The 57271-nt window shown below is 64.0% G+C and carries 46 protein-coding genes (2 of these 46 only partly in view); 25 read left to right on the top strand and 21 right to left on the bottom strand.

What is annotated here, in order from left to right:
• Positions 1-680, top strand: partial view of an MFS transporter gene (locus tag ACUXVH_RS11100; protein WP_011061205.1) — the end only. Its footprint begins 859 nt before the window's first position; only the last 680 of its 1539 coding nucleotides appear in the window; the start codon falls outside the window, past its left edge; its stop codon occupies positions 678-680.
• On the opposite strand, the gene ACUXVH_RS11095 is transcribed toward ACUXVH_RS11100, so the two are convergent.
• The 7 genes from ACUXVH_RS11095 to ACUXVH_RS11065 form a co-directional block, all read right to left on the bottom strand.
• On the bottom strand, positions 681-1934 hold the full coding sequence (locus tag ACUXVH_RS11095; RefSeq protein WP_015635548.1) for a ferredoxin reductase family protein: 1254 nt from the start codon (positions 1932-1934) through the stop codon (positions 681-683).
• 486 nt (positions 1935-2420) lie between these two features.
• On the bottom strand, positions 2421-3503 hold the full coding sequence (locus ACUXVH_RS11090; RefSeq protein ID WP_041118117.1) for an LLM class flavin-dependent oxidoreductase: 1083 nt from the start codon (positions 3501-3503) through the stop codon (positions 2421-2423).
• A 36-nt stretch (positions 3504-3539) separates the two neighbouring features.
• The gene (locus tag ACUXVH_RS11085) at positions 3540-6119 is read right to left on the bottom strand and encodes a TonB-dependent receptor plug domain-containing protein (protein ID WP_065364007.1); all 2580 of its coding nucleotides are present in this window, start codon (positions 6117-6119) and stop codon (positions 3540-3542) included.
• 133 nt (positions 6120-6252) lie between these two features.
• Positions 6253-7836: an ABC transporter substrate-binding protein gene (locus ACUXVH_RS11080; protein ID WP_065364008.1), complete on the bottom strand. Its 1584-nt coding sequence runs from the start codon at positions 7834-7836 to the stop codon at positions 6253-6255.
• A 4-nt stretch (positions 7837-7840) separates the two neighbouring features.
• Positions 7841-9049, bottom strand: coding sequence for an LLM class flavin-dependent oxidoreductase (locus ACUXVH_RS11075; protein ID WP_445494831.1), 1209 nt, complete (start codon positions 9047-9049; stop codon positions 7841-7843).
• A 15-nt stretch (positions 9050-9064) separates the two neighbouring features.
• On the bottom strand, positions 9065-10288 hold the full coding sequence (locus tag ACUXVH_RS11070; protein ID WP_065364010.1) for a lipase family protein: 1224 nt from the start codon (positions 10286-10288) through the stop codon (positions 9065-9067).
• Positions 10289-10310: 22 nt separating this feature from the next.
• Positions 10311-11384, bottom strand: coding sequence for an ABC transporter substrate-binding protein (locus ACUXVH_RS11065; RefSeq protein WP_053151569.1), 1074 nt, complete (start codon positions 11382-11384; stop codon positions 10311-10313).
• Between the two features lie 448 nt (positions 11385-11832).
• Here ACUXVH_RS11065 and ACUXVH_RS11060 point away from each other — a divergent pair, with 448 nt between their 5' ends.
• The 4 genes from ACUXVH_RS11060 to ACUXVH_RS11045 all read left to right on the top strand — a co-directional run bounded on the left by ACUXVH_RS11060 (position 11833) and on the right by ACUXVH_RS11045 (position 16076).
• Positions 11833-12909, top strand: coding sequence for a sigma-54 interaction domain-containing protein (locus tag ACUXVH_RS11060; RefSeq protein WP_065364011.1), 1077 nt, complete (start codon positions 11833-11835; stop codon positions 12907-12909).
• Between the two features lie 125 nt (positions 12910-13034).
• Positions 13035-13616: a TetR/AcrR family transcriptional regulator gene (locus ACUXVH_RS11055; protein WP_011061216.1), complete on the top strand. Its 582-nt coding sequence runs from the start codon at positions 13035-13037 to the stop codon at positions 13614-13616.
• A gap of 148 nt (positions 13617-13764) precedes the next feature.
• Positions 13765-14625 carry an NAD(P)-dependent oxidoreductase gene (locus ACUXVH_RS11050; RefSeq protein WP_026022879.1) on the top strand — a complete coding sequence of 287 codons (861 nt, stop codon included), beginning with the start codon at positions 13765-13767 and terminating at the stop codon, positions 14623-14625.
• Positions 14626-14873: 248 nt separating this feature from the next.
• On the top strand, positions 14874-16076 hold the full coding sequence (locus tag ACUXVH_RS11045; protein ID WP_065364012.1) for an MFS transporter: 1203 nt from the start codon (positions 14874-14876) through the stop codon (positions 16074-16076).
• Here the strand turns inward: ACUXVH_RS11045 and ACUXVH_RS11040 are convergent.
• From ACUXVH_RS11040 to ACUXVH_RS11025, 4 genes are all read right to left on the bottom strand, one after another.
• Positions 16052-16837, bottom strand: coding sequence for a type 1 glutamine amidotransferase domain-containing protein (locus ACUXVH_RS11040; protein WP_065364013.1), 786 nt, complete (start codon positions 16835-16837; stop codon positions 16052-16054). The genes ACUXVH_RS11045 and ACUXVH_RS11040 overlap by 25 nt on opposite strands.
• Before the next feature lie 92 nt (positions 16838-16929).
• Positions 16930-17769: a metal-dependent hydrolase gene (locus ACUXVH_RS11035; protein WP_065364014.1), complete on the bottom strand. Its 840-nt coding sequence runs from the start codon at positions 17767-17769 to the stop codon at positions 16930-16932.
• A gap of 39 nt (positions 17770-17808) precedes the next feature.
• Positions 17809-18708: an SDR family NAD(P)-dependent oxidoreductase gene (locus ACUXVH_RS11030; protein ID WP_065364015.1), complete on the bottom strand. Its 900-nt coding sequence runs from the start codon at positions 18706-18708 to the stop codon at positions 17809-17811.
• Positions 18695-20263, bottom strand: coding sequence for a flavin-containing monooxygenase (locus tag ACUXVH_RS11025; protein WP_065364016.1), 1569 nt, complete (start codon positions 20261-20263; stop codon positions 18695-18697). Before ACUXVH_RS11025 ends, ACUXVH_RS11030 begins: the two co-directional genes overlap by 14 nt.
• 268 nt (positions 20264-20531) lie before the next feature.
• Between ACUXVH_RS11025 and ACUXVH_RS11020 the strand changes: the two genes are divergently transcribed.
• The 10 genes from ACUXVH_RS11020 (at position 20532) to ACUXVH_RS10975 (ending at position 34084) form a co-directional block, all read left to right on the top strand.
• Complete coding sequence (locus ACUXVH_RS11020) at positions 20532-21527, top strand: alpha/beta fold hydrolase (RefSeq protein WP_015635560.1); 996 nt, start codon at positions 20532-20534, stop codon at positions 21525-21527.
• A 295-nt stretch (positions 21528-21822) separates the two neighbouring features.
• On the top strand, positions 21823-23115 hold the full coding sequence (locus tag ACUXVH_RS11015; RefSeq protein ID WP_011061224.1) for an alkane 1-monooxygenase: 1293 nt from the start codon (positions 21823-21825) through the stop codon (positions 23113-23115).
• A gap of 141 nt (positions 23116-23256) precedes the next feature.
• Entirely contained in the window at positions 23257-23748 is a 492-nt protein-coding gene (gene praA / locus ACUXVH_RS11010) for an alkane oxidation protein activator PraA (RefSeq protein WP_015635562.1), read from the top strand.
• 132 nt (positions 23749-23880) lie between these two features.
• Positions 23881-24387: an alkane oxidation protein activator PraB gene (gene praB / locus ACUXVH_RS11005; RefSeq protein WP_011061226.1), complete on the top strand. Its 507-nt coding sequence runs from the start codon at positions 23881-23883 to the stop codon at positions 24385-24387.
• 122 nt (positions 24388-24509) lie between these two features.
• Complete coding sequence (locus tag ACUXVH_RS11000) at positions 24510-25958, top strand: outer membrane protein transport protein (protein WP_011061227.1); 1449 nt, start codon at positions 24510-24512, stop codon at positions 25956-25958.
• A gap of 278 nt (positions 25959-26236) precedes the next feature.
• Positions 26237-28786, top strand: coding sequence for an acyl-CoA dehydrogenase (locus tag ACUXVH_RS10995; protein WP_015635565.1), 2550 nt, complete (start codon positions 26237-26239; stop codon positions 28784-28786).
• 30 nt (positions 28787-28816) lie between these two features.
• Positions 28817-30169 (top strand): 3-oxoacyl-ACP reductase, encoded by a 1353-nt coding sequence (locus ACUXVH_RS10990; RefSeq protein ID WP_053151577.1) that lies wholly within the window; start codon positions 28817-28819, stop codon positions 30167-30169.
• Positions 30170-30172: 3 nt separating this feature from the next.
• Positions 30173-31063, top strand: a complete 891-nt coding sequence (locus ACUXVH_RS10985; protein WP_065364017.1) for a MaoC family dehydratase — start codon at positions 30173-30175, stop codon at positions 31061-31063.
• Positions 31063-32361: an acetyl-CoA C-acetyltransferase gene (locus ACUXVH_RS10980; RefSeq protein WP_011061231.1), complete on the top strand. Its 1299-nt coding sequence runs from the start codon at positions 31063-31065 to the stop codon at positions 32359-32361. The genes ACUXVH_RS10985 and ACUXVH_RS10980 overlap by 1 nt, the downstream gene beginning before the upstream one ends.
• Positions 32362-32380: 19 nt before the next feature.
• The gene (locus ACUXVH_RS10975; RefSeq protein WP_015635569.1) at positions 32381-34084 is read left to right on the top strand and encodes a long-chain-fatty-acid--CoA ligase; all 1704 of its coding nucleotides are present in this window, start codon (positions 32381-32383) and stop codon (positions 34082-34084) included.
• 81 nt (positions 34085-34165) lie between these two features.
• On the opposite strand, the gene ACUXVH_RS10970 is transcribed toward ACUXVH_RS10975, so the two are convergent.
• Genes ACUXVH_RS10970 through ACUXVH_RS10955 form a run of 4 tightly spaced genes read right to left on the bottom strand, consistent with a single transcriptional unit; the run spans position 34166 to position 38834 of the window.
• Positions 34166-35461, bottom strand: coding sequence for an efflux RND transporter periplasmic adaptor subunit (locus tag ACUXVH_RS10970; protein WP_065364018.1), 1296 nt, complete (start codon positions 35459-35461; stop codon positions 34166-34168).
• Positions 35451-36941: a TolC family protein gene (locus ACUXVH_RS10965; RefSeq protein WP_011061234.1), complete on the bottom strand. Its 1491-nt coding sequence runs from the start codon at positions 36939-36941 to the stop codon at positions 35451-35453. Before ACUXVH_RS10965 ends, ACUXVH_RS10970 begins: the two co-directional genes overlap by 11 nt.
• Complete coding sequence (locus tag ACUXVH_RS10960; RefSeq protein ID WP_053158448.1) at positions 36934-38133, bottom strand: ABC transporter permease; 1200 nt, start codon at positions 38131-38133, stop codon at positions 36934-36936. The genes ACUXVH_RS10965 and ACUXVH_RS10960 overlap by 8 nt, the downstream gene beginning before the upstream one ends.
• Positions 38130-38834, bottom strand: a complete 705-nt coding sequence (locus ACUXVH_RS10955) for an ABC transporter ATP-binding protein (RefSeq protein ID WP_065364019.1) — start codon at positions 38832-38834, stop codon at positions 38130-38132. Before ACUXVH_RS10955 ends, ACUXVH_RS10960 begins: the two co-directional genes overlap by 4 nt.
• A 355-nt stretch (positions 38835-39189) precedes the next feature.
• Here ACUXVH_RS10955 and ACUXVH_RS10950 point away from each other — a divergent pair, with 355 nt between their 5' ends.
• Positions 39190-39933: a TetR/AcrR family transcriptional regulator gene (locus ACUXVH_RS10950; RefSeq protein WP_011061237.1), complete on the top strand. Its 744-nt coding sequence runs from the start codon at positions 39190-39192 to the stop codon at positions 39931-39933.
• A 122-nt stretch (positions 39934-40055) separates the two neighbouring features.
• Positions 40056-41003, top strand: a complete 948-nt coding sequence (locus ACUXVH_RS10945; protein ID WP_065364020.1) for an alpha/beta fold hydrolase — start codon at positions 40056-40058, stop codon at positions 41001-41003.
• Positions 41004-41121: 118 nt separating this feature from the next.
• On the opposite strand, the gene ACUXVH_RS10940 is transcribed toward ACUXVH_RS10945, so the two are convergent.
• The 3 genes from ACUXVH_RS10940 to ACUXVH_RS10930 are packed head-to-tail and all read right to left on the bottom strand — an operon-like array spanning position 41122 to position 44926.
• Positions 41122-42435 carry an NAD(P)/FAD-dependent oxidoreductase gene (locus ACUXVH_RS10940; RefSeq protein WP_065364021.1) on the bottom strand — a complete coding sequence of 438 codons (1314 nt, stop codon included), beginning with the start codon at positions 42433-42435 and terminating at the stop codon, positions 41122-41124.
• Entirely contained in the window at positions 42432-43520 is a 1089-nt protein-coding gene (locus tag ACUXVH_RS10935) for a polyamine ABC transporter substrate-binding protein (RefSeq protein ID WP_015635574.1), read from the bottom strand. Before ACUXVH_RS10935 ends, ACUXVH_RS10940 begins: the two co-directional genes overlap by 4 nt.
• Before the next feature lie 47 nt (positions 43521-43567).
• Complete coding sequence (locus ACUXVH_RS10930; protein ID WP_011061241.1) at positions 43568-44926, bottom strand: glutamine synthetase family protein; 1359 nt, start codon at positions 44924-44926, stop codon at positions 43568-43570.
• A gap of 163 nt (positions 44927-45089) precedes the next feature.
• On the opposite strand from ACUXVH_RS10930, the gene ACUXVH_RS10925 reads away from it, so the two are divergent.
• Positions 45090-46004, top strand: a complete 915-nt coding sequence (locus ACUXVH_RS10925) for a helix-turn-helix domain-containing protein (RefSeq protein ID WP_011061242.1) — start codon at positions 45090-45092, stop codon at positions 46002-46004.
• Positions 46005-46034: 30 nt separating this feature from the next.
• Here the strand turns inward: ACUXVH_RS10925 and ACUXVH_RS10920 are convergent, their stop codons facing one another.
• A complete protein-coding gene (locus ACUXVH_RS10920) occupies positions 46035-49241 on the bottom strand; it encodes an ATP-binding protein (RefSeq protein WP_011061243.1) in 3207 nt (1068 codons plus the stop codon).
• A gap of 10 nt (positions 49242-49251) precedes the next feature.
• Entirely contained in the window at positions 49252-49878 is a 627-nt protein-coding gene (locus tag ACUXVH_RS10915; protein WP_011061244.1) for a response regulator transcription factor, read from the bottom strand.
• Positions 49879-50313: 435 nt separating this feature from the next.
• Between ACUXVH_RS10915 and ACUXVH_RS10910 the strand changes: the two genes are divergently transcribed.
• The 3 genes from ACUXVH_RS10910 to ACUXVH_RS10900 all read left to right on the top strand — a co-directional run bounded on the left by ACUXVH_RS10910 (position 50314) and on the right by ACUXVH_RS10900 (position 52610).
• Positions 50314-50739 (top strand): response regulator transcription factor, encoded by a 426-nt coding sequence (locus ACUXVH_RS10910; RefSeq protein ID WP_019095532.1) that lies wholly within the window; start codon positions 50314-50316, stop codon positions 50737-50739.
• 222 nt (positions 50740-50961) lie between these two features.
• Positions 50962-51696, top strand: coding sequence for a response regulator transcription factor (locus ACUXVH_RS10905; RefSeq protein ID WP_065364022.1), 735 nt, complete (start codon positions 50962-50964; stop codon positions 51694-51696).
• A gap of 164 nt (positions 51697-51860) precedes the next feature.
• Positions 51861-52610: an SDR family NAD(P)-dependent oxidoreductase gene (locus ACUXVH_RS10900; RefSeq protein ID WP_065364023.1), complete on the top strand. Its 750-nt coding sequence runs from the start codon at positions 51861-51863 to the stop codon at positions 52608-52610.
• A gap of 3 nt (positions 52611-52613) precedes the next feature.
• On the opposite strand, the gene ACUXVH_RS10895 is transcribed toward ACUXVH_RS10900, so the two are convergent.
• Positions 52614-53531, bottom strand: coding sequence for an AraC family transcriptional regulator (locus ACUXVH_RS10895; RefSeq protein ID WP_065364024.1), 918 nt, complete (start codon positions 53529-53531; stop codon positions 52614-52616).
• A 130-nt stretch (positions 53532-53661) separates the two neighbouring features.
• Here ACUXVH_RS10895 and ACUXVH_RS10890 point away from each other — a divergent pair, with 130 nt between their 5' ends.
• From ACUXVH_RS10890 to ACUXVH_RS10875, 4 genes are all read left to right on the top strand, one after another.
• Positions 53662-55134, top strand: a complete 1473-nt coding sequence (locus ACUXVH_RS10890; RefSeq protein WP_065364025.1) for an aldehyde dehydrogenase family protein — start codon at positions 53662-53664, stop codon at positions 55132-55134.
• 243 nt (positions 55135-55377) lie between these two features.
• Positions 55378-55947, top strand: a complete 570-nt coding sequence (locus tag ACUXVH_RS10885; protein WP_370508237.1) for a fimbrial protein — start codon at positions 55378-55380, stop codon at positions 55945-55947.
• 22 nt (positions 55948-55969) lie between these two features.
• Complete coding sequence (locus ACUXVH_RS10880; protein ID WP_309295698.1) at positions 55970-56719, top strand: fimbrial biogenesis chaperone; 750 nt, start codon at positions 55970-55972, stop codon at positions 56717-56719.
• Positions 56720-56803: 84 nt separating this feature from the next.
• Positions 56804-57271, top strand: the 5' portion of a protein-coding gene (locus ACUXVH_RS10875) for a fimbria/pilus outer membrane usher protein (RefSeq protein WP_445494812.1). The gene runs 2064 nt beyond the window's last position; 468 of the gene's 2532 nt are visible here — the first part of the coding sequence; it begins with the start codon at positions 56804-56806; its stop codon lies beyond the right edge, outside the window.

Raw genomic sequence — 57271 nt, 5'->3', positions numbered from 1 at the left:
GCTATTGCTACGTGGTGCTGCTGATCCTGTTGCCGATCCGCTTTATCGGCGTCGAAGGCTACAGCGCCATCGATGCCGGGCTGCTGATGCTTGCCCTGTCGGCGCCGATGCTGGTGGTGCCGTTCGCCGCGGGCTGGCTCAGCCGCTGGTGCAGCGCCGGCAACCTGTCGAGCCTGGGCCTGTTGCTGGCTGCCGCCGGGCTGTGGTGGCTGAGCCGGATCGCTGCGGGCCAGGCGCCGGCCGATCGGATCTGGCCGCTGCTGCTGATCGGCCTCGGCAGCGGGCTGCCCTGGGGGCTGATGGACGGCTTGTCGGTGAGCGTGGTGCCCAAGGAGCGCGCGGGCATGGCCAGCGGCATCTTCAGCACCACCCGGGTGGCCGGCGAGGGCATTGCCCTGGCCCTGGTGGTGGCGCTGCTGGCGGGGCTGCTGCAGCACGCCCTGGCGGATCAGGCGCTGCCCGCCGAGACGTTGATGGGGGCTGCCCGGCAACTGGCCGGGGGTGACCTGCCCGGTACTCTGGCGGCCTTGCCGGCGCTGGGCCGGGAGGGGTTGCTGGCCCTGTACGGGCAGGCTTTCAGCCAGTTGTTGCAGGTGCTGACCCTGATGACCCTGCTGGCGGCGCTGGTGGTCTGGGTGACGCTGCGCGAGCCGCGCCAGCCAGGGCCGCCAGCGGCTTGATCAGCGGAACTCGAAGAATTCGTAGTGCAGGTTGCCTTGGGGAATCCGGCACTCGCTCATCAGTTCCCGAACCTGGCCCAGCAAGCCCTTGGGCCCGCAGAAGCTGACCTGGATCTGCTGCGGATCGGTTTCGGCCGCGGTGCGCTTGAGGGTCTGGGCCAGGGGCTCGGTGCCGCCGCAGTTGGCCACGAAGTTCACTCCACGGGCCTGGGCCATGCCCTGCAGGGTGTCGACACTGGGGAAGGCCCGGGACGGGTTGTAGCAGTACACCAGGGTGGCCTTGTCGAACTGCCCGGCAGCTTCATCCTGCAGCCAGGAAATAAATGGCGAGATGCCCACGCCACCGCCGATCCAGATTTCCCGGGCAGCCGCCTGCGGCCGCTTGAAACGCCCATAGGGCGCGTAGATGTCCGCTCGCATGCCGACCTTGACCTGGCGGCGCAGGCGTTGGGTGTAGTCCCCCAGGGCGCGGATCACGAATTCGATGCGCCCGTCATGGGCCTGGGCGCTGGCGATGGTGAACGGATGGGGTTCGCGCAGGCCTTTTTCCTGCATCGAGAGGAAGGCGAACTGCCCGGCCTTGAAAGGAAAGCCCCGGCCCTGGGGAATCAGCTCCAGGTGCAGGGAGTTCTTCTCCACCCGGACCGCCGTCACCTGGTATTCGCCGGCCTTGGCCACCAGGGGGTAGAGCAGCAGCTTGTACAGGGCGCCGAGCACGCCGAGGACGCAGAGCAGAGCCAGCCAGATACCCGAGGGCGAATCCAGGGTGATGGGCGATTTGAAGCTCAGCCAGTGCAGGATGACGATCAGGAACAGCGGGCCGGAGAGCTTGTGCCACCAGCGCCACTGGCTGTAGGGAATGTTGCGGTTCAGTGCCAGCAGCACGATCAGGCCCAGGGCCACGTAGCTCAGCTGGCGGACCAGGCGCGTCCAGTATTTGGACAGTTCGAGGATCGGCACGCTGTTCCATTCATCCAGGTTGGCCTTGAACACCAGATGGTAGCTGGCGAATGCCAGGGCCCAGATGCCCAGCCATTTGTGCGCCTCGTAGACCCGGTCAAGGCCGCCGAACAGCCGTTCGACCCAGCCCCAGCGGCTGGCCAGCAGGCAGGACATCGCCATGTAGGCCAGGGCTGCGGTGCCCAGGATCATGCTCAGGGTGGCCGAGGTCAGCCAGGTGGCGGAAGGGATCTCCAGCAGCAGGGTGACCGTGGTGATCAGCAGGATGCCGACAAGTGTGTGCCAGGTTTTCAAAGTGCATGACTCCGGTGAGGAAATGCCGTCATGGCGCAGCAAAGGGCGCGATGCATAAAGTGGATATGACAGGTTCAAAGCCAAAGGCTGGGTGGAATGTTAACGCTTTGGCGAGTATTCGTGGTGATCTGGGTCATCGGCCTGGCGCCGATAAAGTGTTGAAAATGATCGACTATCACTCGCATTCCGATTCCCCGGCCACCGCTTGCGCAGGCGCTGGCAGGCGGCCAAGGGCCCCTGAACCGGGCAGTGCTCTTGCGGGCGCCTTCGCTGGCAAGCCAGCTCCTACAGGGTTGTGGGAAAGGTCAACGCGCTTGTAGGAACCGGCTTGCCGGCGAAAGGGCCCCTGAGCCGGGCGTCAGCCTCTTAACCGCCTTCGCTGGCAAGCCAGCTCCTACAGGGTTGTGGGAAAGGTCAACGCACTTGTAGGAGCCGGCTTGCCGGCGAAAGGGCCTCCAAGCCGGATGCCAGCCTCGTAAACGCCTTCTACAGGTGTTGCTTGCGGCGGGCGGCGGCTTCGCGGACGGCGGGGATGATCCAGCGCCCATAGTCGATGGTGTCGTAATAAGGGTCGTAGCCACGGTTGAGGAAGGTGGTCACGCCCAGGTCGACGTAGTCCAGCAGGGCCTGGGCCACGGTCTCCGGCGTGCCCACCAGGGCCGTGGTGTCGCCGTAGGCGCCAACGGCGCTGGCGGTGGGCATCCACAGGGCGCGGTCATGGCGGTCGCCGCGGGCTGCGGCCGCCAGCAGGCGTTCGGAGCCGGTGCCCTTGAGGCGCTTCTGCCAGGGGCTGCCGGCGGCGAACTGCGGGTTGGCGCGGATCTGCGCCAGGATCTGCTCGGCCCGTTGCCAGGCCAATTCCTCGGTGGCCCCCAGGATCAGCCGCACCGAGAGGCTGACCCGGGGCGCGGCCACCCCCGCGGCGCTGGCCGCGGCCTTGAGTTTGCCGATCTGTTCGGCTACCCCCTCCAGGGGCTCGCCCCACAGGGCGTAGAGGTCGGCGTGCTTGACCGCGATCTGGTAGGCGATGTCCGAGGAGCCGCCAAAAGAGATGGGGATGTGCGGCTGCTGCAGCGGCTTGACCGGGGAAAACGCGCCCTTGAGGTTGAAGTAGCGGCCTTCGAAGTCGAAGGGTTCTTCGGCGGTCCAGGTGCGGCGCACGATCTCCAGGTACTCGTCGGTGCGTCGATAGCGCTCGGTCTTGTCCAGCAGAGTGTCGCCTTCCTGGGGCTCGGCAGTGATGCCGGTAATGGCATGCAGGCGGATGCGCCCGCCGCCGGTGGTGTGGTCCAGGGTGGCGAAGGCCCGGGCCGCCACGGTGGGGGCGCTGAGGGCCGGGCGGTGGGCAATCATGAAGCCCAGGCGCTCGGTGTGGGCCGCGGCGTAGGCGGCAATCTGCAGGCTGTCGGCGCTGCCTGGGCCGCTGGCGATCAGCACTCGGTCAAAGCCCGCGTGTTCGTGGGCGCGCGCGTGCTCGCGGATGAATGCCAGGTCGAAGTCCGGGCTGCGCACGCCGCGGGTTTCGGACCATTGGCGGGGAAAGATCATGCCGACGAATTCAATGCTCATGGGGAGTGTCCTGAGGTCGCAGAAGAAGGAAAGTGCCTAGAAGCGGTAGTCCACCTGGGCCAGCACGGTGCGTCCGGGCATGGGCTGCAGGAAGGTATTGGTGGAGCCGGCCAGGCCGCTGACGAAGTTCAACTCGTTGGTCAGGTTGAGCACCCGCAGGGTGGTGCTCCACTGGGGCTGGCGGTAGTACAGGGCCAGGTCGAGGTTGTATTCGTCGGGGACCTTCACCGTCTTGCTCAGGTTCAGGTACCAGCTGCTGGTCCACCAGCCGGAGAGCTCGGCGCCAAAGCCCGAGTCGAAGCGGTAGTCGAGGTAGCCGCTGGCGGTGTACTCGGGGATCTGCACCGCGTCGAAGCGCCCGGAGGGCCGCTGGTTGAGGCTGTTGTTGTCGCCGAACACGGTGCCGTTGTCGGGGATGAACCCGGCGGAGGCGAAGCCGGCCTGGGAGGTGAATTCGTTGTAGGCGCTGAGCCGGGACAGGTTGAGGCCGCTGCGCAGGTGCGGGTCTGGCTGGTAGCGCAGGGTCGCCTCGGTGCCCTTGATGATCAGCCGGGCGATGTTGTTGTTGCTGTCCGGGGACTGGTCCCGGGCCTGCTTGAAGGTGGCCAGGGTCATGAACAGCTGGTCGGGGATGGCTTCGACCTTCAGCCCCAGTTCATGCAGCACGCTCAGGCTCTGGAACGCCAGGGGGTTGAGCTGGTTGGCGCCACTGCCGCTGCCCCAGCCCAGGCCGTTGGAGAAGAACCCGGTGTTGACCGCCAGGGAGCGGTCGAAGGTGTAGTACAGGGTGCTGTTCTCGGTGGGTTTGACGTAGGGGCTGACCTGGAACGCGAACAGCCGGTAGTTGTGGCTGTCGCGCCGGTCGCTGCCACCTGCAAGGACGAAGGGGTTGTCGATCCGGGCGTCGATCCAGCTGCGGCTGGCACCGATGTTCAGGCCCACCCGCTCGCCCAGGCGCAGGTTGTGCTGGCTGAACAGGGTCTTGGTGGTCCAGGTGCTTTCGGCGGTGTAGGGCGCCAGGGATTCGGCGTACAGGCCGTGGCCGGCGGGGTACATGGCCGCCAGGTTGAGCCAGCCGTAGTAGTTGGAGTATTGCGGCACCCCGGGTTGGCCGATCCAGGCGCCGTTGCCGCCGGCCGGGTTGCTGCCGGTGAGCCCCAGCAGGTCGCCGGGGTTTTTGCCTGACGGGTCCAGGGTCAGGTCGTAGGCGTTGATGGTGGAGCCGAAATGATTGTTGGCGGCGATCGACTGGTTGAACTCGCGGCGGTAGATCAGCCCGCTGTTGCTGTCGTCCCGCAGAGCCAGGCCGCCGATCCGGGTTTCATTGCCCGAGCGCAGCTCGAAGCGGTTGTCCAGCAGGTTGTCCCGGGATTGCACCTGGAACGCCCCGACCGCGTCGGTGAGGTCCCGGGAGCGCTGGTAGAAGGTGCTGTTGGCCAGGGTCACGCTGGGGGACAGGTCGCCCTCGATGCGCAGTTGGGTGGTAAAGCGCCGTGAACTGCTCTGGTCTTCCCCGCGCTGGCCGGCCTGGGGCGACAGGGAGGTCAAGCCGTTGCCCGCCAGGCTCGGGTCGTAGACCCAGCCGCGCAGGGTGCCGGGGCTGGCCTGGGTGTTGGGCGAGGCCGCCTGGAAGCTGCCATCCACCACGCTGTACTGGCCCTGGGCGTTGCGCTGGCGCTGCACCCAGCCCAGGGTCGGGGCATTGGCGGCACCGGAGGCCAGCACTGGCGACCACAGGGTATTGCCGTTCTGGATGATCGGCGTGGCGCGGCCGGCATAGTACTGGCCGCTGTCCACCAGTTGCTGGGTGGCGCGGTTCCAGCCGTGGGTGATGTTGTAGTCGTAGTAGTTGTCGTAGCTGGCGTTCCAGTCCACCCGCAGGTTGTCGTTGCGCCAGGCCAGGGCCCCGTAGAAGGCATCGAAATTGTTGTCGACGTTGTCGTAGTAGTCCTGCTGGCGCTGCTGGGTGATGCTCACCCGGTAGGCCAACTGGTCGCTCAGGGGGCCGGTGTTGTCGAGGCTGAATTTGCGCGAGTCGCGGGACTGGCCGTCCGGCACCCAGGCACCGAGCTCGCCGCTCAGACGGGTCTTGAACCCGCTGAAATCGGGTTTCTTGCTCAGGTAGTTGACGTAGCCGCCGCTGCCGGACACCGAACCGTAGGTCACCGAAGAAGGCCCGGCGACGATGTCCGCGCCCTCGTAGGCGTTGAAGTTGGCCGGATGGCGCACGCCATAGGCGCGCTGGCCGTCCTGGAACACTTCCGAGCCCTGGGCGCGGAACTGCGGGGCGATACCGGCGTTCTGCCCGCCACCGCGGGTGATCCCCGGGGCGTACTTGACCAGGTCGTCGGCGCTGCGGATCGGGTCGTTGGCCAGCTGTTCGGCGTTGACCTGGGTGACCGAGCGCGGGGTGTCCAGGACCTTGGTTTCGGTGCCGCCATACACCGAGGTCGGTGGCCGGGTGGGCAGGGCATCGTCATCGGCCTGGCTGCTGGCCTGGACGGTGACGGTTTGCAACTGGGTATCGGCGGCGAAGAGCGGCGGCGCCAGGGAAGAAAACACCGTTACGGCCAGGGCCGGGCCGAATGCGGGGCGAGCGAAGGCGTTGGAGGGCATGGCACATGAGCCTCATATTGAATCGCATGAATGTTCTGTAGGAGCCGGCTTGCCGGCGAAGAGGGCCTGGAGGCTCGCGGTGCTCTTGCGGGCGCCTTCGCTGGCAAGCCAGCTCCTACGGTCGGGCGGTGGGTCAGGCGCTGTCGTTGAGCCACAACCTTTCGAAACGCCAGGTGCTGAACAGCGACTGTTCTTCCCGGGCGCCGCCCACGCGGGTGGAGACGCTGTCCAGCAGATCGGCGTAGCCCCAGATCAGCATGCCGCCCCGTTCGTACTGGATCTGCTGGGCCTGGTGCACCAGGGCCGTGCGTCGTTGCAGGTCGGGTTGGGCCATGGCCGCGAGAAACACCTCGCTGAACTGCGGGTCGTTGAAGTGGGTCTTGTTGGACACGGCAAAGGGCGCGTCGGTGTGGATGGCGCTGGCCAGGAACGGCGCGCCGATGCTGCCGCCGGTGCTCAGGGTCCAGTCGTTGCGTTGCGGGCCCTGGAAGGTCGCCAGGTCCACTTGCTTGACCTTGAGGGTCACGCCGATGCGCTTGGCCTGTTCGGCCAGCACCAGGGCCGAGGTCAGGGCCGGCCCCGGGGTGGTCACCAGTTCCAGCTCGAGGTTTTCCTGGCCGGCCTCCTTGAGCAGTTGCGCCGCACGCTGCGGGTCGTGGGGGCGGGGCCCCAGGCTGTGGTTGAAGGTCGGATCGCTGGGGGCATAGAGGTCGTTGGCCACCCGGCCCTGGCCGTTCAGGGCGCGGCGCACCAGCTCCTCGCGATCCGCCAGCAGGCGGAAAGCCTGGCGCACCCTGGGGTCGTTGAACGGCGGCTTGTCCAGGTTCATGTCGAAGGACAGCCAGTTGCCGGTCACCGATTTCAGCAGCCGCACCCGCGGGTCGCGCTGCAGGACTTGCAACTGTTCGGTGGGCATCACGTTGGCCATGTCGATCTGCCCGGAACGCAGGGCCGCCAGGCGCGCCACCTGATCCTTGAAGTCGATGATCTCCAGTTCGTCGGCGTAGGGCTGGCCGTCCTTGTAGTAGTTGTCGAAGCGGGTGAACAGCGAGCGCTGGCCGGGGGTGAAGCTTTTCAGCTTGTAGGGGCCGGCACCCACCGGGTTGGTCACCGGGTGATAGTCCACCGGGACGATGCCACCGAAGTTGACCCAGGTTTCCGCCAGGGGCATGTAGCTGCGGCCCTCGCGAAAGCTCAGGCGCACAGTGCGCTCATCGAGCTTTTGCAGGTTGTCGCGATCGACCCAGTGCAGCAGCGCCGCGTAGGGCGAGGCCAGCTGCGGGTCGGTGAGGCGGCGGATGGAGAAGATCAGGTCATCGGCGTCGATGCTCTTGCCGTGGTGGAATTCCAGGCCCTGGCGCAGGCGCAGGGTCCAGCTGCTGGCATCGGCATTGGGTTCGGCAAACTCCGCCAGGGCCAGGCGTGGCTGCATCTGCTCGTCCCATTCCCAGAGTTTGCTGTACAGCGCGAAGCCTCGGACGATGCCGCTGCCGATGGGCTTGTGGGCGTCCAGGTTGCCGCTCTGGTTGCCGTCGAGAATCCCCAGGCGCAGGCGCCCGCCGTAGCGCGGCTGGTCGCTGGCGACCGTGCCCGGGGCGCTGGAATTGTCCGCGTCGCAACCGGCCAGCAGGCTGCTGCCCAGCAGCAGGCCGCCGCCGAACAGCGCGCTGTGGCCGAGAAAACGACGGCGGCTCAAGCCCGAGTAGTCCTGGCTCATGGCGTCAGGCTCCTGCCGGGCCGTTGGCGCTGCGCAGCTCCAGCGGCGCTTGCGGCTGACGGCTCAGGGCCGCGCGCTCGCCGCGAAAGTGCGGCAGGATGTGCTCGCCCAGGCGGTAGGCTTCCTCCAAGTGCGGGTAGCCGGCGAGGAAGAACAGGTCGATACCGATGGCGTGGTACTCGCGGATCCGCGCCACCACGTTTTCGTAGCTGCCCACCAGGGCGCAGCCCGGCGGTATGCCGATGTAGCCGAAGCCGGTCCAGACATTGGGGTGGATGAAGAAATCCTCGAAGCCCTGGGTCTCGTTCTTCTGTGCGAAGCCGTTCTCGTAGCTGAGCTTGCGCGCGGTGCGCAGCCCGGCATGGGCGGCCACGGCCTTGACCGCGCCCTTGGCGATGCCCTCGTCGAAGAAGCGCTTGGCCTCGGTGCGCGCCAGTTCCTCGGTTTCCCGGGTGATGACGTCGATCGACAGGCCGAAGCGGATATCGCTGCGGCCGTACTGCAAGGCGCGCTCACGAATATCGGCGATCAACGCGGCGATCTCGTCCGGGTGCTCGGCGCGCATCAGGTAGAAGTCGGCATGCTTGGCAGCGAATTCCCGAGCGGCGATGGACGATCCCGCGGTGCAGATCAGCGGCAGCTCGGCCTTCTTCAAGGGGCCGCGCAGGCCGCCGCCTTCGGCGCGGTAGAACTGGCCCTGGTAGTGGAAGTTCTCGTTGTGCCAGTAGCCCTTGACCATGTCCATGAACTCGGTGGCACGGGCATAGCGCTCATCGTGGTCGCTGAAGTCGCCGACCTGGCGCTGAATGGCATCCGAGCCGCCGTTGATGATGTTCCACACCAGGCGGTTGCCGGTGGCGCGCTGGTAGGTGGCGGCCTGCTGCACCGCAACCCAGGGCGTGTAGTGATAGGGCTGGAAGGCGGTGACGAACTTCAGGGTGCGGGTTTCCCGGGCCAGCAGCGAGCACACGGTCCAGGGCTCTTCGCCGGAGGGCGCGTTGACCATCAGCGCGCCGCCGAAGCCGTTGATTTCCGCGGCCCGGGCGATCTGCCCCAGGTAGTCGATGTAGGTGAAATGGTCGCCGACGCTGAAGCCTGAGACGGCACCGGTGCTGGGCCCGCCCCGGTGCCAGTCTCCGCGGTTGCGCGGGTCGCCGGGGAGGAACTGGGTTTCGCCGTGCAGGGGCAGGCGGGTGAAGAATTCGATGCTCATGGCTGGGCCTCCTGGCTATTGCACGCTGGGGTTGCAGACGGGGGTAATGGCTTGGCCGTTGATCACCTTGTGGGCGAACGGCACCGAGTCCTTGAGGGAGGCATTGACCGTTTCACTGTGGCCCAGGCCCTTGTACAAGTGGCCCTCGACCACCGAGCCGGCCTTGCAGGCGTCCTGCATCAGGGCCACCTGGGTGGCGGCGGCCGGGGTCTTGTCCTCGGCGCCGGTGCCGATGAACACCGGCTGGGCGGTTTTCAGGGTCGGGTAGGACACTTGTTTCTGCCAGGCCGCCAGTTGGCTGCCCTGATAGTCCTTCTTGGCGTTGGCCGGGGTCAGGCCGATCCCCACCACGTCGCTGACCAGGGACGCCAGGCAACTGGTACGGGCCTGTTCGAACAACGGCAGGGCCTTGTCGGTGTAGAAGTCCCTGGGGTTGATGCTGGGGTCGTACTGCTGGGCGGCCAGCAAGGTGTAGAAACCGTAGGCCAGGGAGGCATCGACCTTGTTCGGGTCTTGCTCGCCGACATTCTTCGCGCCGATGGTGTAGATCACCCCGGTGCCGATGCTGCCCTTGACCCCCAGGTCCGGTGCGTAGGTGGAGGCGTAGGCGGCCGAGGCGAAGGCGCCGGCGCCGCCCTGGGACTGGCCGACGATCAGTACCTTGTTGGCCAGCCCGGGCACCCCGGCGACCACGGCTTTGGCGGCGTCGAGAATGCCGTAGGCGGCCATGCGGTTGTTCAGCAGCGGATGGCCGCCGGGCACGCCCAGGCCCTGGTAGTCGGTGGCGACAATGGCAAAGCCTTCGTCCAGCCAGCGGCTCAGGTACTGCACGTCACGGTAGGAACGGCCCTGCCAGGACGGCGCGCAGACATCCGCCACGCCCACCGTGCCATGGCCCCAGGAGGCCACCGGCCAGCCGCCGGCCGGGGCCTTGCCCTTGGGCAGGAACAAGGTGCCGGAGACCACCACCGGGGTTTTGCCGTCGATGCCGTCGGTGGAACTATAGAGAATCCGTTGCGCGCTGGCAGCGTTGGGCAGGCTCAGGGTGGCTTCCAGGGGTTCGCTGCGCAGCAGCTTGCCCGGGGTCGGGGGGATCGCGTCCTGCCAGGTGTAGAAGGCCGAGACCCGGCCGTCGCCCTGCAACGGGTCGGGCTTGGGCGCGTAGGTCGGGCCGGCCAGGGCCGACAGGGAGAGCGCCAGGAGGCTCAGGCCAAAGGTGAATTTTGCGGACAGTTTCATCAAGAAGACTCGTGCTCAGGGTTCAGGGATGGGTGGCGACCTGGCCGCGCAGGGCGGGCCAGTAATCACTCAGGTGCAGATCGATCAGCGCCTGGTTGGTGAAACCGGTGGCCAGGGCCGGGGTGATGTCGTAGGGCGTGCGGATCAGCTGGTTGGCCAGGGCGTAGTCGCTCAGTGCCTGATAGTGGGCCTTGAGCTGCTGGTCGCTCTTGGGCGCCCAGCGCTCCTTCCAGGCCACCGGGTCGCCCTGGTCGTCGCGGCGCAGCACGCTCTCGGCGGTGCCGGCGCGGGAGGACAGTTGGTAGTAGGCGTCCTGGTTCTGTTCCTGGGAAATCCACCAGGCGGCCTTGACCCAGGCGGTGGCCAGCAGTTGGGTAACCTCCGGGTGCTGCTCGATGAAACTGTCGGTGCCCCAGAGGTCGGAGACCAGGCGCCAGTCATTGGCCCCTTGCTTGGTGGACCAGATGATCCGGCCCACGCCCTTGTCTTCCAGGGCATAGGCCTCGCTGAGCAGCACCGCGGCGTCGACCTTGCCGGCGGACACCGCCGCCGCACCGACCTGGGGGTTGAGGTTGGCGATCTTGAAGTCGTCGAGCTTCAGGCCCTTGCTGGCCAGGAAGTTGCTGAAGGCGAACTCCCAGGGCCGGCCGCGATGCAGGGCCAGGCGCTGGCCCTTGAGGTCCTCGATGCTCTTGGCCGTGGACTGGGTGGGCACCACCAGGTAGATATTGTTGCCGCTGCCGCCGGGCACGATCAGCTTGCCCGGCACGCCGCCGGCGCCGGCGATCACCGACGGCAGGTCGCCACGCACGGCGAAGTCGATGCTGTTGTTGCTGAAGCCTTCGTTGATCTGCGGCCCGGCGCCGGCGTGGGGCAGGGCGATCCACTGCAGCTTGATGCCGCGCTGGCTCAGTTGCTGTTCCAGCCAGCCATCCTCGATCACCCGCCCGGCGATGCCGCCGAACACCGGCTTGCCGCCCTGGGTGAAGGCGACGATGGCAATCTTCACCGACTCGGGGGCCGGGTTGGCCAGGGCCGTGACACTGATCAGCAGCCCGGCCATAACGGCCAGGGTATTGCGCCATAAACCTTGCATTGCACTCTCCCTCAAAAAATAAGCCCTCAGCCCCGCCAGCCCTGCGCCGGATATCGCGGTGTTTCCTGTAGGAGCCGGCTTGCCGGCGAAGAGGGCCTTGAACCTTGCCTCGCCCTTGCGGACGCCTTCGCTGGCAAGCCAGCTCCTACGAGGGGCGGTGGTGGGTACTGGTGTCGGAAGGGATAGAGCAGATTGCATGCCAGGGCCGCTACAAAGCGCTGCAGGCCTTGCCTGGCAAGGGCTTCAGGCAGATCGACAGGCCCTGGCCCAAGCCGCCGCTGCTGATCTGCGAACAGGCAGGTGCTGGCCGATTGCTGCTCCAGCAGCAGGTGGGGAGCACCATTCAGATATATTCATAAAAGGAATATCTAAAGATTAATTAATAATTATTTAGTCTAAATATCTTCGTGCACTATTGAGCCCGCGCTTTTACTGCCAGGAATGCACCATGTCGCTGATCACTCATCCAAACGCCCGTGAATTGACCAAGTCGGTACGGGCCACCGTTCTGGTGTTCAAGGACCCGCGCTCCCAGGAATTGCTCAGTCGCATCGAGCGCCTGGCCCCCAGTGAGGCCAATACCCTGATCATTGGCGAGACCGGCACCGGCAAGGAACTGGTGGCGCGCCACATCCATCACCTGAGCCGCCGCGGGCGCGAGCCCTTTGTCGCGGTGAACTGCGGGGCCTTTGCCGAAACCCTGGTGGAAAGCGAACTCTTCGGCCATGAGAAAGGCGCCTTTACCGGTGCCACCACCCACAAGGCCGGCTGGTTCGAAGCGGCCAACGGCGGCACGCTGTTTCTCGACGAGATCGGCGACTTGCCGCTGAACATGCAGGTCAAGCTGCTGCGGGTGCTGCAGGAGCGAGAAGTGGTGCGCCTGGGCTCGCGCACGCCGATCCCGATCAATGTGCGGCTGGTGGCGGCCACCAACGTCAACCTCGCCGATGCGGTGGTGGCCGGGCATTTTCGTGAAGACCTGTTCTACCGCCTGCACGTGGCCACCATCCGCCTGCCGCCGCTGCGCGAGCGCCCGGGGGACATCCTGCCCCTGGCCGAATTCTTCCTTGAGGAACACTGCCAGCGCCTGGGCTACAACCGTGCCTCGCTGACCGAAGAGGCTGAACGCAAGCTGCTGGAGCACAGCTGGCCGGGCAACATTCGCGAACTGGAAAATGCCATCCACCACGCCTTGCTGGTGTGCCGCCAGCAACGGGTGGCACCGGGGGATCTGCACCTGGTGGACATGCGCTCCTCCGGCATCCGCCAGGAACAGGCGCCCCTGGCCGTCCCGGCGCCTCAGGCGCCGGCGGACCTGGGCCGGGCCTTGCAGGCGCTGTTCGAGCAGAACATTCCCGACCTGTACGAGCACATCGAGGAAACGATCTTTCGCGAGGCCTATCGCTACTGCCATGGCAACCAGTTGCAGACCGGGCGCCTGCTCAACATCAGCCGCAACATCGTGCGCGCCCGGCTGGAAAAGATCGGCGAGTTGAACAAGCCCCTGGCGACTTCCGCTTCCTAGATCCGCTTCCTAGATCCGCTTCCTGGACCCGAGAACCGGCCCGGGGCTTTTTTTGCCCGGGGCGGTTGACGCCTGCCGGCTTGATCTTTAGTCTTTGGAACGATCATTCCAGAAAGGTAATAGCCGTGCGTCCCAAGGAGTTCGACCCCGAGCAGATTGCCGATGCGGCCATGCAGGTGTTCTGGCAGCGCGGTTACGCCGCCACGTCCATTCAGGACCTGGTGGAAGGCACGGGCCTGAGCCGCAGCAGCCTGTACAACGCCTTCGACAGCAAGCACGGCCTGTACACCTGTGCCCTCAAGCGCTACCAGCAGATGACCAGCGCCAATATCGAGCTGCTGGGCGCCGACGCACCCGCCAGGGAACTGGTCCGGCGATTGCTGATGCGCATCGTCGACAACGAGCTGGAAGACACCCGGCGCCTGGGCTGCCTGGCGGCCAATGCCTCCCTGGAAATGGCCGGGCAGGACGCGGCGGTGGCTCAGCTCGTGGCGCAGAATTTCCAGCGTATCGAGGCGGCCCTGGAGCAGGTGCTGCGTCGCGGCCAGGAGCAGGGGGAGATCGACCCGCAGAAGAATCCCCGGGCCCTGGCCAGCTTTGTGGTGTGCACCGTGCAGGGCTTGCGGGTGCTGGCCAAGGGCAGCCTGGCGGAGCAACGACGCCAGCGCCTGCTGGATGTGGTTGAGGTGGTCCTGGCCAGCCTGTAGCAGCCGGCGCGCCGGCGAAGGGACCCTCACAATCTGCATCAGGTTCCAGGGCGTCTTCGCTGGCAAGCCAGCTCCTACAGGGCTGGGCTTTTTTTGCCTTTTATTGGAATGATCATTCCATAATTAATTGAACACGGGAGAGACACAGATGGCCAAGCAACCAGGATCCATTGCGGTATTAGGCATCGGCATCATGGGCGCCGCAGTGGCGCGCAATCTGCGGCGCAAGGGCTTTGCGGTACGGGCCTGGAACCGCACGCTGCAACGGGCCCAGGCGCTGATCGCGGACGATATCCAGGTATTTGCCGAGCCCGCCGAGGCGGTACGCGGGGCGCAAGTGATCATCACCCTGGGCAAGGACGGCGCCGCCGTGCTGCAAGCCATGCAGCAGGCACGGGACGGTTTCGAGCCTGGGGCGCTCTGGCTGCAGATGGCCACCGTGGGGATCGAGGCCAACGACGAACTGCAAGGCTTTGCCCGGGATGGCGGGCTGGTCTTCTACGATGCCCCGGTGCTGGGCACGCGCCAGCCTGCGGAGCAGGGCCAGTTGGTGGTATTGGGCGCGGGCCCCGAGGCTCATCGGCCGGCGTTGCAGCCGCTGCTGGAGGCCATCGCCAAGCGTGTGCTCTGGGTTGCCGAACAGCCGGGAGCCGGCAGCCGCCTGAAGCTGGCCCTCAACAGCTGGGTGCTGGCCCTGACCCACGGCGCCGCGGAAAGCCTGGCCCTGGCCAAGGGGCTGGGGCTGGACCCGGCGCTGGTGGTGGAACTGGTCAGCGGCGGGCCCCTGGACAGCGGCTATTTCCAGGCCAAGACCCGGGCCATGCTCAGTGGCGACTACAGCCCGAGCTTTACCCTGGCCAACGCCCTGAAAGACGCCGAATTGATGGTGGCGGCGGCCGCCAGAGCCGGGGTCCGGCTGGATCTGGCCGAGGCCGGAATCCAGCGTTTCCAGCGCGCCCTGGAGCAGGGCCATGGCGACAAGGACATGGCGGCCTCCTACCTCGGCTGAGCGGTTTCTTCTCGCGCTGATGCAGGCGCTGGCTTACCAGCGAAGGCGCCCGTGAGTCGGGCACAGGGGCTGAGGGCCTCTTCGCCGGCAAGCCGGCTCCTACGGGAGCCTGCGCGGTGTATCTGCCTGTTGTAGGAGCTGGCTTGCCAGCGAAGGCGCCCGTGAGTCGGGCGCAGGGTCCGAGGGCCCATTCGCCGGCAAGCCGGTTCCTGCGGTGATTTCTGGTCTTCTTGTGTGAGCATTCTTTCATGAACATTTGCGTACCTTTGCCGACCGCCTCCAGCAGGTTGCCGGTCTGGCGCCTGCTGGCCTTTACCCTGGCCGGTTTCATCGCCATCGTCACTGAGACGCTGCCTGCCGGGCTGTTGCCGCAGATCAGCCAGGGCCTGGGCATCAGCGAGGCCATGGCCGGGCAGTTGATCAGCCTGTATGCCCTGGGCTCGGTGGCGGCGGCGATTCCGCTGATCGCCGCCACTCGCAGTTGGCGCCGTAGGCCCTTGCTGTTGCTGGCCATCGGCGGCCTGTTGCTGTTCAACAGCCTGACCGCGTTGTCGACCCACTACCTGTTGACCCTGGCCGCGCGCTTTGCCGCGGGCATGGCGGCGGGGCTGGTCTGGGGCCTGCTGGCCGGCTATGCCCGGCGTCTGGTGGTGCCCGAGTTGCAGGGCCGGGCCCTGGCGGTGGTGGGCGTTGGCCAGCCGATCGCGCTGTGCCTGGGGGTGCCCCTGGGGGCCTGGCTGGGCACCCGCATGGATTGGCCGCAGATCTTCTGGGGACTGTCGCTACTGGCTCTGCTGCTGTGGTTCTGGGTGCGCCTGGCAGTGCCGGACTACCCCGGCCAGCCGGCCCACCAGCGCCAGCCGATCGCGCGGATCTTTCTCACCCGGGGCCTGCCCCAGGCGCTGCTGGTGATCTTCGTATGGATCCTGGCCCACAACATTCTCTACACCTATATCGCGCCGTTCCTCGCGTCCCTGGGCCTGGCGGCCTCTCTCGACCGGGCGCTGCTGGTGTTCGGCCTGGCCTCCCTGGTGGGGATCTGGTTCACCGGGCTCGGGGTCGACCGCTGGCTGCGCGGGCTGACCCTGTGCAGCCTCGCCGGTTTCGCCCTGGCGTGCCTGCTGCTGGGGATCGCTGCCAGCCAGCCCTGGCTGGCCTGGCTCGGCATTGGCGCCTGGGGCCTGACCTTTGGTGGCGCCCCGACCTTGCTCCAGACCGCCGTGGCGGATGTGGCCGGGGAGGGGGCGGATGTCGCGCAATCGATGCTGGTGACCATCTTCAACCTGGGAATTGCCTGCGGGGGTATGGTCGGCGGCCTGCTCTTGCAACGCTATGGCGCGGCGTCTTTTCCCTGGGCCATGGCCGCCCTGGCGCTGGTGGGCCTGATGCTGGTCTGGGGCGCGCGCAGCCATGCCTTCAAGCCGGGTCAGCGCTCTGCCTGCTGCGCCTGAGGTTGGGCGTCGCGAGCCTGTTGCAGCAGGCTCGCCCATTCATTGGCGAAGCGGTGGCAGTCCCCGGGCCAGCGCGCGGTCAATAGATTGCGGTCGCGGACCACAAAACCGCGCTCGGGGTGCTCTGCCGAATCCCGCCGGGGCAGCCAGGGCCCGGGCAGAAAATCCGCCGGGCTGGCCAGGGCCGCCTTGATCTCTTGCTCGACGCTGTGGTCGTAGGTGCGGTAGTAGCGCCCCAGCCACGGCGCGGTGACCAGCCAGGCCGCCAATTCCATGGGGCCGGCCAGCAGGGCGGTGACCTTGCGTCCATGGAGCACCGAGCGCCCGCTGGCCGGATCGATGCAGCGCGCCAGGGCCAGGGGGCCGTGGCACACCGCGGCCACGGGTTTGTCGGCCTGGAAGAAGGCCAGGATGATCCGCCGCACCTCCTCGGATTCCAACAGGCTGCGCATGCCCCGGGCGTGGCCGCCGGGAATCAGCAAGCCCTCGTAGGCCGCCGGGTCGACCCCGGCATAGGGCAGAGGGCTGCAAAAGGCCGGGTCGCGGGTCATGGCGTGGTAGCGCGCCAGGTCGGCCGCCGGGGTCATCAACAACGGGTTGAGCGGGCCGAACCCCAGGCTCACCAGGCGCGAATCGGCGTAGGCCGGCATCCCCAGGGGGGTGGCGAACTGCGCGGCAAAACCGGCGTCCCGGGCAGCCTGCCAGGGCAGGCTGCTTTCGCTGGGGTCGTAGTCGGCGTGGGGCAACAGAATCAGGATCATCGCGCGGGCTCGCAGCACCTAAGGGTGCGTTGCAGGTTAGCAGCCCCGCCAGGGGATGCCGGCACGCCGCTGTTGCGCCGTGTCGGCATTTGTCACTTGGCCGCGGCGGCGCGGGTGCGTTCGATGTCCTGCACCAGGCCGTCGATGCGTTGCAGTTGCTCGCGGTTGTCGTGGTCCCAGGGGTGAAAGCCCGGCTTGAAGAACTGCAGCCAGGGCAGGGCGATCCGCGGGAACACCCCCTTGGGGCCGTAGAGGTACTTGACCACCTGCCACAACCCGCGCCAGTGGCCGCCGCGACGGCGGTCGGCGATCAGCATGCGCACATGGAAGTCGAACACCACCAGCCAGAAGCCCAGGGTGGTGAACAGCATGCTCCCGGTGCGGATCAGGTAACGCTTGGGCCCGGGCTTGATCACGCTGTTCCAGACGTCGTAGGACACGGCCTTGTGCTCGGTTTCCTCGAGGGCGTGCCACAGCCACATCTGCCGGTAGCCCGCCACCGAATTGCCGAAGCGGCTGGGGTCGCGCAGCAGCAGGTCGGCGAGGATTGCCGTGTAGTGTTCCAGGGCTACGGTGATCGCGAGGTTGAAGGCCGGCGGGAAGTGCTTCTTCTGGAAATCGAGGAAGAAGCGCAACCGCCGGTCCAGCAGATGGGCCGGCAGCCCGGCGTCCTGCAGCAGGTCGTTGTAGCGCAGGTGCTCGCGGCTGTGCATGGCTTCCTGGCCAATGAAACCCTGGATCTGGCGCTTGAGCTCGGGGTCGTGAATCTGTTCGCGGTAGTGGCGCACGCTGTCCATGAAGAACAGCTCGCCGGAAGGAAACAGCAGGGACAACGCATTGAAGAAGTGGGTCACGTGGCTGCCTTGCTCGTGCCAGTCGCAGGCGCGTTCGGCAGGCAGGTCGACCTTGATGTCGCGGCGGATGGGCAGCATGGCTGTCGCTCCTCTAGACATGAAAAAGGGTGGGCGGCGCTACAGGCCGCGTTCGTCCTGGGGCTCGTAGACCGCCGGCCGCGTCTTGCCCGGCTTGGGCGCCATGCGCCGGCTGGCCCACACCACCAGGGCCTGGTAGGCGCTGGGCAGCAAGCGGATGAACAGGTCGAGCAAGTGCGCGTCGCGGCCGATCAGCACCCGGCGCTTGTTCTTGCGCACCCCCAGCAGGATCACCTTGGCGGCGGTTTCGGCAGAGGTGATGAAGAGTTTTTCGAAGTCGTCCCGGGCCTGCTGTTCGTTGTCGATCAGGAAACCCTTGACGTTGTCGCTGATGCGGCTGGTGCGGGCGATATCCGTGCGGATGCCGCCCGGGTGCACGCAGGTGGCGGAGACGCCGTTGCCTTGCAGGTCGAGCTCCTGGCGCAGGGATTCGGTAAAGCCGCGCACGGCGAACTTGGTGGCGTTGTAGCCGCTCATGCCGGGCTGGGAGAACAGCCCGAAGACGCTGGAGGTGTTGATGATGTGACCGTCGCCGGATTGCCTGAGGTAGGGCAGGAAGGCCTGGGTGCCGTGGACCACGCCCCAGAAGTTGACGTCCACTATCCACTCCAGGTCCGCCAGGCTCGAACCTTCCACGGTGCTCGACAGCGCCACCCCGGCGTTGTTGAAGATCAGGTTGATCTGGCCGTGTTCGGCGGCGCTGGCGGCGGCCCAGGCGAACATCGCCTCGCGGTCGCCGACGTCCAGTTCCTGGCTGCTGATGCGCAGCGGCAACAGGGTCGCGGCCCGGGCCTGGGCCACGGTCTGTGCCAGGCCCTGGGGGTTCTTGTCGGCCAGGGCCAGGTGACAGCCCTCACGGGCCAGGGCGACGGCCAGGGCGCGGCCCATGCCGGAGGCGGCACCGGTGATGGCGGCGACTTTACCGTTAAAGTTTTTCATTGAGAGCGGCCTCTTCAAGGTGCAGGGCGCGCGCGGCGGCCGGTGCGGCGGCGGGCTGGGCGTGGGGCAGGTGGCTGGCCTGGTAGTCCTGCAGCTCGAAGTGCTGCAAGGTCTTCTTGAAGCTCCAGGTGGAGCCCGGCCAGAGGGTGGTGTTCTGCCCGCTGCGCGGGTCCAGGTACCAGCTGCGGCAGCCCCCGGTGGACCAGATGGCCCCGGCCAGGCGCTGCTGCAGGCGCTGGTTGTACTGGCTTTCGACCTGGGGCCGGACTTCGATGCTGGCGATACGTTCGCGCTGCATCTGGCCCAGGGCCTTGAGGATGTAGTCCACCTGGGCCTCGATCATCAGGATCATCGAGTTGTGCCCCAGGCCGGTGTTGGGGCCGACGATCATGAAGAAATTCGGGAAGCCCGGCAGGCAGGTGCCCAGGTAGGCGTGGGCGCCCCGGGCCCAGCTGTCCATCAGGTCCTGGCCATGGCGGCCGAACAGCAGGCCCCGGGGAATCGGGTCGGTGGCCTGGAAACCGGTGCCGAAGATGATGCAGTCCACGGGGTGGCGGCTGCCGTCTGCAGTGATCACCGCGTCGCCGTCGATACGCTGGATGTCATCAGTGATCAGCCGCACGTTGCCCCGGGTCAGGGCCGGGTAGTAGTCGTTGGAGATCAGGATGCGCTTGCAGCCGATGGTGTAGTCCGGGGTCAGGCGCTGGCGCAGCACCGGGTCGGGCACCTGTTTGCGCAGATGGCGCAGGGCCACGCGCTGCACCACCTTCATCAGTCTGGGCCGGCGGGCGAAGGCGATCACCCGGCTTTCCAGGGTCCAGTACAGCGCCGAGCGCACCAGCCGCTGGGTGAAGGGCAGGTGCTTGAAGGCCCAGCGTTCCACCGCGCTGAGCTCGCGGTCGGGCTTGGGCATGATCCACGGCGGGGTGCGCTGGAACAGCTTGAGCTGAGCCACCCGCGGGGCGATTTTCGGCACGAACTGGATGGCGCTGGCGCCGGTGCCGATCACCGCCACCCGCTTGCCTTGCAGGGCGTAGCGGTGATCCCACTGCTGGGAGTGAAACCGCTTGCCGGTGAAGGTGTCGAGCCCGGGGATGTCCGGGATCGCCGGGCGCGACAGGCCACCCATGCCGGAGATCAGTACCCGCGCACTGACTTCCCGACCATTGCTGAAGCGCAGGTGCCAGCGCTCCCGGGCTTCATCGAAGACCGCCTGTTGCAGGCCCATGTTGAAGTGCAGGTAGGGCGTCAGGGCGAAATCCCGGGCGCAGTTTTCCAGGTATTCGCGGATTTCCGGCTGGGGCGCGAACTGCCGGGTCCAGTTCGGGTTGGGCGCAAAAGAGAAGGAATAAACGTGGGATTGCACGTCGCAGGCGCAGCCGGGGTAGTGATTGTCGCGCCAGGTGCCCCCCAGGGACGCGGCGTGTTCGGCGACGAAGAAATCCTCTATCCCCGCTTGCTTGAGCTTGATCGCCATGCACAGCCCTGCGAAGCCGGCGCCGATGATGGCGATGTCAACGACCTCGGGGTCGTTGGGTGGCGAGTACGCATTCATGGTGTGTACCTCGATTGTAATGATGTTGCTGGGTGACTTTCGTCAGTGGGTGAAAACTCAGGATTGCACAATTTAAAATAATGTTTTAAAAATTAATTTAAATAAATTACCTGAAAATGTCACCTGCGCTGGTCGCCTGTGGATTTTGCGGGGCTCATCCAGGCCATGGGTGAGGCGTCACAGGCGACACCAGGCCAGGGCGACACGCCACACCGCCAGGTCATTCCGATCACGGGCGAACGGCGCAGGGAAGCTGAGGGGGCGGGTTATGGAGTGGCTGGTAGCGGCAGCGGTATTCCTGGCGGTCAGTGCGGTGCTCTGGGTGGTGAGTTTTCGTATCAACCGCCGGATTGAAAGCCAGGTTCCGATCAACGGACGCTTTCTCGAGGTCGGTGGCGAGCGCATTCACTACACCGATGAGGGCAGGGGCCCGGCGCTATTGATGATCCATGGCCTGACCGGCTGCGGGCGCAACCTGACCCACTCCCTGGCCCCGCAGCTGCGCGAACGCTTCCGGGTGATCACCATCGATCGTCCCGGTTCGGGCTATTCCACCCGGGCCCGGGGCGCCGCGGCAGACCTGCCGGCCCAGGCCAGCCTGGTGGCCAGGTTCATTCGTACCCTGGACCTGGGCCAGCCGCTGGTGCTGGGGCATTCCCTGGGCGGTGCGGTGGCGCTGTCCCTGGCCCTGGACCATCGGCAATCGGTGTCCGGGCTGATCCTGGTGGCCCCCTTGACCCATCCGCAGCGCATGTTGCCGCTGGTGTTCCTGTCCCTGGCAGTTCGCCCGGCTTTCCTGCGGCGCTGGATGTCGCTGACCCTGGCGGCGCCCATGGCCATGCTCGGGCGCCGTGGCCTGGTCAAATCGGTGTTCGCCCCGGACCCGGTGCCCGAGGATTTCGCCGAGCGTGGCGGCGGGTTGCTGGGGATGCGTTCGGACAGCTTCTACAACGCCTCCAGCGAAATCGCCGTGGTCAACCGTTCGCTGCCGGGCATGGTCAAGCATTACCCCAGCCTGAAGCTGCCGGTAGGGCTGATCTATGGCTCGGCGGACCCGGTGCTCAGTTACCGCCGGCACGGTGAGTCAATGGTCGGCAAGGTGCCGGGGCTGTCCCTGGAGATCGTCCAGGGCCGGGGCCACATGTTGCCCATCAGCGCAGTCGAGCGGGTGGTGGCCATGGTCCAGCACGTCGCTTCCCAGGCTGCGCCACAACGCAGCGCAACCATCCTGCACCCGCCGTTCGCGGCTTCAAGAGCAAGTTGAGGGCGTGGTGGGGGGCGGTTTCGAGCGCCCCTGCCGCGGCGTCGACAGCAGCTGTAAATGCTTCACGGGCGACATTCGAAACAAGCCGAAAAAATAGTTGACGAGCTAACGAACCCGAGCTATTTTTTTAAAAAAATGTTTTGAATGTTTTTTTTGAAAGTGCAATTGAGCGATTAAAAATAATGAAAATAACGCCATTTCACGCTTTTGTTTTTTCATCCCTTCACGCTCGGCACAGCGCAGCCGCGCTGTCCTTTATAGCACCTGTTTCGACTGCCATCCTGCGGAGGCTGCCATGACTGTTTCCGTGGCGGCACCCGGCGTCTGGACCGATAGCAAGCGTCACCTGTGGTGGCTGGGCACCTTGCCCATGATCACCCCTCTGCTGTCGGGGATCTTTGCCCTCACCACCGGGGTGCAAGTGTTCTGGTGGAGCGGGGTCCTGGTGATCTTCGGCCTGATCCCGCTGATTGACGGCCTGATGGGGGAAGATGCCAGCAACCCGCCTGAATCCGCCGTTCCCGATCTGGAAAAACAACCCTACTACCGCTTTATCGTCTACAGCTGTGCCGTGCTCTCGGTACTGTCTTTGGTGGTGACCGCCTGGATGGCCATCAGCGGGGTGGACTGGATTATCGCCGGCGGCCTGCTGCAACTGAGTGAACAACTGCACCTGCAAGGCAGCCTGGCGAGCTTCGCCGCCTTCCTCACCGAGCGTGCGCAACTGCACGGCAGTATCGGCTGGTTCACCTACCTGGGCATGGCGATGTCCACCGGCGCGGCCACCGGCATTGCCATCAACATCGCTCATGAGCTGGGGCACAAGAACCGCGGGATGGCCAAGTTCCTGGCCAAGCTGGCCCTGGCTTCGACCTTCTATGGGCACTTCTTCGTCGAGCACAACCGCGGCCACCATGTGCGGGTGGCCACCCCGGAGGACCCGGCCAGTTCGCGCCTGGGCGAATCCTTCTGGAGTTTCCTGCCGCGCACCGTGTGGTTCAGCCTGAGTTCGGCCTGGCATCTGGAAAGCCAGCGCCTGGAAAAACTCGGCCTGCCGACCCTGCACTGGAAGAACGGCGTGCTCAGCGCCTGGTTGTACAGCGTGGTGCTGTGGGGCGTGCTGATCGCCTGGCTGGGGGCGGCGGTGATTCCCTTCCTGGTGATCCAGGGGATCTACGGCTTCTCTCTGCTGGAGGTGGTCAACTACGTCGAGCACTACGGTCTGCTGCGCCAGAAACAGCCCAACGGCCGCTATGAACGCTGCTCGCCGCGCCACTCCTGGAACAGCAACCGGATCGTCACCAACATCTTCCTGTTCCAGTTGCAGCGCCACTCCGACCACCACGCCAACCCGACCCGTGCGTATCAGGCCTTGCGTCACTTCGACGAGTCGCCACAGCTGCCCTATGGCTACGCCACCATGATCGTCTGGGCCTATGTGCCGGCCCTCTGGCGGCGCCTGATGGACCACCGGGTGCTGGCGCACTACTCGGGTGATGTACGCCTGGCCAACATGCACCCGGCCAAGCGTGACGAGCTGCTCAAGCGCTACGGCTTCAGCAACACCGATTCAGACACCGCTCTTTAGTTGTACCGCTCCCCCCTTCAAGTGCTGGTGAACCGGTCGTGTTCGCCTGTGATGTGCCCGCTTGAAGGGTGAGCAACGCAGTAGGCAGTCCTTAAGCAAGTTGACCGACAACAACAATAAGCAACTGTAAGGAAGTCACGGATGTCCATTTCACCGCTATTCACTGCCCAGTTGTTCGTGGTCCTGGTGGGGATCTCCCTGATGGGCGCCGCCGAAGCCGCGCGCATTGAACCGGCCAATACCGAGTTCACCGCCAAGGGCCCCATCAGCTTTGCCAAGAGCATCATCAATGCCGACTGCACCATCCAGGTCAGCGGCAAGGTCAGCCCCGACGGCAGCTTCGCCAGCGTCGAGAAAGTCGACTTCAGCGGCGGCCTCAAGTGCGGCCAGGTGGAAGCCACGCACCTGCCCTGGAAGCTGATCGCCAAGGACGAAACCAGCGGCGCCATGTCGGGTATCCAGGTCACCGTGCACGCGCCCCTGGTGGGCGGCGACTGCGGGCCGTCCACCGCCGAAGGCAGTTGGAACAACAGCACCGGAAAACTCGAAGCGGCCCAGGTCAGCCTCGACGGTGGCTGCACCATCAAGACCGTATCGATCCAGATGCCACCCACGTTCCGGGTTGCACCCTGACGCGCACGTCACACCTTTATCGAATTGAAGATTTGGCTGGAAAGGGAAGCTCGGTCGCTGTTCTCCGTGTCGTCTCGCTCAAGGCCATTACCCCGGCGAAATGAATCGCCATACATGTGAGGAAAAACAACAATGAAAGGCATCAAAACTCTCGTGTCCGCCACCGCCATCGTTGCCTGCTTGGGAGCTGCTTCCATGGCCAGCGCTGCATCCATCGCCATTGATGGTGCGAACCCGGATGGTCCGTTCACTACCCCTGGCGGCACTATCACCGTGCGCTCGCCGTCCTCGTTCAACCAGCCCGTGACCTGCAACATCAACTTCAGCGGCAACATCGCCGGCGGCGTGGCCAGCATCACCGGCGCCACCGTCAGCGGCAGCAACGCGCTGTGCAACCTGCCGAAGATCACTGGCTTGCCATGGACCCTGAGTGCCTCTAGCACCACCGCAGGTACCGTGACCAACGTGGGTTACACCATTTCCTTCTTCCCTGCCACCAACTGCGGTCCGACCACCATCAACGTGGCCTGGAGCAACGTGACTCACTCGCTGAGCCTGAGCACGCCTCAGACCCTGAGCGGTGGCTGCTCCGTGGATGTGCTGAACGCCAAGCCGTCGCCACAGGTCAGCGTGATTTAAGCGTTATCTGGAACCAAGGGCTGATCACCCGCTGAAGGACACCGCCTCGCAAGAGGCGGTGATCTGCAGATCAGGAGGGCCCTGTAGTGTCGGTTGCTATCGATAATAATAAGGAGTGGGGCATGAATAATAAGAAACAACAGTTGCAGATCGCGGTGGCACTCGCCCTGTTGGGGGGCTTTGGTGCGATCGGCACTGTTCAGGCAGGCGGCTTCACCACGCCTACCTACGGCGCTCCCGGATGGGGCCGGGCCTTCGGTGGTGGTTCGTTGTTCAAGAACGACCCCAGTGCGGCTTACAACAACCCGGCGGCCATGGCGTTTATCGATCAGAACGTGGCACAGATGACGGTCGACTACGCCCGCATCAAGATGAAATACAAAGGCGATGCCTACGATTATCAAGGGAATCCGGCCACCACCTTGCCGGTGGATGCATCCGGCGTCCCCACCAGCGGTCCGGTGCCCCTGGAGGGCAATGGTGGCCAGGGCGGCTTCACCGCCTGGTTGCCGACCGGCTTCATGGTAATGCCGATCAACGATCAGTTTGCCTTCGGCCTGAGCCAGGTCGTGCCCATGGGCATGCGCAGCACCTGGGATAACGACAATTCAAAGATCCGCGACTTTTCGGTGGATACCAAGATCGAGACCGTGGGCCTGACCGGCTCGCTGTCGTTCAAGGTCAATGACGACTTCTCCCTGGGTGCCGGGGTCATCGTCCAGCACAGCAAGGGCTTCGTCAGCCAGAACCTCAACCTGACCGGTGCCGCGGCGGTATCTCCCGGCCTGGGCGGGATCCCGCTGCCATCCGGCGTCGGGGCGAACCTGATGCGGGTCAAGGTGGACAATACCTCGGTAGGCTGGTTCACCGGCGTGGTCTGGAAACCCACCGACCGCGACACCCTGGGCCTGAACTACCACGCCAAGATCAAGAACAAGATGGACGGCAAGTACAACGTGCGTGCCGACGCGGTAGGCCGCCAGTACATGACCCAACCGGCCGGGCCCAATGGTGAAAGCCTGGTGGAACTGGCCTATCCCGGCCTGAAGCTGAACCCGGATGGCGCCAACGCCAGTGCCCAGCTGGACATTCCAGCCTCCGCCGGGCTGGACTGGGTGCACGTGTTCGATGACCGCTTCACCCTGGGTGCCAGCATGCTGTGGACCCAATGGTCGTCGTTCAAGGACCTGACCCTGAAGTCCGATGGCAATACCCTGGTCTCCATCCCGTACAAGTACAAAGACACCATGATGTATTCCCTGGGTGGCGACTACCGCTTCACCGACCAGTTGACCCTGCGGGCCGGTGTGGCGTACGACCAGACACCAACCCGCAACAGCACACGTGACCCGCGGATTCCCGACAACGATCGCTGGTTCACTTCCCTGGGCTTCGGCTATGACATCAGGGCGATCCCCGGCCTGACCATCGACGGCGCCTATTCCCGGCAATTCGTCAAGGAAGCCAAGATCAAGACCCAGAACGTGGACCGTCTCGGTGCCTCGCGCCTGGATGGCAAGGTCGACGCCAAGGGCGAGGTGGTGAGTCTCTCCGCGACCTATCACTTCTGAGGGTAAAGGCTTTACCCACGCCTCGAGATAACGGCAGTACAAAGGGATTGTGCTACTGCCGTCGGCGGGACGGGTCACCTCAGGACCCGTCTTGACCTGCCATTTCCCCAAGCCCTGGCTGACATCGTTCGGCCGTTGTGCGTTGCTGAAATCACTCAAAACAATATTTAAAAATAAAATTTGAAACGCGGCAGTTTCCTTTGTAGGGTGATCTTCGAGGGGCCGGCACAACGCCCAGGCTCCAAGTGGTCGTCTGCATAGAACAAGAGAGGTATTCCATGATTGTCTGGTTATTGGTGGGACTCGCCGCTGCGTTCGCACTGGCCTATCGGCAGGCCCCGGCATCCTGGTGGCTGGGCTCGGCCCTGGTCTGGCTGGGGGCAGGGCACTGGTTGGGCCTGGTGGGCTCGCTGGGCATCAGCCTCGCGGCGCTGCTGGTGGTGCTGCCGGCTGCGCTGTTGAGCGTCAAGCCGCTGCGTCGGGCCTTGCTCACCCGTCGTGCCCTGGTCATGTTCCGCAAGATCATGCCGGCCATGTCCGACACCGAGCGCGCGGCCATCGAATCCGGCACGGTCTGGTGGGATGCCGAGCTGTTCAGCGGCAAGCCCGACTGGTCGCGCCTGATAGGCGCCGCGCCGGCCAGCCTGAGCGCCGAAGAGCAGGCGTTCATGGACAACGAAGTGGAAACCCTGTGCGACATGGCCAACGACTGGGAAACCACCCAGGTCTGGCAGGACCTCTCGCCCAAGGCCTGGCAATACACCAAGGACGCCGGCTTCCTGGGGATGATCATTCCCAAGCAGTACGGCGGCAAAGGCTTCTCCCATTACGCTCACTCCCAAGTGGTGATGAAACTCTCCACCCGCTGCTCGGCGGCGGCGATCTCGGTGATGGTGCCCAACTCCCTGGGCCCGGCCGAACTGCTGCTGCACTACGGTACCGAGGCCCAGCGCCAGCATTACCTGCCGCGCCTGGCCCGGGGCGAAGACATTCCCTGCTTCGCCCTGACCAGCCCCTATGCCGGCTCCGACGCCGGGGCCATTCCCGATACCGGCGTGGTCTGCAAAGGCCAGTTCGAGGGCCAGGAAGTGCTGGGCTTCCGGGTTACCTGGGACAAGCGCTACATCACCCTGGGCCCGATCGCCACGGTGCTGGGCCTGGCCTTTCGCGCCGAAGACCCGGACGGCCTGCTGGGCACCAAGGGCAGCCTGGGGATCACCTGCGCGCTGATTCCCACCACTCATCCCGGGGTCAATACCGGGCGTCGCCACTGGCCGCTGAACGCGGTGTTCCAGAATGGCCCCACCACCGGCAAGGATGTGTTCATCCCCCTGGAATGGGTGATCGGCGGTGGCGACCAGGTGGGCAACGGCTGGCGCATGCTGATGGAATGCCTGGCCGCCGGGCGCGCCATTTCCCTGCCCTCGGCCAACGTCGGCCTGGGCAAAGTGGCGGTGCGCGGCACCACGGCCTACGCGGCGATGCGCAAGCAGTTCGGCCTGCCCATCGGCAAGTTCGAAGGGGTGCAGGCGCCCCTGGCCCGCATGGCCGGGCACCTGTATGCCTGCGACGCGGTGCGCAAGGTCTCGGTGGCGTCCCTGGATGCCGGCGAGAAGCCCTCGGTGATCTCGGCCATCGCCAAGTACCACGTCACCGAGCGCGCCCGGGCCATGGTCAATGACGGCATGGACATCGTTGCCGGCAAGGGCATCTGCATGGGGCCCAACAACTTCCTGGCCCGGGCCTACCAGCAAAGCCCGATCGCCATCACCGTGGAAGGCGCGAACATCATGACCCGCTGCCTGATCATCTACGGCCAGGGGCTGATCCGTTGCCATCCCTATGTCTTTCGCGAGATGGAAGCGGCCCGGGATACCGGGCGCAAGGGCCTGGAAGCGTTCGACAGCGCGATGTTCGGCCACATCAGCTTCGTCTTCGCCAACACCGTGCGCGCTGCCGTGCATGCGGTCACTGGCGGGCGCCTGATCAAGGCCCCGGGCAACACCGACAAGGCCCTGGCCGGCTACTACCGGCAGATCCAGCGTCTGTCGGTGGTCCTGGCCCTGGCCTCGGACATTTCCATGGGCGTGCTGGGCGGTGCCCTCAAGCGCAAGGAAAGCATCACCGGGCGCCTGGGGGACATTCTGTCCCAGCTGTACATCCTGTCCTGCGTGTTGAAGCGCTTCGAGGACGATGGCCGGCCGCAGGCCGACCTGCCGCTGGTGCACTGGGCCGCCCAGGACTGCCTGCTGCGGGCCCATGAAGCCCTGGCCGAAGTGCTGGACAACTATCCGTCCAAGGCTGCCGCGCGGATCATCCGTGGCCTGAGCTTTCCCCTGGGCATTCCCCAGCGCAAGCCGTCGGATCGCCTGCTGGCGCAAGTCGCCGAACTGGTGCAAACCCCGGGCCCGACCCGCGACCGCTTGCTGGCCGACTCCTACATCCCGCAGCCGGACATCGACAAGCTGGCCTATGGCGAACTGGCGTTCCGCCTGCAGCCACAGGTGGACCTTATCGAGGCGCGGCTCAAACCGGCGATCAAGCAGGGCAGCCTGGCGCCGTTGCCGATCTCCCGCGAGGCCTTCGTGATCTGGCGGGTCAAGGCCCTGGAGCTGCAACTGATCAGTCCGGACGAGGACGAGCTGCTGGGGCGCTATGTGGAATACGGCGACCACGCGATCCAGGTCGACGATTTCCCCCAGGACTTCGGTCTGCTCGAAGCCCTGCAACAGCGTCAGGCGCACTTCGAACAAAGCGCCAAGCCGGCCTCGCGCAAACGCGCGGCCAGCAGCGAAGACGCGGTGGCCGCCAGCGATTCGGCCTATTGACCCTCTACAGGATTGGATCGGGATCTTTTTATGTCTGACGGTTATCTTTCGTTCGTCAATTCCGGCTGGGGCCGCTGGCTGGCCCAGCGCACCGGCCTGCCGCAACCGGTGCCGCTGCAACGGCACCGCGAGGGGCAGGGCGGCAACCTGCTCAACCCGGTGGTCCTCGCCGCAGCGCCCGAGGGGCGCCTGCTGGGCGAGCTGCAACGGATCTTCGCCGCCACCGACACCGTGGCGGCCCAGGCCGCAAGCATCACCGCGCCTTCCACGGTGAAGGTCCAGGGCCTGGTGTTCGATGCCAGTGGGGTGGCCGACATCGCCCAGCTGGACGAGCTGTACCGCTTCTTCCACGCCAATGTGCGGCGCCTGACTGCCCACGGCCGGGTGCTGGTGCTGGGTACGCCGCCGGAGCACTGCAAGGAACTGGCCCAGGCGGTGGCGCAACGGGCCCTGGAAGGCTTCGTGCGTTCCCTGGGCAAGGAGCTGCGTCGGGCCATCACGGTGCAGTTGCTGTACGTCGAGCCCGGCGCCGAAGCCGAGCTGGACAGCAGCCTGCGGTTCTTCCTGTCGCGCCGCTCGGCCTATGTATCGGGGCAGGTGGTGCGCATCGGCGAACCGGTGGAAGTGCCCCGGCACATCGATTGGCAACAGCCCCTGGGCGGGCGCCGGGCACTGGTCACCGGGGCCTGCCGCGGCATCGGCCTGGCCATTGCCAAGGTCCTGGCCCGGGAGGGCGCCCAGGTGGTGTGCCTGGACATTCCCCAGAGCGAGGCCGAGCTGCAGCAGGCGGCTGCCGGGATCAAGGGCTGCGCCCTGGCCCTGGACATCACCGCGGCCAACGCCGGGCAACGCCTGCTGGAGTTCGTCGGCGAGCACGGCGCCTTCGATATCGTGGTGCACAACGCCGGCATCACCCAGGACAAGACCCTGGCGAAGATGACCGAGGCAGCGTGGCGCAAGGTCATGGCGGTCAACCTGGAAGCGCCGCTGCTGCTCAGCCAGGCGCTGCTGGAAGGCCAGGGCCTGAATCCCGGCGGGCGCATCGTCTGCGTCTCGTCGATTTCCGGGATCGCCGGCAACCTCGGGCAGAGCAACTACGCCACCTCCAAGGCCGGGGTCATCGGCCTGGTGCAGAACCTCGCCCCTTTGGCGGCGCGCCAGCAGATCACCGTCAATGGCGTGGCCCCGGGTTTTATCGAAACCCAGATGACCGCGAAGATCCCGCTGATGATCCGCGAGGCCGGGCGGCGCATGAACTCCATGAACCAGGGCGGGCAGGCCGAGGACGTGGCGCAAACCATCGCCTGGCTGGCCCATCCGGCCTCCGGCGGGATCAATGGACAGGTGGTCCGCGTCTGCGGGCAAAGCCTGCTGGGGGCCTGAGCCATGAATGCTGATACCGCAATTCGCATCATCGAGCCGCCGCCCTCCCGGGGGCAGCTGCTTTACGACGGCATCCGCAGCCTGCGCAAGCCCAAGCCGGACGCCGCGCCCCAACTGCCGACGGAGCGCCTGGTGCGCCCGGCGGTAGAGCTCAAGGCCGACGAAATAGCCCGCTACGCCCAGGCCTGCGGCTTTCGCCGGGAACACGGAGTGCCGCTGGCGTTTCCCCATACCCTGGCTTTCCAGCTGCACCTGTTGCTGCTGACCCGACCGACGTTTCCCTATCCGGCCAGCGGCATGGTCCACCTGGCTAACCGTATCCGTCAGTACCAGAAACTGGAGGAGGGCCAGGCCCTGCGCCTGGAGGTATTTGCCGAGCGCTGGCTGGCCCATCCCAAGGGCCAGGCCCTGTCGATTGCCACCCGTGCCCACAGCGGTGGCAGCCTGGTCTGGGAAAGCGACAGCCTGTACCTGCGCCGCGGTGTAGCCGGGCCCATCGGCGAGCCCTGGGAGGGCTTGTTGCAATGGGATGAACACGCCCTGGTGCGCACTCAGCGCTGGAGCCTGGGAGGTGACCTGGGCCGCCGCTTTGCCCAGGTCAGCGGCGACTTCAACCCGATCCATACCTCATGGCTGGGCGCCCGGCTGTTCGGCTTCCGCCGGCCCATTGCCCACGGCATGTGGACCCTGGGCCGGGCCCTGGCGGCCCAGCAACCGCCCCATCCACTGGCGGCGGCCCAACTGGACTGCGAGTTCAAGCTGCCGATCTTCCTGCCGGCGGCGGTGACCCTGTGGAATCGCCTGCCGGACGGCCCGCGCCATGAGTTCGAAGTGCGCAACAACGCGGGGGACAAGCCCCACATGCGCGGTCTATTTATCTGGGGAGCTCGTTGATGGCTGAGTACAGTTTCAATCCGGCGCCGGTACGCCGGGTGGCGATCCTGGGCGGTAACCGGATTCCGTTCGCTCGTTCCAACACGGTATATGCCAATGACAGCAACCAGGACCTGCTGGTGGCGGCGTTGCAGGGCCTGGTGGATCGCTACGGCCTGTCGGGCCAGCGCCTGGGGGAGTTCGCCGCGGGGGCGGTGATCAAGCATTCGCGGGATTTCAACCTGGCCCGGGAAAGTCTCTTGTCCACCACCCTGTCGCCGCAGACCCCGGCCTATGACCTGCAGCAGGCCTGCGGCACCGGCCTTGAGGCGGCGCTGCTGGTGGCCAACAAGATCGCCCTGGGGCAGATCGAAGTGGGCATTGCCGGGGGCGCCGACACCACCTCCGACGCGCCCATCGGCATTAACGAAGGCCTGCGCCGCACCTTGCTCCAGGCCAATCGCGCCAAGGGCACCGGCAACAAGCTGCGCAGCCTGCTCAAGGTGCGCCCGGGGATGTTCTTCAAGCCGTTGCTGCCACGCAACGGCGAGCCGCGCACCGGGCTGTCCATGGGCGAGCACTGCGAAGAAATGGCCAAGCGCTGGCAGATCAAGCGCCTGGCCCAGGATGAACTGGCCCTCACCAGCCACCACCAGTTGAATGCGGCCTACCAGCGCGGCTTCTTCGATGACCTGATCACCCCGTACCGCGGCCTGAAACGCGATAACAACCTGCGGGCCGACGCCAGCCTGGAGAAGCTCGCCGGCCTGGGCCCGGCCTACGACCGCCACAACGGCACCCTGACTGCCGGCAACTCGACCCCGCTCACCGATGGCGCCTCGGTGGTGCTGCTGGCCAGCGAAGACTGGGCGGCGGCCAACAACCTGCCGGTGCTGGCCTACCTGCGTACCGGGGAAACCGCCGCGGTGAACTTTGTCGACGGCAGTGAAGGGCTGCTGATGGCCCCGGCCTATGCCGTGCCGCGCATGCTCGCCCGGGAGGGCCTGAGCCTGGAGGATTTCGACTTCTACGAGATCCACGAAGCCTTTGCCGCCCAGGTGCTGTGCACCCTCAAGGCCTGGGAGGACGCTGATTACTGCCGGGACAAGCTCGGCCTCGACGGACCTCTGGGCAGCATCGAGCGCAGCAAGCTCAACGTCAACGGCGGCTCCCTGGGCTGCGGGCATCCGTTCGCCGCCACCGGTGGGCGGCAACTGGCGACCCTGGCCAAGGCGATCCATGAGCGCGGCGGCGGCCGCGGGCTGATTTCCATCTGTGCAGCAGGCGGGCTGGGCGTAACCGCCATCGTCGAAAAATAAAATAACAAGGAGACTGCCAATGAGTGTCGTGAGCCTGCAACCCGTCGAGCGTATCTGGCTGAACGCTTACCTGCCGGGAGTGCCCAGCGATATCGAAGCGGAGATCGACCGTTACCCGTCGCTGCGGGAAGTGTTCCTCGAACACGTGGACAAGTATCGCCAACGGGTGGCCTATGTGAGCATCGGCACCGAGATGGGCTACGACCTGTGGGAGAAGCGGGTATTCGCTTTCGCCGCCTGGTTGCAGTCCAAGGGGGTGAAGAAGGGCGACCGGGTGGCGTTGATGATGCCCAACTGCCTGCAGTACCCGATCTGCCTGTTCGGCACCCTGCTGGTGGGGGCCGTGGTGGTCAACGTCAACCCGCTGTACACGGCTCACGAACTGCGGCACCTGCTCAAGGACAGCGGCGCCGAGACCGTGGTGATCTTCGAGAATTTCGCCCACACCCTGGAACAGGCGATGCCGGGCAGCCAATTGAAGAACATCGTGGTAGCCGCCATCGGTGACCTGCTGGGCACCTTCAAGGGCGCAGCCCTGAACTTCGCCTTGCGCCATGTGCAAAAGCAGGTGCCGAAATTCAACCTGCCGGGGGCCATCCGCTTTCCGGCGATGATGAAGCTGGCCAGCGTGCTGGAGCACCGCCCGGTGGAACTCAAGCAGGATGACATCGCCTTCCTGCAATACACCGGCGGCACCACCGGCGATGCCAAGGGCGCCATGCTCACGCACCGCAACATCCTCGCCAACCTGATGCAGGCCAAGGCCTGGGTCGGTGACCAGCTGGACGAGAACCAGCAGGAAACCAACGTCACCCTGTTGCCGCTGTACCACGTGCTGTCGCTGACGGTGAACTGCCTGATGTTCATGTGCCTGGGCGGGCGCAACATCCTGATCGCCAATCCGCGGGACGTGAAGCGGGTGCAGATGATCCTGCGCAAGGAAAAGTTCAGCGGCATCGTCGGGGTCAACACCCTGTTCAACGGCCTGCTGGAAAACGAAGAGTTTCGCGGTCGGGATTTCTCCGACCTGAAGCTGGCGATTGCGGGCGGCATGGCCACCCACACCTCGGTGGCCCGGCGCTGGAAGGAAGTCACCGGGGTGCCGATCATCGAAGGCTACGGCCTGACCGAGTGCTCGCCGGTGGTGAGCATCAGCCCGATCGACATTGCGCGCATGCGCGAAGGCGATTTCACCGGGACCATCGGCGTACCGCTGCCTTCGACCTGGGTGCGCTTCGTGCGCGAGGACGGCCAACTGGCCGAGCTGGGCGAGGAGGGCGAGCTGCAGGTACGCGGGCCGCAGGTGATGAAGGGCTACTGGCAGCGCCCGGAGGAAACCGCCAAGGTTCTGGATCGTCACGGCTGGCTGTCCACCGGGGATGTCGGGGTGATGAACGAGCAGGGCTTCATTCGCCTGGTGGACCGCAAGAAGGACATGATCCTGGTCTCCGGTTTCAACGTGTACCCCAACGAGATCGAGGATGTGGTGGCCCTGCACCCGGGGGTGGCGGAAGTGGCGGCGATTGGCGTCGAGGATGATGTGACCGGCGAGAAAGTGAAGATCTTCGTCGTGCGCAAGGACCCGGCGCTGACCCAGGACCAGTTGCTGGCCCACTGCCGGGAATACCTCACCGGCTACAAAGTGCCGCGCTATGTAGAGTTCCGTACCCAAGAGCTGCCCAAGACCACCGTGGGCAAAGTCCTGCGCCGCGCCCTGCGCTGACCTGCAGGAACCGGCTTGCCGGCGAAGAGACCCCTGGGCCTTGCGCCGTTCCCGAGGGCGCCTTCGCTGGCAGGCCAGCGCCTACAAGGTGTTGGGCAGGCGAACCTGGCCCGGTTGCAGGCCGAACACTTCCACGCCCTCCGGGGTCGATTGGCCCACGGTCACCGGCACCCGCTGGCCTGGTTGATCGGCCGTTGCCCGGTATTCCACGCTCATGCCGTCGGCGTCGCGCTGGATCGCCGCAGGCGGCAGCACGATGGCCTGGTCGTTGCGGTAGGTGACGATGGTCAGCCGCGCGCTCATGCCCAGGCGCACCCGTTGCAGTTGTTCGCGGCTGAGCTTGGGCACCGACAGGGTCACCGGGAATTGCGCTCCGGCACCTGCGGTTTCGTTGGGCAGGGCCAGGCTGCTGACGATATCCACCACGCCTTCCAGGCGTTCACCATCAAAGCCATCACCGAGAATTTCCACGCGCTGCCCCTGGTGCAGTTGGTTGATGTCCAGCTCCGACACCTTGCTGACGATCTTCAGCTGTTCGATGTTGGCCAGGCCGAACAGCACTTGCCCGGGGCTTAGGCGTGAACCGGTCTGCACCGGACCGTTGGCGGCACCGGCGGTGTTCGGGCCCGCGCCGCCATTGGGTGGCGGCACCACGATGCCGGCAAAGGGGGCGACCACGTTCTTGTGCTCCAGCAGTTTGCGCAGGGCGTCGTACTTGACCGTGGCGTTGGTCAACTCCATTTCGGCAATCTGCCGGTATTCCCCCGTGCCCTGGTTCAGCGCCTGCTGCAATTCACTCTGGGCGGCGGCCAGGTCCAGGCGCTGCATCTGTGCCTGTTGCTCCTGGTCGTTGAGCTCGTTGCGCGGAATGATTCCGCGCTGGAACAGGTTCTGGCTTTCCCGCAGCTTGCGTTCGGTATTGGCCAGGGACATCTGCGAGTTGCGCAGGGTACGGCGGGCCCGGGTGACCACGGCGCCGTTGTTCCAGTCCTGCAGCTCCTGGACGGTGCGGCGGGCCTTGAGCAAGGTGGAAAGGGCTTCGCGCGACTGGATTTCCACCAGCCCCGGGTCCATCTGCAAAAGGACCTGGCCGGCCTCTACGCGCTGGCCCTGTTCCACCAGGCTGGCCTGCACATTGCCTTCGAACGGGGCGGTGAGGACCACGGTCTTTTGGGGTTCGATCTTGCCCACCAGGCCGATCTGGTGAGTCAGTACCGTGCCTTGCACGCTGACCCAGCGGGCCTCGCTGGCCGGAGTGCTGGCGGGGGACTGGAGGGTGACCAGGGCAGCGGCGCCCACGGCGAGGGCGACGGCCAGGGCCAGCGCTTGCAGGGTATGGCGACGGCGCTTGCTCGCCTGCGGCTTGTCAGAAGTCATTGAGCGCAATGTCCCAGCTCTCCAAAGTCATGCCCAGGGTCAGGTCCAGTTGCGTCTGGGCGTTCAGGTAGGCGATCAGCGCATTGAGCCGGGCATTCTCGGCGTTGCGCAGGTCACCCTCGAAACTCAGCACCTGGAAGTTGCTGGAACGGCCGGCACTGAGCTTTTCCCGTTCGATGTCCAGCTTGCGCTTGGACAGTTCGCTGGCGCGCTGGGCAATCTCGTACTGGCGCCAGCGGGTGCCCAGGTCGCGCACCACGTTGTTGACGTCACGCTCCAGCACCTGGCGGGCATCGGCCAGGAGGATTTCCTGGTTCTCCACATTGACCCGGGCGTGGACCTCGGCCTGGCGGGTACTCAGGTCGCCAATGGGAATCTGCACCTGGACCCCGGCGTAGCTGTCCCAGCGCCGGTCCGAACCGTTGCTGGTGTCATTGTCATAGCGGCTGCGGGTCTGGTTGGCCCCGGCCACCAGGGATACGTCCCAGCGCGACTGGTCCTTGGCGATCACCAGGTTCAGGTCGGCCTGCTGGCTGCCCAGCAGGGTAGCCAGGTATTCGGGCTGCTGGATCTGCGCAAGCCGCAGGGCCTCGCGCTGGTCGATGCTGATCTTGGCCGCCTGCAGGGCCTCGCTGGCGTGGATCCGGCTGGACATGTCCAGGGCCAGCAGACGCAGCAGCGACAGGCGGTTGACGTCCACCTGGTTGCGCGCTTCCTCCACCCCCAGCTCCTGGCTGGCGATGTCGGCTTCGGTCTGCACGATCTCGAACTCGGCCATGCGCCCGGCGCTGATCAGCGCGCGGTTGACTTCCAGCAGGGCATTGGCGCGTTTGAGGGCTTCCTGGGCGATGGTCAGCTGTTCCTGGGAACGCAGCAGCTCGCGGTAGGTGGTAATGATCGCGGTGATGGTCTGGGCGACCCCGGCCTTGAGGTTGAGGCGGTTGCTTTGTTCGGTGATGCGCGCCAGGCGCAACGGCGCGGTGGTCACGTCCCAGCCGGCGCCGCGCAGCAATGGCTGGATGATCGCCAGGTCCAGGCCGTCGCTGCGCTGGCGGCCGGCCCGATCGGCTTTGTTCAGGTCCTGGATCCAGGCCATGCTCAGGCGTGTGCCGTACTCGCTCAACAGGCTGGTGGCCGGGGCCATGTTGAGGTTCTGCGTGGTGTCGCTGCTGCCCCGGGTGGTGCGGTAGTTGCCGGTGATCAGCAGCTTGGGGTTGAACACATCCTCGGCCACCCGCAGGTCGAACTTCTGCGCCACCCGCTGCAGGTACGAACTGCGGATGCTGCGGTTGTTGCGCAAGCCCAGGTAGACCGCGTCCCCCAGGGTCAGGTCGGTGACCTGCTGGCTGAGCAGGGCGCTGCGCGAGTAGTCGCTGCGCATGGTGGGAGCGGAAGGGCGATCCACCCGCTCATCGGCGCTGAGCGCCGGCAAGTACAAAAGGCACAGGCAGGCGAGTGTTCGCAGGCGCCAGTCATTCATCGCGCAACGCCTCCACCGGTTGCAGTCTGGATGCCGAAATGGCCGGGTACAGGCCGAAAAACAGGCCCACCAGCAGGGTGCTACCGATCCCCAGCGGCAGTGCGGCTCCCGCCAGGGAGAAGTGCCAGCCGGACATCCGGGCGTAGATAAAGGCCGAGGCGACCCCCAGTATCGCCCCCGACAGGGCGCCGACTGCGGTCAGGCTGACCGCCTCCAGCAGGAACAGGTTGCGGATGTCCTTTTGCCGGGCGCCCAGGGCCATGCGGATGCCGATCTCGCGGCGGCGCTCCGAGACATTCATCAGCATCACGTTCATCACCCCCACGCCACCCCCCACCAGGGAAATGCCGCCCAGGGCCATCAGCAGGTAGCCAAAGGTGCGGCTCTGCCGGGTCATGCCGTCGATGATCTGCTGCGGTACCTGCACTTCCACCTCACGTCCGCGCAGGATCTTTTTCAAGGCCTGGGTCATGGCGGCGGCGACCTGCTCCATGTTCTGGCCACCGGCGACCCGGGTCACCACGTTGTCGATCTGTGGCGAAGGGAAAATCCGCCGCATGCTGCCCTGGGGCAGGAACACCGAGTCATTGGCCTGGATTGGCACCAGCACCGCGCTGGGCTGGTTCTGCAGGATACCTATGACCAGGAACAGGTAGTCGTTGATCCGCACCCGGTCCCCCAGTTGCAGCGGGGCCCCGGCGGCGCCCAGGGTCTGAGCCACCTGATGGCCGATCACCGCATAGATTTCGTTCTGATCGAAGTCCGAGAGAAAGCGCCCCTCACGCAACTGCAGGCGCATGGCCGGCGCCAGCTCGGCGGTCGCGCCCACCACACTGGCGTTGGCGGAGCGGCCATTGCGGATCAGCGTGGCGCTGAGCAACACCGTCGGGGCAATGTTGATCAGGCTAGGCACCGCCTGGCTCAGCGCCCGGGTGTCCAGGGCCGCGGGCAGCGGCGTGCGGCTGTCGGCGCTGGCGGGAAAGCGGGCCACCAGGGTGTCGGTGCCCATGTTCTGGAAGATCGCCGCGGCGTCCTCGGCGGCGTTGTGGCCGATGTTGATCAGTGCCACCACCGAGGAACTGCCGATGACGATGCCCAGCAGGGCCAGGATCGAACGCTTGCCCAGGGTGCGCAGGCTGACGAAGGCTTCGTGCAGCAGCTGGCTGGCGCTTTGCTCGACTTTGAGGCTCATGCCGGGCAGACCTCCTGCACCACGCCATTGGTGACACGGATCTGCCGTTCCAGGCGCTGGGCGATATTGGGGTCGTGGGTGACGATGATCAGGGTCACCCGGCGCTCGCGGTTCAGCGCCAGCAGCAGGTCCATGATGTCCTGGGCGGTGTGGCTGTCGAGGTTGCCGGTGGGTTCGTCGGCGAGGATCACCGAGGGTTCACCCACCAGTGCCCGGGCGATTGCCACCCGCTGGCGCTGGCCGCCGGAAAGGTCCGCCGGGCGGTGGCCGGCGCGTTGCCCGAGGCCTACCTGGTCGAGCATGTGCATGGCCCGCTCCAGGGAATCACGCCGGGCCACGCCGCGGTAGCTCAGGGGCAGGGCGACGTTGTCCAGGGCGCTGAGACGCGGCAGCAGGTTGAAGCTCTGGAACACGAAGCCGATCTGCTGGTTGCGGATCGCCGCCAACTGGTCGGGGCTGGCGCGGAAGATATCGTGGCCGGCAAAGTGATAGTCGCCGCTGTCGGGCAGATCCAGCAGGCCGAGAATGTTCAGCAGGGTGCTCTTGCCGGAACCGGAGGCACCCAGGATGGCGCAGCTTTCACCGGCGTCGATGCAAAGGGAGACGTTCTTGAGAATGTGGAGCGGTTGCTCCGCCAGCCGATAGCTCTTGCCTATGCCCTGCAGGGAGATAAAACCTTGCTCGATTATCGTCTCTGTCATCGCTTACCGCGCCGGCTGGCTCGACTGGCTGCTTGAACAACCACGGGGCGCAGGGATCACGCAACAGGGGTATTCAGGGGCAGGGCCAAGCTCTGGTTTTATTTATTATTTTAAAAACATTGTTTGAATAGTAACTGCGTTCATCCTGCCACGCCAGCCGTCTGAACCGGGTAATTGAGGGCTTTTTCCAGGTTTTTTTGCGGAGAAACCCGTGAGTCACAAAAAGGCCGGTGGCCACCGTGACGGTCCCTCGGGCGCTTGCTTTTAGGGCTTCTCGCAGGTATAAAAAATCAAATTTTTTTTTAAAACACTGTTCGAACGGTCAGTTTTTCATCCCAGCAAAGGTTAGTCCTCCATGGTCGCCAAGAAACTCAGTGCCCCCAATGTCACCAAGACCCGACTGCTGGAAGCGACCGAGGCATTATTTATCAAGTACGGCTACGACGCGGTGCTGCTGCGCCAGATCACCGAGCGGGCCAAGGTCAACCTGGCGGCGGTGAACTACCACTTCGGCGACAAGGATTCGCTGATGAAGGCCCTGTTGATGCAGCGCCTGGGGCCACTCAATGATCAGCGCCTGGAACTGCTGGCCAAGTGCGAGGAACAGGCCGAGGGCCCGCTGGACTGCGAAACCCTGCTGGGGGTGCTGTTCGCCCCGGCCATGGGCCTTGAGCGCAGCGACGAGAGTGGCGGCGTGGAAGGGCGCTCGTTCATTCGCTTCCTTGGCCGGGTCTACAGCGATACTTCGCCCTTTATCCAGGAATACCTCAAGGAGCATTACCAGCCGGTGTTCGAGCGCTTCTTCAAGGCCTTTGCCCTGGCTTTGCCGGACCTGCCGCGCAACGAGCTGGGGGTGCGCCTGCAATTTGCCCTCAAGGCAATTTCCGGCGTCATGGCCGGCACCGAGCTGCGCCTGCTGATGCAGGCCATGAGCCTTGGACGCCCGGCCACCGATGCTGAAGTCATGGCCAAGCTCATCAGCCTGGTGTCGGCGGCGATTCGCGCCCCCATGCAGGACCCCGATTCCGAGCAGGCCCTGGAGAAAGTCCTCGATACCCAGCGCCTGATCCGTCAGCAATCCCATTCCCTGGCCGGCTGATTCCCGGCTGAGCCGCCCGGCCCCGACAGCGCAGCAGGATCATTCGGAGCGTCAATGATTCTCGGGGCAGGTGCCCACATCTGCTAGGTTCTGCTCCTTGCATCTGCCTTGGAGCATTCGCCATGAGTTCCTCCCAACAGCATGTTCTGGCCGTCAACGGCATCGAACTCAGTGTGCGGGTCAGCGGCCCGGAACACGGGCAGCCGGTATGGCTGCTGCACGGTTTTCCCGAGTGCTGGCATTCCTGGCGCCATCAAGTGCCGGCCCTGGTGGCAGCGGGGTTCCGGGTGTTCGTCCCGGAAATGCGTGGCTATGGCCGCAGCTCGGCTCCCGAGGCGGTGCAGGCCTACGACCTGCTGACCCTGTGCGCCGATATCCAGCAGGCCATGCACGCCTTCGGCCAGCAGCGGGTGTGCATCGTCGGCCACGACTGGGGCGCCCCCGTGGCCTGGCACCTGGCGCTGCTGGAGCCGCAGCGGGTGGCGGCGCTGGTGACCCTGTCGGTGCCCTTTGCCGGGCGGCCGAAACGCCCGGCCAGCGAGATCATGCGCCAGGTGCACGGCGAGCATTTCAACTACATCCTCTACTTCCAGCAGCCGGGAGTGGCCGAGGTGGAACTGGACGCCGATATAGACGCCAGCCTGCGCCTGTTCATGGGCAATGTCGGTGCATTGCTGCAACCCAAGCCGGCCGATGCCCGGTTGTTCGACGGGGTGACGGTGCCCGCAGGGTTGCCGCAGTGGTGCAGCGAGGAGGATTTCCAGGCCTATCGCCAGACCTTCGCCGGGCGCGGCTTTCGCGGTGCCCTGAACTGGTACCGCAATTTCGAGCGGACCTGGAAGCGCACCGAGTTCCTGGCCGATGCCCAGGTCCAGCAACCGACCTTGTTCCTGCTGGGCGACCAGGACCCGGTGGGTGTACTGGAAGCCCATACCCTCAAGCGCATGCCGGGCAAGGTGGCGGACCTTGAGCAGCACCTGCTGGCGGACTGCGGGCACTGGATCCAGAACGAACGGCCGCAGCAGGTCAATGCCCTGTTGCTGGATTTCCTGCAGCGCCGGTTCACCTAGGGAGCCCGCCGCCCCGTAGGAGCTGGCGTGCCAGCGAACGCGCCAGCAGGTGCGGCGCAAGGTGTTCGCCGGCAAGCCGGCTGCTACGAGGCCGGGTGGTGCCAGCGAAGGGGGCCGATCAACCGAGCATTTCCCGCATCCGGTGCCAGAGCATGCCCAGGGCCAGCAGTGGTGCCCGCAGGGCCGGGCCGCCGGGGAAGGTCATGTGCGGCACGCCGCTGAACACGTCCAGGCCGCGACTGTGGCCGGCATGGATGGCTTCGGCCAGTAGCCGCGCAGTCCAGTGGGTGACGTTCAGGCCATGCCCGGAATAGCCCTGGGCGTAGTACACATTGGGGTAATGCGACAGGCGCCCGACCTGGGGGAAGCGATTGGCGGTGATACCGATCTTGCCGCCCCACTGGAAGTCGATCGCCACATCCTGCAACTGCGGGAAGACCTTGAGCATCTTGGGTCGCATGTAGCCGGCAATATCCGCCGGATCACGCCCCGAATAGTGGCAGGCACCGCCGAACAGCAAGCGCCGGTCCGCGGTCAGTCGGTAGTAGTCCAGGCCGACTTTCTGGTCGCACAGCGCCAGGTTGTCCGGGATCAGTTGCCTGGCCCGGGCCTCGGCCAGCGGCTCGGTGGTGATGATGTAGCTGCCCGCCGGCAGCACCTTGCCACTGAGCCGCGGCTCGAGGTCTTCCAGGTGGGCATTGCAGGCCAGCACCAGGTGCCCGGCAGTGACGGTGCCGGTTGCGCAGCGCACCTTCACACTGTCGCCGTGGGTCAGTTCCAGCACCGGGCTCTGCTCGAAGATCCTTACCCCCAGGGACGCTGCCAGCCGCGCTTCGCCCAGCACCAGCTTGAGCGGGTGCAAGTGCCCAGAGCCCATGTCCACCAGCCCCCCGGCATACACCGAGGAGGCCACCACCTGCTGCATGTCCTGGGGCGCCACCAGCCGAGTGGGGTGGCGGTAGCCCAGCCTGACCAGGCTGTCCTGCTCGGCCTGGAAGGCGGCGAACTGGGCCGGGGTGTTGGCCAGCTCACAGAAGCCCCAGCGCAGGTCGCAGTCGATGGCATGTTCGCTGATGCGCTGGCGTACCACCTCCACCGAGTCGATGCCGGCCTGCTCGAGGTATTTCACCCCTTCCTGGCCGACGTAGCGGGCAAAGCCTGTGACCTCGTGGCCAATGCCGCGGATCAGTTGGCCGCCGTTGCGCCCGCTGGCGCCCCAGCCGATGCGCCGGGCTTCCAGGAGGATCACCGAGAGCCCGCGCCGGGCCAGCTCGATGGCGGTGTTGACCCCGGTGAAACCGCCGCCGATCACGCAGACGTCGGCGCTCGGTTGGCCCTCCAGCGATGGGTAGCCGGGCAGGCTGCCGGCCGAGGCGGCGTAGTAGGAGCGGGCATGCCCGTTGGCGCTGCCCGAAAGGTTTGGCTGAATCATTTGTTGGACTTCACTTTGCTCCAGGAGCGGGTCATCAAGCGCATGATGGCCGGCGACTGGGTGGTGGAGATGTACAGCTTGTCGAGCACGGCCTGAGGTGGATAGACCTCGGGGTTGTTCACCAGGTCGGCCTCCATGTACTGCTGGGAAGCCGGGTTGGGGTTGGCGTAGCCGACATAGGCGCTGACCTTGGCGATCACTTGCGGGTCCAGCAGGTAGTTGATGAAGGCGTGGGCTTCCTTGACGTTGCCGGCATCGGCGGGAATCGCCAGCAGGTCGAACCACAGGTTGCTGCCTTCCTTGGGAATCGAATAGGCGATGTTCACCCCGTTCTTGGCTTCCTTGGCCCGGTTGGCGGCCTGGAACACGTCGCCGGAGTAACCGAAGGCGATGCAGATATCACCGTTGGCCAGGTCCGAAACGTACTTGGAGGAGTGGAAGTAGGTGATGTAGGGGCGCAGGGTCAGCAGCTTGGCCTCGGCCTTCTTGTAGTCCTCGGGGTTCTCGCTGCGTGGGTCCAGGCCCAGGTAGTTGAGCACCGCCGGGAACACTTCATCCGGCGAGTCCATCATCGACACCCCGCACTGCTGGAGCTTCTTGAGGTTCTCAGGCTCCAGCAGCACCGCCCAGGAGTCGATGTGGTCGATGCCCAGTACCTGCTTGACCTTGTCGACGTTGTAGCCGATGCCGTTGGTGCCCCAGAGGTAGGGCACCGAGTACTGGTTGCCGGGGTCGTTCTGCTCCAGCAGGGCCAGCAGCTTGGGGTCCAGGTTCTTCCAGTTGGGCAACTGCGAGCGGTCGAGCTTGAGGAACGCGCCGGCCTTCACCTGGCGCGCCAGGAAGTGGTTGGAGGGCACTACCACGTCGTAGCCGGTGCGCCCGGCCAGCAGTTTGCCCTCCAGGGTTTCGTTGGAGTCGAAGACGTCGTAGATCACCTTGACTCCGGTCTTGCCCTGGAAGTCGGCGAGGGTGGTCTGGCCGATGTAGTCGGTCCAGTTGTACACGCTGACACTGGGTTGTGCCTGGACGGCGGTGCTGCACAAGACCGCCAATGCTGCCGGGACCACTGCTTTCAAAAGACGCATATCGACACCTCTTCGGGTTGTTTTTGTTGATTGCAGAATGCGGGTTTTCAGACGCTGAGCAGCAGGAACTCGCGTTCCCAGGAGCTGATCACGCGCTTGAAGTTCTCGTGTTCGGCACGCTTGACCGCCACGTAGCCGCGCACGAACTTGCGCCCCAGGTACTGCTCGATGGTCGGGCAGTCCTCCATGTGTGCCAGGGCGTCCTCGATGGTGATCGGCAGGCGCAGGTTGCGCCGCTCGTAGGCCCGGCCTTCCACCGCGGCGCTGGGCTCGATGCCCTCGACCATGCCCAGGTAGCCGCACAGCAGGCTGGCGGCAATGGCCAGGTAGGGGTTGGCGTCGGCGCCGGGCAGGCGGTTTTCCACGCGCATGGCGTCGGGGCTTGCGGTCGGAACCCGCAGGCCCACGGTGCGGTTTTCCTCACCCCATTCGACGTTCACCGGGGCCGAGGTGTCCGGCAGGAAGCGGCGGAACGAGTTGACGTTGGGGGCGAACATCGGCAGCAATTTGGGGATGTACTTCTGCAGGCCGCCGATGTGGTGCAGGAACAGCTTGCTTTTCTCACCGTTGGCATCGACGAAGATCGGCTTGCCGGTGTCGATGTCCACCACGCTCTGGTGCAGGTGCATGGCGCTGCCGGGCTCGTCGGCCACCGGCTTGGCCATGAAGGTGGCGGTGACGTTGTGCTTGAGCGCCGCCTCGCGCAGGGTGCGCTTGAACACGGTGATCTGGTCCGCCAGGTCCAGGGCGTCGCCGTGGCGGAAGTTGATTTCCATCTGCGCCGGGCCGTCTTCGTGGATCAGCGTGTCCAGGTCCAGGCCCTGGGCTTCGCACCAGTCGTAGACATCTTCGAACAGCGGGTCGAATTCGTTGGCGGCATCGATGGAGAACGACTGGCGACCGCTTTCCGCTCGGCCGGAGCGGCCCAGGGGAGCCTTGAGCGGCAGGTCCGGGTCTTCGCAGCGCTGGGTCAGGTAGAACTCCATTTCCGGGGCGACGATCGGCTTCCAGCCCTTGTCGGTGTACAGCTGCAGCACTTTCTTCAACACGTTGCGCGGCGACAGCTCAATGGGGTTGCCGAATTTGTCGAAGGTGTCGTGGATGACGATGGCGGTGGGTTCGATGGCCCAGGGCACCAGGTAGATCGATGACGAGTCGGGGCGGCAGACCATGTCGATATCGGCCGGGTCCAGCAGTTCGTAGTACAGGTCGTCGTCGACAAAATCCCCGGTTACCGTTTGCAGCAGGACACTTTCCGGCAGGCGCATGCCTCGCTCATGCAGGAACTTGTTGGTGGGTGCGATCTTGCCGCGGGCAATGCCGGTCAGGTCGCTGACCACGCACTCTACTTCGGTAATCTTGTGATCTTTCAGCCAGGAGGAAAGCTGATCGAAAGGGGCGTTCATAAAGACCTCGATTATTGGTTTTATCTGCTCCGAGGTGAGCGGGAGTATCCCGGCAAGGCTTCCCCTGCGGCGCATTGGCGACTATCTTGGGCGAGCCTTGTTGTTCCATCTATCCACTTTAAGCAGAACCAAAACGCACCAAACGAGTGCGTAAGGTCCCCCGATGACAGCGTCCAATCCGCTTCAGGTCCAAGCGTTCAACACCTTCGATGTCGCCGATCAGATCCGTGCCACCCCGGGTTGGGTCCAGCATTACCAGCAGATGTCCCCTGGCCATTTCAACGGCCTGGTGCGCTACCTGGATCTGCAGGGCGTGGAGATCTACGAGGAATGCATGAACACCCGGGTCGAGCAGAATTTCAGTGCCCCCCAAGGCGCCCTGGCGTTCTGTTTCGACCGCAGCGACAACGCGCTGTACGTGCTCAATGGCGAGAGCCGCAATATCTGGATCACCCCGGAGAACTACCAGGAAGTGGCGGTGGTGTTCGGCCCCGAGTTCGTCCGCGGCCACGGCCTGGGTGTGGAGCGCCTCGACGGGCTGTTCATGGCGCCCCTCAACAGCCAGCAGAACGCCTTGTTCTGCCGCTGGCTGAGTTCGACCCTGACCCGCCTGTCCCAGACCCTCGACCCGCCCAGCCGCGAAGCCCTGACCCAGCAACTCCTGGAGGACTGCCTGTACATCCTCGACAACGCCTGCGTGCGCCTGGACCGCGGCGGCCTGCAACGGCGCAGCGAGGAGCGGGGGATCATGCAACGGGTAGCGCAGTGGGCCGCCGACGTGCCCGAGGAAACCCTCAACCTGCTGGAGCTGTCCCAGGTAGCCGGAGTGTCCCTGCGCCAGTTGCAGAGTGCGTTCAAGGCCTTTACCGGGATGGCCCCCAGCCAATGGCTGCGCCTGCGCCGGCTCAACAGCGCGCACCGCGAACTGCTCAGCCGAGGGCCGACTGAGACCACGGTGGCCGAGGTGGCGATGCACTGGTCGTTCTGGCACCTGGGGCGGTTTTCCAGCAGTTACCGGGCGCTGTTCAAGGAGCTGCCGAGCCAGACCTTGAAACGCAGTGCCGTGGCGCGTCGCTAGGGCGAGCGCCCGGGCCTTGCGGGCAAGCCCTCAGTACACTTGCAATGACTGGTTGAGGTCGCGCAGGGCCTGATCCAGCCGGGCCACGGCGGTGGACAATTGCTGTTCCTGGGCCGCCTCGGCTACCAGCTCTTCCAGGCTGACGCACAGCTCCAGCAAACCTTGGGCATTGAGCAGGTAGGCCGTGCCCTTGAGCTTGTGGGCGATGGCTTTCAGGGCCTGGCGATTGCCACTGGCCAGGGCCTTGCTCAAGGCCTGCAGTTCCTCGTTGTTGCTGTTGATCACGTGCTCGGCCAGAGCGGCGTGGATGTCGCCGTTCAATGACGGCACCGCGCTCTGCGCCTGGGGGGGCGTCAGGCTCAGCTTGGGGATCAGGCGGTTCAGCCCGGCAAGGCTGATCGGCTTGGCCAGGGCACTGTCCATGCCCGAAGCCAGGCAGCGCTCCAGTTCCTCAAGCTGGGCGCTGGCGGTCAGGCCGATGATGGTGCAGGGGCGCACCCCCATCTGGCCCTCCATGCGCCGGATCGCCTGGCTCATCTCATGGCCGCTCATCTGCGGCATGTTGCAGTCGGTGATAATGATATCCACGTCATGCTCCTGCCACATGGCCAGGCCTTCCAGGCCGTTGTAGGCGATCAGGGCCTCGTGTCCCAGGTAGTTGATCTGCTGGTTGAGCAGGTACTGGCTGGGCAGGTGGTCCTCGACGATCAACACGCACAGGGGCTGGTCGGTGCTGTTGAGCACCGTTTGTTCCGCGCTGTCGGTGGTGCTGCTGCGCTCGTCGGCAACGCGCTGAAAACAGGCCTTGAAGGTCATGCGGGTACCTACGCCAAGTTCGCTCTGGACTTGCAGGCTGCCGTTCATCAACTGGGTCAGCGAATGACTGATGGACAGGCCCAGCCCCGACCCGGCGTTGGGGTTGCTGACCACGCTGTCGACCTCGAAGAACGGGGTGAAGATCTTCTGGATCTGCGAAGCCGGAATGCCCGGGCCGGTGTCGATCACTTCGACATGGAAGTCGAGAAAGTGTTCATCTTTCACTTGGCCCAGGCAACGGATATGGATCTCGCCCTGTTCGGTGAACTTGATGGCGTTACTCAGCAGGTTGGAGATGATCTGCTTGAACTTCAGGCCATCGATCCACACTTGCGCGGTGGCCCAGGCATCGAACTGCAGGTGGATGTCCAGGTGCTTCTGGCGGGCCAGGCCATCGAAGACATTGGCCACCGATTCGATCAGGTCCTTGAGGCTGGCGGCTTCCGGGCGCAGGGTCAGGCGCCCGGATTCGATCCGCGAGATATCCAGGATATGGCCGATCAGCGCCAGCAGGTTCTGCGCCGACTCGTAGGCGATATGCACGGAGCGGGTATTGAGTTCGCGGTCGTTGTCACGGGTCAGCACCAGCTCCAGCATGCCGACGATGGCGCTCAGGGGGGTACGGATCTCATGGCTCATGGTGGTCAGGAACACGGTCTTGCTGCGGCTGGCATGCTCGGCGGCTTCTTTGGCATCGCGCAACTGGTCGAGGATCAACTGGCGCTGCAGCAGGTCCAGGCGCTTGCGAATGATCCGTCGTCGCTGGCTCAGAATCCACCAGGCCGCCAGCATCAGCATCAGGCCCAGGCTGCCCAGGATTTTCCAGGTGAAGGCCGTCACACCTTTCCAGTAGCTGTCGTCGGTGCTGCCGCTGGCGCGCCAGCGACCCAGGATCTGCAGGTATTCCTGAGGGCTGATCTCGGCCATGGCCTGGTCGATGATGGCGATCAGTTGCTGCTGGCTTTGCGGTGCGGCGAAGGCGATCCGGGCTTCCAGGCCTTGCATCATGCCGTGAATCTTCAGGCTGTTCTGGAGCCTGAAGGACAGGTAGTAGTTGGCCAGGTTGGCCGGTGCCAGGGTGAAGTCCGCCTTGCCTTGGCGCACCCGGTTGAGGGCCTCGGCAACGGTGGACGTCTGCTGGACCCATAGCCGTGGATAGCGCTCGCGCAGGTCCTCGCTCTGCAGGTAGCCGGAGGCGAGCGCCACGGAGCCGATGGAGTCGCGGTTCAGCGGTGCCAGGGGCGGTGCGTCGGTCTTGCGCACAATCACATAGGGCGTGGTGACGATCGGCCGGGTGTACAGGTAGGACGCACGCCTAGGGTTGGCGCGGGCCAGTATGCTGAGGTCCCCACGGCCTTCGCGCAGGCGGGTGTCGACCTGCTTGAGCGAACCGACCCGGGAGACCTCGAAGCGCAGCCCGCTCTTGCGCCGGATGAGGTCCAGAAGGTCCGAAGCAATGCCGTTGAACAGCCCGCGGCTGTTGAAAAACGCATAGGGCGCCAGGTCGTCGCTGATCACCAGCCGCACCGGCGGTGCATGCTCCAGCCAGAGACGCTGATCGGCGTCCAGGCGTTCGCGAAAGCTGTTGGAGTCGCAGTTACCCGTACCGCCCCACATCTGCAGCGCCGATATCACCTGGCAGCGCTTGATGCCGCCCAGGGCTCGCTCGAGCAACTGTTGCAGGTGGGTATTGTCACGGGCCACGGCAAACCCGACCTGGATTTCCGGCAACCGTGCACTGTGGCTGATCACCAACTGGTCGCTGAACAATTGGCTGGATAGATAGCCGGTAGACAGCGAGTCCCCCAGGTAGATGTCTGCGTCGCCATCGAGTACCGAGCCCATGGCGGCGCGGGGGGAGTCATACAGCTGGATCAGGCCCCGTCCACCGGTGCGCAGATAGAGCTCCAGGGCCATGCCGCGGGTGGCGGCGATCCGTGTCCTGGAGATGTTCGCGCGGTAGTCCCGCAGGTCACCGCTCTCGGCATACAGGGCCAGTTCGGTGACCGCGTAGCTCGGGCTCAGCCGGACCTGGTAATCCTCGGCTTCCACCTGGGTAGCGCTGTCTACCAGGTCGACCTCACCACTGCGCAAGGCGTGATAGGCGGCATCCGTATTTGGGTAGGTGCGGACTTCCACGGGGATCGCCAGCTCGCGCTGCAAGGCCCCCAGGTAGTCGGCCCCTATGCCTTCGAGTTCATGGCGCTGATTGATTTCCCGGTAGGGGGGCAGGTCGCCACTGACGATGCCGACCAACAGGGCCTCTTTGTTACGCAGCCAGGTCTGTTCATCGATGCTGGGGCGAATATCGAGGAAGTCCAGCGGCTGGCGGGCACGGATCTTCACCCTGTCCTGCGCGAATACCGGCAGGGCCAACCACAATATCAGTACGAAAAACAGCGGGCGCGGCGGTAACCTCACATCAGGTTACTCAGACCAGTTCGTTCTGCCTGGCGATGTTCACCAGATCCACCACCGAAGTGACCCCAAGCTTGCTCAAGATATTGATCTTGTGGCCGCTGACGGTCTTGTTGCTCAGGTGCAGTTTCTCGGCGATCTCAAGATTGGTCAGACCTTCAGCGAGCAGCTTGAGGACTTCCAGTTCGCGATTGGTCAACGCCGCCAGGACGTCGCTGCTGTGTTTGCCGCGGCCGCCATCGCTGAACGGCATCGACTTCTTTGGGAAGAACACATAGCCCTCGACGATGGTGTCCACTGCCTTGAGCAGTTTGGTCAGGGGTTCGTTCTTGCTCACGAAACCACTGGCTCCGGCCTGCAGGCAGCGCATGGCGTAGGTGTCGACGGATTGGGCGGTGAACACCAGCACCCGCACATCCAGGTTCGCCTGGGCGATGCGCTTGAGCACGGTGAGACCGTCCATTTTTTCCAGGCTGACGTCCAGGATCACGATGTCCGGCCTCAGCGACAGGATCATGTTCAGGGCGCTGATACCGTCGGCAGTTTCGCCAACAATGGTGTAGCCCTGGGACTCCAGGGTTTTGCGAATCGCCTCACAGACTACCGGGTGATCATCGACGATCAGTACACTTTTACTCATGCCAGGTTATCCAGAATCAAAATATCTAGGTAATTAAGTGAGCCAACAACGGTCAGCGCCTTGATGAAATCTGAGGCTGGTTGAGATTTTTCTCTGACCCAGGGTGGATTTGCGGAAAGCTCAAATAAGAAAATGATGCCGAATAAGCCCCCCAGGGTCATCAGAATGTCACTGGCAGGCTAGCAGGAAGCAACCTGAGTACTGCCAAGAAAATTCCTGTTTTTGAATCCATTGCTTCGGGTTGACGGGCTCTTGGCGGCGATCTCGACTAGATGAATGCAATTCAAGACTATTCCTAAAGCCCATCCCCAACGCAGAGCCTATCTTGCCCTGTCATTCAGGCAGGCACAGGGCGAGCCTGAGTGGCGGGCAGCATTCTAGTGCACTGTGCCAGCAGTGTGACGGCCCACTATTTTCCTGAGGTCGAACCAAGCGATGTTGAAGTTAAGGGTAGGGGTACTGGAGCAACATAATATTGTCCGCCACGGTCTGTACAAGCATCTGTCCAGGCAGTCGGTTCTGTGCCTGAGCGAGTTCTTCAATTTCGCCGACATGTTGGAGGCCCTGGAACAAGAGCAGTTGGACGTGCTGATGATCGGCCACCTGATGGATCGCGACCCGGTTCATCTGGTACGAAACTTGATCACCCGCTACCCCGGTCTGAAAATACTCGTGCTGCTGAACCGTCCCGATCCTGTAATTGCCTCGCAGCTGCAGGCCGTGGGCGCACATGGGGTGATGTCCAAGACGCAGTCTTTGCCGGACTACGCTGATGCGCTGCGAAGCCTGGCTCGCGGCGAACGCTATGCCATGCTCAGCGATGGCCGGGCAAGCATGGAAAAGCCACTCTACGACGCCTAGCCGAACAGGCCGCGTCGCCCTCGATTCAAGATTTTCTTTGGAAAACTTCAAGACGTTTCTTGTTATGGCTAGGCGGCCGGCGCTCTAGAGTACCCGGCACTGGTGACCTGAAAGACTGTCGCAAGGCCGTGACAGTCGGTGGGCCAGGACCACTTGGACGAGAGGCTTGAGAGGATGGAAAATCCAGTTCTGAAGACCACCATCGAACGTTCTGGAGGCGCTATGTCACTTGCCGTGAACAAGCCCTTGCGCATCGCAGTGCTGGACGATCACGCATTGATTCGCATGGCGATGCAGCTACAGCTGCAGAGCGTGGCGGATTTCCAGCTGGTGGGTTTGTATGCCAGCAGCGGCGAGTTGATCTCGGCCCTGCGTGATACCGAACTGGACCTGTTGGTGCTCGATTACCAGCTGCAGGAATGCGACCTGGATGGCCTGCGCCTGATTCGCCTGTTGCGCAACAAATACCCGCATTTACTGATCCTGGTGTCCTCGGCCACCGAGACGCCGTTTTTCGTCAAGCAGATCATCGATATCGGAGCCAATGGCTTTCTCGGCAAATCACAATCCCTGGACGACCTGATTCCGGCCATCCGCACGGTAGCCAGCAAGCGGCTCTATCTGTCGCCGTTGCTGGCTTTCGCCGTGCAGCACCCGCCAATCGGCCCCGCCGCCGAGCCGGGCAGCCCGCCATTGACCAGCCTTGAGACCCTGTCCCCCAAGGAGAACGAAGTCTTGCGCTGCTTTCTGGATGGCCTGCGGATCTCGCAGATCGCCAGCAAGTTTTCCCGCAGCATTAAGACCATCAGCGGGCAGAAGCAGGCCGCGTTCAGAAAGCTGGGGATCCGCACCGACGCCGAGCTGTTCAAGGTGCAGCGCAAGCTGGACCTGCATATTGCTTCCCGCGAGCCGGCAGACGAGCTTGCCCAGGACGACGCGACCCAACTGCCCCCTTAATTGGCCCGGAGCACCGTCCAGATCGCCGATGAACGCTCTGGACGCTGACGCAAGTTTCCTGGCTTCTCAGCCATTAACAGCCTCGTACCCCATACTTAAGCTGAACCTCTCGTCCAGTGCCCCCGGGCAATTGGGTTATTGAACCCCGAAGGGAAAGTTCAAGCATGAAAAAATTGGAAAAGAAAGTTGCCCTGGTGACAGGGGCTTCCAAGGGTATTGGCGCGGACATCGCCAAGCAGTTGGCTCGCAACGGCGCGACGGTGATCGTCAACTACGCTCGCAGCAAGGCCGACGCCGACGCTGTGGTGGCGCAGATCTTGGAGCAGGGCGGTAGGGCCTATGCGATCCAGGCCGATGTGGCCAGGAGCCTTGAGGTCAAGACCCTGTTCAAGACCATAGAGCATCTGTACGGCCGCCTCGATATCCTGGTCAATAACGCCGGGGTCTATTCCACCGGCTCACTGGCGCAGGTCACTGAAGATGAGTTCCACCGGCATTTCGACCTAAACGTATTGGGTCTGATTCTGTGTTGCCAGGCGGCGTTGGACTGCTTCAACCCACAAGGGGCGAGCATCATCAATGTCAGTTCCAGCGTCACCTCCTTCACCCCTGCCAATTCGGCAATCTACACCGCTTCCAAGGGCGCGGTGGATGCGATAACTCGCACCCTGGCCAATGAGCTGGGCCCCAGGAACATCCGGGTCAATTCGGTCAACCCGGGGCTTGTGATGACTGAGGGGGTGCTCTCCAGCGGCTTCTTCGCAGATGAGTTCCGCACCAAGATCGAGACACTCACGCCCCTGGGGCGCATTGGCGTACCTCGGGACATTTCGCCGGCGGTGGCCTTCCTGGCCTCGGACGATGCCAGTTGGATCACTGGCGAAACCCTGGTCATCGGCGGTGGTTTGCGCTGAGCGCTACAGGCTCTGCTGGCCGCGCTGATAATGGCGCGGGGCTTCGCTCATCACGCGCTTGAAGGCGGTACTGAAGGCGCTTTCGGACTCATAACCCAGGGAGAAGGCGATGCTGGAGATACTGTCGTCGGAATTGCGCAAGCGGTCGCTGGCCAGCAGCATTCGCCAGCGGGTCAGGTACTCCATGGGAGCAACCCCGACTACGGTCTTGAACCGCTGGGCAAAGGCCGAGCGCGACATGTTGGCTAGGCGTGCCAGTTCTTCCACGCTCCAGCGCCGCGCTGGCTCACCATGCAGTGCACTGATGGCGGCACTCAGGTGTCGGTCGGCCAGGCCTGCGAACCAGCCGGTGCCATCGCTGCCCAGGGTTCCCAGGTGAGCACGCAGCACCTCCACCAGCATGATGTGGGCCAGGTGTTCGGTCATCAATGAACGTCCCGGCTTGTGCTGGTGCAGTTCAGAAGTAAAGCGCTCCAGGGCCCAGCGCAGAATCGAGGCCTGGGCCGAGACACCGGTCAGGTGCACCAGGGACGGTAGGGTACTGAGCAGGACTTGGGCCGGGACCCCGGTGAACTCGAAGCGTCCACCCACCAATTGGGTATCGGCGCCGCAGTAGTCAAGGGTGATTTCGTCTTCAGCGATCCGTTGGAAGTAGGAGGCGGAATCCATCGGGACCTGGTTCATATCGCTGTAAAGGGCAAAGGGCACGCCCCGGGTCATGAGGAAACAGTCACCTTGTTGCAAGCGTTGCGGTTGTTGTTCGCCTGCAACTAATAGCCAGCAGCCACCTTGAACTACGGTAGTGAACTTGATTCCGGCATTCTCGGGAAAACTGAACGCCCAATCACCCGCCATTCTTAATGTTGCGGAGTGATAGTTGCGAATTCGCAATAAAGAAAGAACGCCTGAAAGCGGATCCATTGGTTGCCCTTTGGGGATTTTGAAAATGGGAGGTGAATGTTAACACCGTGATTATCCTGATGGATATATAAAGTCGCGCATCGACTTGCCCGAAATCGTTATGAAAGTTGTAACTTGAAAAGGAATAAACATGAATATCCAATTAGATGAAGTCTATGGTCCGTTGATTAACGGTGTATTTGAGAGTCGTGACAAACAGGCATTGCCTGCCCTGGATCCGGCCACCGGAAAGTGCCTGGCGACTATTCATTACTGTGACGCTCAAGATGTCGATAGAGCGGTGAATGCAGCGCAGGCGGCCTTTGCCGGATGGAATGCATTGGGTCAGCAGGAACGGGGTCGATTGCTCAATGCCCTGGCCGACGCGGTGGAGGCGGACAGTGAACGCTTGGCGCGGATCGATGCCCATGACGTGGGGCGTTGCATCAGCGAGGTACGCAAGGATTACCAGACTGCGGTACGTCACTACCGCTATTTTGCCTCGGTGATCATGGCCCATGAAGACCATGGCCGAGAGATCCCCGGTGGCTACGCCCTGGGCAAGCGTGAGCCCCTGGGGGTGTGCGGGCAGATCATCCCCTGGAATGCGCCGGCGATCATGGCATCGTTCAAGCTGGCGCCAGCCCTGGCGGCTGGCAACACCGTGGTGCTCAAACCGGATGAAAATGCTTCGCTGTCGACCCTGGAACTGGGCAAGCACATCACGCGGATTTTCCCGGCTGGGGTGGTCAATATCGTCACCGGCCTGGGGGAAGTCGTAGGTGCAGCCCTGAGCCAGCACCCCAAGGTGCGCAAGCTGTCCTTTACCGGCAGCACCGAAGTGGGGCGCATCGTTGCGCGAGTAGCGGCCGACCGGCTGGTGCCGGCGACCCTGGAACTGGGTGGCAAGAGCGCCAACATCGTGTTCCCGGATATCGATGACCTGGATGCCGTGGTAGACAACGCCACCTTCGCAGCGATCCACAATAACGGGCAGTCATGCCTGGCCGGCACTCGGCTGTTCGTCCATGACGCTATCTTCGAGACGTTCAAGCAAAAGCTGATCGAGTCATTCCAGCGGGTCAGCGTGGGTTCGCCGCTGGATGAAAATGCGCGGGTCAGTTGCCTGGTATCGGCCAGGCAGGGTGAAAAAGTCCTGGAGTACATTGCCCTCGGAGTGCAGGAGGGGGCTGAGCTGCTGGTGGGCGGAGCCCGGGTCGAGGTGCCGGATTGCCCGGCGGGCTACTTTATCCAGCCCACGGTTTTCGAGGTCCGCAATGACATGCGCATCTGCCGGGAAGAGATCTTCGGCCCCGTACTGTCACTGATCCGCTGGAGCGATTACGAGCAGATGATCGCCCAGGCCAATGACTCCGAATACGGTCTGGCCGCCGGTATCTACACCAGCAACCTGAAGCACGCCATGGATACCGCCAATCGCCTGGAGGCCGGTTCAGTGTGGATCAATCGCTACTCCAACATCAGCGACGGCACGGCGTTCGGTGGCTACAAGAACAGCGGTATTGGCCGCGAGTTCAGCCGCGAAACCCTGAATGCCTACACCCAGATCAAGACCATCACGGTCCAGGCTGAGGTGCCGGCGCCCTGGTTTGCACCGCGCTGAATCGCGAGTGTCATTAAACCGCCTGTTCCCTCCGGGAACAGGCGGTTTTTCTTTTGTAATCAATTAAACAAGCTATAGGTTTGTAGGATTAGTCCTACATATTTAGATGATTTATCTTTAGATGTAGGGCGATTCCTACGATTGTTGCACTTTCTATCCTGGGTAAGAATTTGCTCGCTTCCTTTAAGGAGCAATTAAAGCCATCAACTTACACAGACCAAGGAAATGACAGTGTTCAATCCCATGAGAGCTATTCTGGCAATTACTGCCTCTGGCCTTGTTGCCAGTTCCGCAATGGCGGCTGACGGGACAATCAACTTCACGGGTGAAATCAGCGGCGTATCGTGCAGCATTACAGCCGGCGGAGGCACAGTCGGAGGTGGTGCTCAAACCATTACCGTGCCTTTGGGGAAAGTCAGTATTGATTCAATAAAAACCCCCGCAGAGGGTACTATCGCCTCAACTGTCCGAATCAATCTAAATCTGGACTGCGGCTCAACCGGAACGGGTCTTAGCACAGTTGATATGAAGTTTGACCCTGCTGCCGGTTCTGGCATTGATCTCAAGGACCCCAGACTCTTGAAAACTCAGGGGGCGGGCAAAGGTGTAGGTATCGCGATCTATAATGAAAATAATCAAATAGTAAATATGTCCGCGAACGAAATCATCAGTGGAACATTGACTCTGTCACCTCCAAGTACTGGCACTTATAAGAGTAGCATCAGCTTGCGTGCCGGTTATGTTGCCAATACTGAAGATTTTGTCGCAGGCCAGGCTAATGGCACCCTGCCGTTTAGCTTGACTTACAGGTAATAGTAAAAAAGAGAGGCTGAACATGCCTCTCTTGCTCACGAGTGGTGCCTATTCAATGAACGCAATTTCCAGATACTTGCTGCTGGGCTTCGCCTTGCTCGGCAGTAGCCTTGCCTGTGCCGGAATTACCCTCGATGGAACTCGAGTGATATACCCGGAAAAAAGCAAGGAAGTTTCAATCCTGATCAGGAACACTGGTTCGCAGGACATCATGATTCAATCCTGGCTGGAATCCAATGAACTGCATAATGAACAGAATATTCCCTTTGCTCTGACCCCTTCCTTGAGTCGCCTTGCCGGGAATAACCAACAGATGTTGAGGATATTTTATTACGGCAAGGGTTTACCAACTGATAAAGAGTCGATCTTCTGGTTGAACGTGCAGGAAATCCCGCAAAAGTCAGCGGAACAAAATACCCTGCAAATTGCCGTGCGTCAGCGCATCAAGGTGTTCTATCGCCCGAAAAACTTGACGGAAAACTCCCAGGAGGCAGTCGGCAACTTGAAGTGGAAAATGCTTCGCGAGAATGGGAAGAGCTATTTGCAAGTTTCTAATGGTTCGCCTTATCACATCTCCTTTAGTTCGGGAGTGTTAAGTGTGGGCGAAAAGAAATACCCCGTTGAGTTGGATATGGTGACGCCCGGAAGTGTCAGCAAGTTTGCTGTGACGGGAGAGCCTACGGCTCAGCCAAGCCAGCGGGCGCTCGTTGAGTTTCATAGCATTAACGACTACGGCACTCCAATCAAGGGTACGGCGACTGTCACTTATTGAAAGTGGCTGCCTCGCTGGTTTATTCGATACTTGCTTTGTAGAGAGCAGGCTGATGTTCAATCACTGGTATAAGGGATTGCGCCTGTGCACGTTTTCAGGGAAAAGCTCAATCTGAAGAATACAGGTTGTTCCTTTTTATTTTTCATGAGCATGGCCACGCCTGTGGCCGCGTTGTCAGTAGAGTTCAATGAGGTTTTCCTGAACAAGGGGGGAGCCCCGGTAGAGTTGAAGTACTTCGAATCGGGTAGTGGTATTTCCCCCGGAAACTACAATCTCGATATTTATCTCAATCAAGCGATGGTAGTTCGGCAGAGTGTCACCTTCATTGCAACAGGCAACTCGCCTGAAGTACGCCCGCAGATCAGTCTGGGCACTCTAAAAGCAATGGGCATCAATACTTCGCGGCTTGCGCAAGAGCGGCTCATCGCTACCGACAGCAGCGATGAATCGATCATCGACGTTGCCAGGCTGGTCAGTGGTGCCAGCGTCGAGTTTGATGTCAGCGCTCTGGCCCTGAAGATCAGCGTGCCCCAGGCCTACATCCAGCGCGGT

The organism is Pseudomonas sp. 8(2025), assembly GCF_052665325.1.
The sequence above is the reverse complement of the archived record's forward strand: the minus strand, read 5'-3'. Positions and strand labels throughout refer to the sequence as shown.

Coding starts and splice junctions, on each gene's coding strand:
- ACUXVH_RS11090 (WP_041118117.1), bottom strand. CDS start 3,503: ATGAGCATTGAATTCGTCGGCATGATCTTTCCCCGCCAATGGTCCGAA.
- ACUXVH_RS11085 (WP_065364007.1), bottom strand. CDS start 6,119: ATGCCCTCCAACGCCTTCGCTCGCCCCGCATTCGGCCCGGCCCTGGCC.
- ACUXVH_RS11080 (WP_065364008.1), bottom strand. CDS start 7,836: ATGAGCCAGGACTACTCGGGCTTGAGCCGCCGTCGTTTTCTCGGCCAC.
- ACUXVH_RS11075 (WP_445494831.1), bottom strand. CDS start 9,049: ATGAGCATCGAATTCTTCACCCGCCTGCCCCTGCACGGCGAAACCCAG.
- ACUXVH_RS11070 (WP_065364010.1), bottom strand. CDS start 10,288: ATGAAACTGTCCGCAAAATTCACCTTTGGCCTGAGCCTCCTGGCGCTC.
- ACUXVH_RS11065 (WP_053151569.1), bottom strand. CDS start 11,384: ATGCAAGGTTTATGGCGCAATACCCTGGCCGTTATGGCCGGGCTGCTG.
- ACUXVH_RS11060 (WP_065364011.1), top strand. CDS start 11,833: ATGTCGCTGATCACTCATCCAAACGCCCGTGAATTGACCAAGTCGGTA.
- ACUXVH_RS11050 (WP_026022879.1), top strand. CDS start 13,765: ATGGCCAAGCAACCAGGATCCATTGCGGTATTAGGCATCGGCATCATG.
- ACUXVH_RS11045 (WP_065364012.1), top strand. CDS start 14,874: ATGAACATTTGCGTACCTTTGCCGACCGCCTCCAGCAGGTTGCCGGTC.
- ACUXVH_RS11040 (WP_065364013.1), bottom strand. CDS start 16,837: ATGATCCTGATTCTGTTGCCCCACGCCGACTACGACCCCAGCGAAAGC.
- ACUXVH_RS11035 (WP_065364014.1), bottom strand. CDS start 17,769: ATGCTGCCCATCCGCCGCGACATCAAGGTCGACCTGCCTGCCGAACGC.
- ACUXVH_RS11030 (WP_065364015.1), bottom strand. CDS start 18,708: ATGAAAAACTTTAACGGTAAAGTCGCCGCCATCACCGGTGCCGCCTCC.
- ACUXVH_RS11025 (WP_065364016.1), bottom strand. CDS start 20,263: ATGAATGCGTACTCGCCACCCAACGACCCCGAGGTCGTTGACATCGCC.
- ACUXVH_RS11020 (WP_015635560.1), top strand. CDS start 20,532: ATGGAGTGGCTGGTAGCGGCAGCGGTATTCCTGGCGGTCAGTGCGGTG.
- ACUXVH_RS11015 (WP_011061224.1), top strand. CDS start 21,823: ATGACTGTTTCCGTGGCGGCACCCGGCGTCTGGACCGATAGCAAGCGT.
- praA (WP_015635562.1), top strand. CDS start 23,257: ATGTCCATTTCACCGCTATTCACTGCCCAGTTGTTCGTGGTCCTGGTG.
- praB (WP_011061226.1), top strand. CDS start 23,881: ATGAAAGGCATCAAAACTCTCGTGTCCGCCACCGCCATCGTTGCCTGC.
- ACUXVH_RS11000 (WP_011061227.1), top strand. CDS start 24,510: ATGAATAATAAGAAACAACAGTTGCAGATCGCGGTGGCACTCGCCCTG.
- ACUXVH_RS10995 (WP_015635565.1), top strand. CDS start 26,237: ATGATTGTCTGGTTATTGGTGGGACTCGCCGCTGCGTTCGCACTGGCC.
- ACUXVH_RS10990 (WP_053151577.1), top strand. CDS start 28,817: ATGTCTGACGGTTATCTTTCGTTCGTCAATTCCGGCTGGGGCCGCTGG.
- ACUXVH_RS10985 (WP_065364017.1), top strand. CDS start 30,173: ATGAATGCTGATACCGCAATTCGCATCATCGAGCCGCCGCCCTCCCGG.
- ACUXVH_RS10980 (WP_011061231.1), top strand. CDS start 31,063: ATGGCTGAGTACAGTTTCAATCCGGCGCCGGTACGCCGGGTGGCGATC.
- ACUXVH_RS10975 (WP_015635569.1), top strand. CDS start 32,381: ATGAGTGTCGTGAGCCTGCAACCCGTCGAGCGTATCTGGCTGAACGCT.
- ACUXVH_RS10970 (WP_065364018.1), bottom strand. CDS start 35,461: ATGACTTCTGACAAGCCGCAGGCGAGCAAGCGCCGTCGCCATACCCTG.
- ACUXVH_RS10965 (WP_011061234.1), bottom strand. CDS start 36,941: ATGAATGACTGGCGCCTGCGAACACTCGCCTGCCTGTGCCTTTTGTAC.
- ACUXVH_RS10960 (WP_053158448.1), bottom strand. CDS start 38,133: ATGAGCCTCAAAGTCGAGCAAAGCGCCAGCCAGCTGCTGCACGAAGCC.
- ACUXVH_RS10955 (WP_065364019.1), bottom strand. CDS start 38,834: ATGACAGAGACGATAATCGAGCAAGGTTTTATCTCCCTGCAGGGCATA.
- ACUXVH_RS10950 (WP_011061237.1), top strand. CDS start 39,190: ATGGTCGCCAAGAAACTCAGTGCCCCCAATGTCACCAAGACCCGACTG.
- ACUXVH_RS10945 (WP_065364020.1), top strand. CDS start 40,056: ATGAGTTCCTCCCAACAGCATGTTCTGGCCGTCAACGGCATCGAACTC.
- ACUXVH_RS10940 (WP_065364021.1), bottom strand. CDS start 42,435: ATGATTCAGCCAAACCTTTCGGGCAGCGCCAACGGGCATGCCCGCTCC.
- ACUXVH_RS10935 (WP_015635574.1), bottom strand. CDS start 43,520: ATGCGTCTTTTGAAAGCAGTGGTCCCGGCAGCATTGGCGGTCTTGTGC.
- ACUXVH_RS10930 (WP_011061241.1), bottom strand. CDS start 44,926: ATGAACGCCCCTTTCGATCAGCTTTCCTCCTGGCTGAAAGATCACAAG.
- ACUXVH_RS10925 (WP_011061242.1), top strand. CDS start 45,090: ATGACAGCGTCCAATCCGCTTCAGGTCCAAGCGTTCAACACCTTCGAT.
- ACUXVH_RS10915 (WP_011061244.1), bottom strand. CDS start 49,878: ATGAGTAAAAGTGTACTGATCGTCGATGATCACCCGGTAGTCTGTGAG.
- ACUXVH_RS10910 (WP_019095532.1), top strand. CDS start 50,314: ATGTTGAAGTTAAGGGTAGGGGTACTGGAGCAACATAATATTGTCCGC.
- ACUXVH_RS10905 (WP_065364022.1), top strand. CDS start 50,962: ATGTCACTTGCCGTGAACAAGCCCTTGCGCATCGCAGTGCTGGACGAT.
- ACUXVH_RS10900 (WP_065364023.1), top strand. CDS start 51,861: ATGAAAAAATTGGAAAAGAAAGTTGCCCTGGTGACAGGGGCTTCCAAG.
- ACUXVH_RS10895 (WP_065364024.1), bottom strand. CDS start 53,531: ATGGATCCGCTTTCAGGCGTTCTTTCTTTATTGCGAATTCGCAACTAT.
- ACUXVH_RS10890 (WP_065364025.1), top strand. CDS start 53,662: ATGAATATCCAATTAGATGAAGTCTATGGTCCGTTGATTAACGGTGTA.
- ACUXVH_RS10885 (WP_370508237.1), top strand. CDS start 55,378: ATGAGAGCTATTCTGGCAATTACTGCCTCTGGCCTTGTTGCCAGTTCC.
- ACUXVH_RS10880 (WP_309295698.1), top strand. CDS start 55,970: ATGCCTCTCTTGCTCACGAGTGGTGCCTATTCAATGAACGCAATTTCC.